The sequence below is a fragment of the Ignavibacteriota bacterium genome (genome assembly GCA_016707525.1).
Classification (GTDB): Bacteria; Bacteroidota; Ignavibacteria; order UBA10030; family UBA6906; genus JAGDMK01.
On record JADJHP010000010.1, the window covers coordinates 173,015 to 230,685 of the forward strand.

The 57,671-nt window shown below is 61.9% G+C and carries 48 protein-coding genes and 3 pseudogenes (2 of these 51 running past the window's edge); 28 read left to right on the forward strand and 23 right to left on the reverse strand.

The features are described 5' to 3' along the window. Positions 1–364, reverse strand: partial view of a sodium:alanine symporter family protein gene (locus tag IPI01_16240; GenBank protein MBK7259319.1) — the start only. Its footprint begins 998 nt before the window's first position; 364 of the gene's 1,362 nt are visible here — the first part of the coding sequence; it begins with the start codon at positions 362–364; its stop codon lies off the left edge, out of view. Between the two features lie 171 nt (positions 365–535). On the opposite strand from IPI01_16240, the gene IPI01_16245 reads away from it, so the two are divergent. Next, entirely contained in the window at positions 536–2,740 is a 2,205-nt protein-coding gene (locus tag IPI01_16245) for a carbohydrate binding family 9 domain-containing protein (protein ID MBK7259320.1), read from the forward strand. Between the two features lie 170 nt (positions 2,741–2,910). On the opposite strand, the gene IPI01_16250 is transcribed toward IPI01_16245, so the two are convergent. Next, positions 2,911–4,137, reverse strand: a complete 1,227-nt coding sequence (locus IPI01_16250; GenBank protein ID MBK7259321.1) for a serine/threonine-protein phosphatase — start codon at positions 4,135–4,137, stop codon at positions 2,911–2,913. A 54-nt stretch (positions 4,138–4,191) separates the two neighbouring features. Here IPI01_16250 and IPI01_16255 point away from each other — a divergent pair, with 54 nt between their 5' ends. Further along, on the forward strand, positions 4,192–4,392 hold the full coding sequence (locus IPI01_16255; protein ID MBK7259322.1) for a hypothetical protein: 201 nt from the start codon (positions 4,192–4,194) through the stop codon (positions 4,390–4,392). 75 nt (positions 4,393–4,467) lie between these two features. Here the strand turns inward: IPI01_16255 and rsgA are convergent, their stop codons facing one another. Genes rsgA through IPI01_16290 form a run of 7 tightly spaced genes read right to left on the reverse strand, consistent with a single transcriptional unit; the run spans position 4,468 to position 13,326 of the window. Then, positions 4,468–5,538: a ribosome small subunit-dependent GTPase A gene (gene rsgA / locus IPI01_16260; protein ID MBK7259323.1), complete on the reverse strand. Its 1,071-nt coding sequence runs from the start codon at positions 5,536–5,538 to the stop codon at positions 4,468–4,470. Between the two features lie 20 nt (positions 5,539–5,558). Then, the gene (locus IPI01_16265; GenBank protein ID MBK7259324.1) at positions 5,559–6,584 is read right to left on the reverse strand and encodes a uroporphyrinogen decarboxylase family protein; all 1,026 of its coding nucleotides are present in this window, start codon (positions 6,582–6,584) and stop codon (positions 5,559–5,561) included. Further along, positions 6,581–7,546 (reverse strand): ABC transporter permease, encoded by a 966-nt coding sequence (locus tag IPI01_16270; protein ID MBK7259325.1) that lies wholly within the window; start codon positions 7,544–7,546, stop codon positions 6,581–6,583. Before IPI01_16270 ends, IPI01_16265 begins: the two co-directional genes overlap by 4 nt. Beyond that, a complete protein-coding gene (locus IPI01_16275; protein MBK7259326.1) occupies positions 7,543–9,078 on the reverse strand; it encodes a sugar ABC transporter ATP-binding protein in 1,536 nt (511 codons plus the stop codon). The genes IPI01_16270 and IPI01_16275 overlap by 4 nt, the downstream gene beginning before the upstream one ends. After that, positions 9,023–10,012 (reverse strand): substrate-binding domain-containing protein, encoded by a 990-nt coding sequence (locus IPI01_16280; GenBank protein ID MBK7259327.1) that lies wholly within the window; start codon positions 10,010–10,012, stop codon positions 9,023–9,025. The genes IPI01_16275 and IPI01_16280 overlap by 56 nt, the downstream gene beginning before the upstream one ends. Positions 10,013–10,015: 3 nt before the next feature. Then, a complete protein-coding gene (locus IPI01_16285) occupies positions 10,016–12,460 on the reverse strand; it encodes a hypothetical protein (protein ID MBK7259328.1) in 2,445 nt (814 codons plus the stop codon). Then, the gene (locus IPI01_16290) at positions 12,457–13,326 is read right to left on the reverse strand and encodes a deoxyribonuclease IV (protein ID MBK7259329.1); all 870 of its coding nucleotides are present in this window, start codon (positions 13,324–13,326) and stop codon (positions 12,457–12,459) included. The genes IPI01_16285 and IPI01_16290 overlap by 4 nt, the downstream gene beginning before the upstream one ends. 92 nt (positions 13,327–13,418) lie before the next feature. On the opposite strand from IPI01_16290, the pseudogene IPI01_16295 reads away from it, so the two are divergent. Beyond that, positions 13,419–14,580: pseudogene (locus IPI01_16295) on the forward strand (anhydro-N-acetylmuramic acid kinase). Positions 14,581–14,658: 78 nt separating this feature from the next. On the opposite strand, the gene IPI01_16300 reads toward IPI01_16295, so the two are convergent. From IPI01_16300 to IPI01_16320, 5 genes are all read right to left on the reverse strand, one after another. Continuing rightward, positions 14,659–14,850: a hypothetical protein gene (locus IPI01_16300; protein ID MBK7259330.1), complete on the reverse strand. Its 192-nt coding sequence runs from the start codon at positions 14,848–14,850 to the stop codon at positions 14,659–14,661. 23 nt (positions 14,851–14,873) lie between these two features. Continuing rightward, complete coding sequence (locus tag IPI01_16305) at positions 14,874–15,377, reverse strand: hypothetical protein (GenBank protein MBK7259331.1); 504 nt, start codon at positions 15,375–15,377, stop codon at positions 14,874–14,876. Between the two features lie 52 nt (positions 15,378–15,429). Next, the gene (locus tag IPI01_16310; GenBank protein ID MBK7259332.1) at positions 15,430–16,305 is read right to left on the reverse strand and encodes an SPFH domain-containing protein; all 876 of its coding nucleotides are present in this window, start codon (positions 16,303–16,305) and stop codon (positions 15,430–15,432) included. Between the two features lie 236 nt (positions 16,306–16,541). Next, a complete protein-coding gene (locus tag IPI01_16315; GenBank protein ID MBK7259333.1) occupies positions 16,542–16,868 on the reverse strand; it encodes a hypothetical protein in 327 nt (108 codons plus the stop codon). A 25-nt stretch (positions 16,869–16,893) separates the two neighbouring features. Then, complete coding sequence (locus tag IPI01_16320) at positions 16,894–17,790, reverse strand: T9SS type A sorting domain-containing protein (protein ID MBK7259334.1); 897 nt, start codon at positions 17,788–17,790, stop codon at positions 16,894–16,896. A gap of 277 nt (positions 17,791–18,067) precedes the next feature. Between IPI01_16320 and IPI01_16325 the strand changes: the two genes are divergently transcribed. From IPI01_16325 to IPI01_16350, 6 genes and pseudogenes are all read left to right on the forward strand, one after another. Next, entirely contained in the window at positions 18,068–18,796 is a 729-nt protein-coding gene (locus IPI01_16325) for a hypothetical protein (GenBank protein MBK7259335.1), read from the forward strand. Positions 18,797–18,841: 45 nt separating this feature from the next. Further along, the gene (locus IPI01_16330) at positions 18,842–19,192 is read left to right on the forward strand and encodes a hypothetical protein (GenBank protein MBK7259336.1); all 351 of its coding nucleotides are present in this window, start codon (positions 18,842–18,844) and stop codon (positions 19,190–19,192) included. Between the two features lie 53 nt (positions 19,193–19,245). Further along, a complete protein-coding gene (locus IPI01_16335) occupies positions 19,246–20,382 on the forward strand; it encodes a hypothetical protein (GenBank protein ID MBK7259337.1) in 1,137 nt (378 codons plus the stop codon). Between the two features lie 32 nt (positions 20,383–20,414). Beyond that, positions 20,415–21,290 (forward strand): zinc ABC transporter substrate-binding protein, encoded by an 876-nt coding sequence (locus IPI01_16340; protein MBK7259338.1) that lies wholly within the window; start codon positions 20,415–20,417, stop codon positions 21,288–21,290. Next, positions 21,287–22,062: pseudogene (locus tag IPI01_16345) on the forward strand (metal ABC transporter ATP-binding protein). The gene IPI01_16340 and the pseudogene IPI01_16345 overlap by 4 nt, the downstream one beginning before the upstream one ends. Continuing rightward, positions 22,049–22,873 (forward strand): metal ABC transporter permease, encoded by an 825-nt coding sequence (locus IPI01_16350; GenBank protein ID MBK7259339.1) that lies wholly within the window; start codon positions 22,049–22,051, stop codon positions 22,871–22,873. Before IPI01_16345 ends, IPI01_16350 begins: the two are co-directional and overlap by 14 nt. A 155-nt stretch (positions 22,874–23,028) precedes the next feature. Here IPI01_16350 and pta read toward each other — a convergent pair whose 3' ends face one another. Then, a complete protein-coding gene (gene pta, locus IPI01_16355) occupies positions 23,029–24,015 on the reverse strand; it encodes a phosphate acetyltransferase (GenBank protein ID MBK7259340.1) in 987 nt (328 codons plus the stop codon). A 231-nt stretch (positions 24,016–24,246) separates the two neighbouring features. Between pta and miaB the strand changes: the two genes are divergently transcribed. From miaB to IPI01_16385, 6 genes and pseudogenes are all read left to right on the forward strand, one after another. Continuing rightward, positions 24,247–25,608: a tRNA (N6-isopentenyl adenosine(37)-C2)-methylthiotransferase MiaB gene (miaB, locus tag IPI01_16360; protein ID MBK7259341.1), complete on the forward strand. Its 1,362-nt coding sequence runs from the start codon at positions 24,247–24,249 to the stop codon at positions 25,606–25,608. Beyond that, complete coding sequence (locus IPI01_16365) at positions 25,605–26,444, forward strand: SPOR domain-containing protein (GenBank protein MBK7259342.1); 840 nt, start codon at positions 25,605–25,607, stop codon at positions 26,442–26,444. Before miaB ends, IPI01_16365 begins: the two co-directional genes overlap by 4 nt. A gap of 4 nt (positions 26,445–26,448) precedes the next feature. Then, positions 26,449–27,612, forward strand: a complete 1,164-nt coding sequence (locus IPI01_16370; protein MBK7259343.1) for a sigma-54-dependent Fis family transcriptional regulator — start codon at positions 26,449–26,451, stop codon at positions 27,610–27,612. 52 nt (positions 27,613–27,664) lie between these two features. After that, entirely contained in the window at positions 27,665–28,201 is a 537-nt protein-coding gene (locus IPI01_16375) for an LptE family protein (protein ID MBK7259344.1), read from the forward strand. Positions 28,202–28,251: 50 nt separating this feature from the next. Beyond that, positions 28,252–29,724: pseudogene (locus IPI01_16380) on the forward strand (glycosyltransferase). A 1-nt stretch (position 29,725) separates the two neighbouring features. Continuing rightward, complete coding sequence (locus IPI01_16385; GenBank protein ID MBK7259345.1) at positions 29,726–30,307, forward strand: tetratricopeptide repeat protein; 582 nt, start codon at positions 29,726–29,728, stop codon at positions 30,305–30,307. Here IPI01_16385 and rpsT read toward each other — a convergent pair. Continuing rightward, positions 30,272–30,526 (reverse strand): 30S ribosomal protein S20, encoded by a 255-nt coding sequence (gene rpsT / locus IPI01_16390; protein ID MBK7259346.1) that lies wholly within the window; start codon positions 30,524–30,526, stop codon positions 30,272–30,274. The two genes, IPI01_16385 and rpsT, sit on opposite strands and share 36 nt — an antisense overlap. A 229-nt stretch (positions 30,527–30,755) precedes the next feature. Here rpsT and IPI01_16395 point away from each other — a divergent pair, with 229 nt between their 5' ends. The 13 genes from IPI01_16395 to IPI01_16455 all read left to right on the forward strand — a co-directional run bounded on the left by IPI01_16395 (position 30,756) and on the right by IPI01_16455 (position 50,204). After that, entirely contained in the window at positions 30,756–31,502 is a 747-nt protein-coding gene (locus tag IPI01_16395; GenBank protein ID MBK7259347.1) for an electron transfer flavoprotein subunit beta/FixA family protein, read from the forward strand. Further along, positions 31,499–32,464: an electron transfer flavoprotein subunit alpha/FixB family protein gene (locus tag IPI01_16400; protein MBK7259348.1), complete on the forward strand. Its 966-nt coding sequence runs from the start codon at positions 31,499–31,501 to the stop codon at positions 32,462–32,464. The genes IPI01_16395 and IPI01_16400 overlap by 4 nt, the downstream gene beginning before the upstream one ends. A gap of 53 nt (positions 32,465–32,517) precedes the next feature. Beyond that, on the forward strand, positions 32,518–33,120 hold the full coding sequence (locus IPI01_16405) for a bifunctional nuclease family protein (protein ID MBK7259349.1): 603 nt from the start codon (positions 32,518–32,520) through the stop codon (positions 33,118–33,120). A 56-nt stretch (positions 33,121–33,176) separates the two neighbouring features. Next, positions 33,177–34,247 (forward strand): hypothetical protein, encoded by a 1,071-nt coding sequence (locus tag IPI01_16410; GenBank protein ID MBK7259350.1) that lies wholly within the window; start codon positions 33,177–33,179, stop codon positions 34,245–34,247. Between the two features lie 53 nt (positions 34,248–34,300). After that, entirely contained in the window at positions 34,301–35,137 is an 837-nt protein-coding gene (locus tag IPI01_16415) for a hypothetical protein (protein ID MBK7259351.1), read from the forward strand. A gap of 67 nt (positions 35,138–35,204) precedes the next feature. Beyond that, positions 35,205–37,517: a VCBS repeat-containing protein gene (locus IPI01_16420; protein ID MBK7259352.1), complete on the forward strand. Its 2,313-nt coding sequence runs from the start codon at positions 35,205–35,207 to the stop codon at positions 37,515–37,517. Positions 37,518–37,889: 372 nt separating this feature from the next. Continuing rightward, positions 37,890–40,997 (forward strand): M6 family metalloprotease domain-containing protein, encoded by a 3,108-nt coding sequence (locus IPI01_16425; GenBank protein MBK7259353.1) that lies wholly within the window; start codon positions 37,890–37,892, stop codon positions 40,995–40,997. A gap of 118 nt (positions 40,998–41,115) precedes the next feature. After that, positions 41,116–44,394, forward strand: a complete 3,279-nt coding sequence (locus tag IPI01_16430; GenBank protein MBK7259354.1) for a S8 family serine peptidase — start codon at positions 41,116–41,118, stop codon at positions 44,392–44,394. A gap of 94 nt (positions 44,395–44,488) precedes the next feature. Next, a complete protein-coding gene (locus tag IPI01_16435) occupies positions 44,489–45,262 on the forward strand; it encodes a hypothetical protein (GenBank protein MBK7259355.1) in 774 nt (257 codons plus the stop codon). A gap of 38 nt (positions 45,263–45,300) precedes the next feature. Further along, on the forward strand, positions 45,301–46,461 hold the full coding sequence (locus IPI01_16440) for an MFS transporter (GenBank protein MBK7259356.1): 1,161 nt from the start codon (positions 45,301–45,303) through the stop codon (positions 46,459–46,461). Positions 46,462–46,937: 476 nt separating this feature from the next. Beyond that, positions 46,938–47,492: a hypothetical protein gene (locus IPI01_16445; protein ID MBK7259357.1), complete on the forward strand. Its 555-nt coding sequence runs from the start codon at positions 46,938–46,940 to the stop codon at positions 47,490–47,492. Between the two features lie 64 nt (positions 47,493–47,556). Continuing rightward, positions 47,557–48,609, forward strand: a complete 1,053-nt coding sequence (locus tag IPI01_16450; protein MBK7259358.1) for an exo-alpha-sialidase — start codon at positions 47,557–47,559, stop codon at positions 48,607–48,609. Further along, on the forward strand, positions 48,552–50,204 hold the full coding sequence (locus IPI01_16455) for a hypothetical protein (GenBank protein MBK7259359.1): 1,653 nt from the start codon (positions 48,552–48,554) through the stop codon (positions 50,202–50,204). The genes IPI01_16450 and IPI01_16455 overlap by 58 nt, the downstream gene beginning before the upstream one ends. Positions 50,205–50,364: 160 nt before the next feature. Here the strand turns inward: IPI01_16455 and IPI01_16460 are convergent, their stop codons facing one another. From IPI01_16460 to IPI01_16490, 7 genes are all read right to left on the reverse strand, one after another. Then, positions 50,365–51,075, reverse strand: coding sequence for a pyridoxine 5'-phosphate synthase (locus IPI01_16460; GenBank protein MBK7259360.1), 711 nt, complete (start codon positions 51,073–51,075; stop codon positions 50,365–50,367). Between the two features lie 107 nt (positions 51,076–51,182). Further along, entirely contained in the window at positions 51,183–52,106 is a 924-nt protein-coding gene (locus IPI01_16465) for a hypothetical protein (GenBank protein ID MBK7259361.1), read from the reverse strand. 72 nt (positions 52,107–52,178) lie between these two features. Then, positions 52,179–52,691: a BMC domain-containing protein gene (locus IPI01_16470; GenBank protein MBK7259362.1), complete on the reverse strand. Its 513-nt coding sequence runs from the start codon at positions 52,689–52,691 to the stop codon at positions 52,179–52,181. A 58-nt stretch (positions 52,692–52,749) separates the two neighbouring features. Next, positions 52,750–53,043 (reverse strand): ethanolamine utilization microcompartment protein EutM, encoded by a 294-nt coding sequence (eutM, locus tag IPI01_16475; protein MBK7259363.1) that lies wholly within the window; start codon positions 53,041–53,043, stop codon positions 52,750–52,752. A gap of 293 nt (positions 53,044–53,336) precedes the next feature. Further along, a complete protein-coding gene (locus tag IPI01_16480; protein MBK7259364.1) occupies positions 53,337–55,853 on the reverse strand; it encodes a YfhO family protein in 2,517 nt (838 codons plus the stop codon). Between the two features lie 37 nt (positions 55,854–55,890). Next, positions 55,891–57,051 (reverse strand): glycosyltransferase, encoded by a 1,161-nt coding sequence (locus IPI01_16485; GenBank protein ID MBK7259365.1) that lies wholly within the window; start codon positions 57,049–57,051, stop codon positions 55,891–55,893. Then, positions 57,048–57,671, reverse strand: the 3' portion of a protein-coding gene (locus tag IPI01_16490) for a hypothetical protein (GenBank protein ID MBK7259366.1). The gene runs 549 nt beyond the window's last position; 624 of the gene's 1,173 nt are visible here — the last part of the coding sequence; the start codon falls outside the window, past its right edge — the gene reads right to left on this strand; it ends in the stop codon at positions 57,048–57,050. The genes IPI01_16485 and IPI01_16490 overlap by 4 nt, the downstream gene beginning before the upstream one ends.

Sequence of the window (57,671 nt, forward strand, 5' to 3'; positions counted from 1 at the left end):
TGGTGATACGGTACTTCACGGCCAGGAGCGCCTCGCTGTACTTTGTCGCGATCCCGAACACGCCGGTCAGCCACATCCACAGCACCGCACCCGGTCCGCCGGCCGCGACGGCCGTTGCAACACCGACGATGTTCCCCGTGCCGATCGTCGCCGCCAGCGCCGTGGTGAGCGCGCCGAACTGGCTGACGTCCCCTTCGCCCTCGGAGGAGCGTTGGAGGGAGATCCGGATCGCCTTGCCGATGAAGCGCTGGATGAACCGGAGCCGGAATGTGAGATACACATGGGTGCCAAAGAGCAGGATGAGCAGGGGATAGCCCCAGATGATATCGCTGACCGATTGCAGGAACTGTTCGAATGCCGCCATGCAGGATCCAGGGTGTCTGTGGGGGACGGAAGAGTATCGGTAGAATGTAGAGAGATTCGGACCCATGTGCAACGGAGGAACGGCGCAGCCCGCCCGGTCCACGGCATCGCAACCTTTCGGCGCTCATCGTCGTCTAACGAGTACTGGGGATGTTCTACGCACAGGTCGCTCATGCCTTTCCGCTCCACGCAGTACCTCCTTGTTGCAGCCATCGCTGGTGTTGTGCTGGCCGCATGTTCATCGGGTCTGGCCCAGCAGCCGAAGACCCTGATCCTCCATGCCGCCCTCGTTGCGCCACGCATCGACGGTGAGATCGATCCGGTGTGGGCAGAGGCGGATTCCGTCGCCGACTTCGAGCAGATGGGGCCATTCTACGGCAAGCCACCCACGGAGCGCACCGTGGCAAAGGTGCTCGCCACCGATGAGGCGCTCTATGCCCTGATCATCTGCTACAGCACGCATGCTGCGATCCAGGACCATGCCGGCATCCACGACCAGTGGACCGGTGATGGCGTGTCGGTGATGCTGGATACGTTCAATGACCGCACGTCGGCCTACAAATTCGGTGTGAGTGCTTCGGGTACCCAGGCCGATTCACGCCTGATCGATGACGGCCGCAACCGCGACGGCAGTTGGGATGGCGTGTGGTTCGCCCGCACTGTTATCCACCCGTGGGGATATGTTGTGGAGATGGAGATCCCGTTCAAGTCGATCCGGTACGACGGTGAACTCAAAGAGTGGGGATTGGATTTCGACCGATGGATCCCGGAGACAAAAGAGGACATCTCCTGGATCCAGTACGAACAGGCTGAAGGCCAGCGTATATCGAAATTCGGTCATCTGGTGTTGAACGGAGCCAAGCCGACGGCGAGCGGACTGAACCTGGAGATCTATCCGGTCGCCGTTGCCCGTTCGGAGTACGATCCATCAACGAAGAAGTACAAGGTGGAACCGGATGCGGGCATCGATATCTTTTATAACCCTTCCGAGAAGCTCACCTTCCAGCTCACGGGCAATCCCGACTTCGCACAGATCGAGGCCGACCCGTTCGAGTTCAATATCTCCCGGTACGAGACCTACTATTCGGAACGCCGTCCGTTCTTTACCGCAGGGAACGAAGTGTTCATGGCCGCAGGCCGCGAGCAGAACTCCGGCTTCTACCGCCCGCTGGAATTGTTCTATTCCCGCCGCATCGGACAGTCGCTGAGCGATGGTTCGCTCGTGCCCCTGAATGTGGGAGCAAAGACCTTCGGGCGCCTGGGTGCCTGGGAGTACGGTGCGTTTCTGGCGCGTACCGGTAGCGTGGACTATGATGACGACGGGACCCTTACCAACGAACCCACGGCCACCTTCGCTTCAGCACGGGTGAAGAAACAGATCTTCGACAACTCCAGCATCGGGGTGCTCTTCGTGGGCAAACAGACACCGGGCAGGCTGGAAGGCGTGGTCGATGTGGATGGGGCCTTTCGTTCACCGACGTATCAGCTTGCCTACCAGTTCGCACGATCGCTCAACAACGGCAAGGGCGACTTCGCCGGCTCGGCCGGATTCCGATCGTTCACCAAGGATTGGGGACTCCTGATCCGTACGCGTGCGATCGGGAATGCATTCGACGTCGACGCCGTCGGGTATGTTCCCTGGAAAGGGACCGCCAATTTCACGATGATCACCGGACCGATGTACTACTTCGATGAGGGGCCGGTCGTATCCATGTTCCAGTATGGCGGCTTCTCGGCGACCTATGAGGACGCCGACCTCGCGACGGACTGGGTGGGGGCGCTTGGACTCAACATGCAGTTCCGGAGCAATTGGGGATTCGAGACGACGGTCATCGGCGGGCGCAGCAAGGATGAAGGGATCCGGTATGCGTACTTCGAGTTCGACCACAGCATGTGGTTCAACATCTCTCCCCGCTGGAGCGGGAATGTATGGGGTGGCTACTCCCACGGGTACAACTTCTCGCGTGAATACGTGGGGTCCTACATCTGGCTCGGCAGCTATGTTGAATGGAAACTCTTCTCCACGCTGGAACTCGGCACCTCATACAACATGTACATCGAGAAGATGCCCGGCGGCGGCATCGAGGATATCACGTACAATGCCCGGCCCTACATCTCCCTGACGCCGATCACCAATCTGAACCTGCGCGTGTACATGGACGATGTATTCCTCCGGTCGTCCGATCAGAACGAGCGTGTGATCGTGGGGTTCCTGTTCTCGTACAACTTCCTTCCGAAGAGCTGGATCTATCTGGCCTTGAATGAGATCCAGGAACGACAGGATGTGCTGGATGGTGTTGGCCAGGCGACGGGCCGGAGGATGGAAGTGGCCGGACGGGCGGGGGTGGCGAAGGTCAAGTACCTCTACTATCTGTAACATTCTGGAAGGCGACCAGACTGGTCGCCCTATTGCGGAACCCCGGCGATGTTGCTGTGTATCGCACCAGTCTGGCCACCCCGTCGCGTAAGCCCCACGGAGATACCCTTTCCCTTAGGGTCGACCCATCTGGCGGCCCTGCGGGATATTCGACGCTGTCGGTGCGCCGGTCACAGCCGTTTGATCACCACGAGCGTCTTATCGTCCTGGTTCTTCCCCCGCGCGCCGTATGTCTGCACACGATCCATGATCATGTGTGCGATCTCCTGGGCCGGGCGCATGTGCAGTGCGGCGACGTCCTGCGACAGGCGCTTCTCGGTGTACTGATTCTCCCGCGCATCCATCGCTTCGATCAACCCGTCGGTGTAGAGCACCATCACATCCCCCTGTCCCAGCACCGCACTCTCACGGCGGAACTTCTGGTCCGGGAACGGACCGATGATGGTCCCCGTGGCATCCAGCATCTCCACCGTATGCGTCGACTCGTGGTAGATGATCGGACGGGGATGTCCGCAATTGATGTAGAGGCAGATCCCTTTGGTATCGTCCGTGAGCTCGGCAACGAACAATGACAGGAACCGCTCGGCAGGGAACATCCGGTGGACGAGCTGGTTGACGCGCTGGATGAGGGAAGTGAGCTTCGTCTGGAACCCGATGCCCATGCGGAGCGCGCCGGACACATACAGGGCCTGTACGGCGGCGACCATCCCCTTGCTCGCGGCGTCGCCCACGGCCACAGCGAGACGGTCGCCTTCCTCGTTCTCGATGTAGTCAAAGAAATCGCCCCCGACGATCTTTTCGGCAAGGGAGATACCGTGGATCTCATAGCCGGCGAAGCGCCGGCTGCGGTTGGGGAGGATGCTCTGCTGGATCTCCCGTGCTTTGTCGAGGTCCTTCCTGTATGCCGAACTCCGCCGCTCGTTGTGCTGACTGCTGACCATGGACGAGACCGTCATCCCGATGATGTCCAGCGTCGGCGCGATCTCATCCTTATTGAGGTTTGTGTTGAAGGAAAGCACGTACTGGTAGAGCGGCGTGCCATCCACCCGGACGATGTCGCCCACGCCGGTGGCGGAGTACTTCAGGATGCCCTGCTTGCGCAGATAGGAATCGGTTTCCTTCAACACGACCGTGCGCTGCCGCGGGAGGAGGGTGAAGAGAGCGTATTTGTCCGCCCGCAGCTTGTAGTGGTCCTTGATCTGCTGCACCGAGCCGACCTGCGCGATGAGCTCGTAGGAGAAGTCGGACGCGCTCAGGCGCCAGGCGCGGCCGCCGGTGATGTCAATGCCGGCATGCTCGACGATCTGGGTGATCACGTGGCGCAGGAGTTCGGTGGTGGAATCGAACTTCCGCGCGGAGAAACTGGCGATGGTCTTCCGGAGCTGACGCTGGTTCATGGGCATGGTGCAACCGTGCGGGAGTGTATCCGTATACTCTGGAGGAGGTGACCCATGGTGAAATTTCTTCTCTGGATCCTGTTATTCATCGTATGCTGGCCGCTGGCGCTGCTGGCCCTTATTCTGTATCCGATCGTCTGGCTGCTTACGCTGCCGTTCCGGCTCATCGGTATCACGGTGGACGCCATCTTCTCGTTCCTCAAAGCGCTACTGATGTTACCGTCCCGCGTGCTGGGCGGCAAGAATGCGAACTGATGGGACACATGCGAAGACCGCCACGCAAAGTCTCATCTTTCCATTATCCATTCCCCGGTATCCGTTCCCCATTGCTCATTTATATTTGTCGCCCTGTCCTTTTCCCTTCTTGAAGTCTTTCATGATCTTCTTCCACCGCTCCTTCTCCCGGAGCTGGGCGGCCTTGTCTGTTCTCCGTTCCTGGTAGGCGCGCTCCCGCAGCATTTTCTCGAAGTTCCCCAGCCGCCCCGGGTCCAGTTCACCCCGTTCGATCGCCGCATTGACCGCGCATCCCGGCTCACTGGCATGGTTGCAATCGGTGAAGCGGCATTGCAGCGCCAGCTCCTCGATGTCCTCGAAAGTCTCTTCCACCCCTTCGTCCGCATCCCAGAGCTGGATCTCGCGCATCCCCGGCGTATCGATGAGGAGTCCGCCTGACGGAAGCTGCACAAGCTCCCGGTGACTCGTGGTGTGGCGGCCTTTCCGGTCGCCTTCGCGCACATCCCCCGTGATGAATCGTTCCTCTCCCAGCAGGGCATTGGCGATGGTGGATTTGCCTGCTCCCGAGGGGCCGAGCAATGCCGCGGTCTCTCCGGCAGGCAGGTGCTCCAGTACCGCGGCGAGCCCGGACCTCTTCTTCGCGCTCGTGACGACCACCGGGATTCCCGGGATGGTCGCGCGCACTTCATCCACGACCTCGTCCGCATCGGGATCGAGGTCGGCTTTGTTCAAAACGATCACCGGGCGTGCCCCGCCCTGGGAAGCGAGCACGAGATACCGTTCCAGCCGGCGGATGTTCACGCCTGCATCGAACGCATCAACGAGGAAGACGACATCGATGTTGGCGGCGACGATCTGTTCCTCTTCGCGTTCGCCGGGATTCCTGCGGGTGAAGCAGGAGCGGCGGGTGAGGATCGTATGGATCGTGGCGGTGCCTTCACCGGGTCGTTTCTTGATCGCGACCCAGTCGCCTACCGCCGGATAGTCCCCGGCCGTTCGTGCGGCATAGTGGATGCGGCCGGAGATCTCCGCATCCCACTCACGCTCGCCGTCGGTAAGCGTGTACCTGTTCTTCTGGCGTATGATCACGCGTCCCGGCTCGAGTGATGGATCACCAAGTGCGGCCAGGTGCGCTGCGAACGAAGCGTGCCAGCCGAAGGCACGCAGTGCGGTCTCTGCTGATGCGGTCAACGGAATTCTCTTGCTGTTGCGATCATGGCACGGAGATTCTCCGGCGGTGTATCGGGTGGAAGGGCGCAGCCGGCGTTCAGAATAAAACGTGGAGTGTCCGCGAACAGTTCCAGCAGTGCCCGTGTTTTCTGTGCGACCTCCGCCGGCCTGCCGAGCGCGAGGACACCGCTCGGATCGATATTCCCGACGAAGGCCGTACGCGTGGCCATCATCCGGTGGGCAAGGAGCATGTCGGTCTTGTAGTCGATCTCCAGTCCATCTGCTCCCGTCGCGATCATGTCTTCGATGATCGGGCCGGTGTCGCCACAGATATGAAGAATATACGGCTTTCCCAGTCCATGTGCCGTGGCAACGATGCGCTGCTCGTACGGCAGCGCGAAGCGCCGGTACAGTCGCGGCGAGATGAGGTCCGTCCCTGCGGTGCTGTCGCCGTTGGAGAGCATCGTCACGCCGGTCTCCGCCATCAGGACAAGGAACTGCGACGTGATCGCGGTGCAATGTTCGAGGAGTGCATGGATATCCTCTTCACCGTCGGGGTCCAGCAATTCGGCCATCCACGAATCCATCCCCCGCACAAGCGCGGCGAGGGTGAACGGGCACTGGTCGCAGTTGCCGCGGATCGCAACCTCTCCTTTGAAATGCTGGACAAGGAGGCGGCACGCTTCCAGCCATACGCCGATACGTTCGGCGTTGCGGAGGTCGACCGGCGCGAGTTCGCGCACCTCGCGGAGTTGGTTGAGCCGGCCACGATGGGCACGTGCCGGTGCATCCTCGGGAAGGTCCACGGGAACACCGGCTGCCTCAGCGAGCGCCACCGTGTCCACATCCACGATGATGCCGTCGTAGCCATACCGCTCCACGGCATGGATGAACGCATCGGCAAGCGCCCGCGGGTCGCGCCGGAAGCGCCCCATGGTGATGCCGTCCTCCCGCGCCGCCATCTGGAAGTTGTGGAGGATCACCGGAACCCTGTCGGGCCATTCGCCGCGCAGGGCGGCCAAACACCGCTCTGTTCCGTTCATGCGTGTGCTCCGTTCGCGCTGGAATATTTCTGCATCCTGTTCAGGAGGACGGCCGTGAGAATCAGTCCGCCCCGCACCACATGTTGCCAGTACTCGTTCACGTTCAGCAGCGTCATGCCATTGATGATCACGCCGAGAAAGATGATGCCCACCATCGTACCGCGAACCGTGCCTGCACCGCCGGTGAGGCTCGTGCCGCCGATGATCACCGCTGCGATGATGTCGAGTTCCCATCCTTTCGCTGTGGTTGCGGTGCCGGACATGATCTCCGAGGACTGCAGGATGCCGGCCACGGCGGCGAGTCCGGAGGTGAGCGCAAGCACCGCGGTTTTGATGCGCGCCACGGGGATGCCGCTCAGCCGTGCGGCTTCACTATTGCCACCGACCGCATACACGGAGCGGCCGAACACCGTGTGGTTCATCAGCACCAGGATCACGCCGAAGGTGGCGACGAAGATGATGGCAGGAACGGGGATCCCGGCAAGATACCCGCCGCCCAACGTGCCATACCACTCGGGGAACGGCGTGAGCGGGAAGCCGTCGGTGAGCAACTCGGCAATGCCCGACAGCCCGGTCAACAGGGCCAGTGTCGTGATGAACGACGGCACGCCGTACCGGGTGCGGAGGACGCCGGTGATCCATCCCGGCACGAGACCGGTCCCGATGGTGATGAGCATGGCGATGAGCACCGCGGGAACAGGCGAGACTGCGGCTCCCAGATGGCCGGTGAGCCACGCCATCCAGCAGCCGGCGAAGGCGACGGCGGAGCCGACGCTCAGGTCGATCTCGCCGGCGATGATCACCATCGTCATGCCGAGCGCGATGATCCCCTGCATGGAGATGTTCCGCAGGACGTTCAGAAGGTTCTCCGCGGTGAAGAACCCGGGAGCGGCAAGAGCGAGCGCCACGCACAGAACGGCGAGGACAGCTTCCAGGACGAACGTATGGGACGAAAGCTTCATGTGGGTTCCATGCACTGTGCGAGCAGTTCTTCGAGTGTCGTGGTGCCGCCGTCGAGTTCGCCAACGATCCGTCCGTGCCGCATCACCAGGATGCGGTGACAGAGCAGGAGGAGTTCTTCGAGTTCGCTGGAGACCACGACCGTTGCCAAACCGCGTTTGCTGAGGGCGGTGATGGTCTGTGCGATCTGCGCCCGCGCCGAGAGATCGATGCCCCGGGTCGGTTCATCCAGCAGCAGCACGCGGGGATCCGTGGCGAGCCATTTGCCCAGCACGACCTTCTGCTGGTTGCCGCCGCTGAGGGCGCTCACGGGCATGCGCTGGTCCGGTACGCCGATGCCGCATTCGCGGATCGCCGTCGTGACCAGTTCATCCTCACGCCGTGTGGAGACGAATCCCCGTTCCGTGAGGCGCGTGAGAGCGGCCAGACAGAGATTCGCCCGCACACTCAGGCTCGTGACGAGGCCATGGTCCTTCCGGCTTTCCGGGGCCATGACCACGCCGGCGCGCTTCATGACGCCGGGGTCGGAGGGGTGAGTCACGGTGCCGTTCACCAGCACATCGCCGCTCACCGGCACATCAGCGCCTGCGATGGCGCGGAGCAGTTCGGTACGCCCCGATCCCAGCAATCCGGCGATGCCCAGTACTTCACCCTCCCGAACGTCGAAGTCCACATCCTGGAATGCCGGTGGGCGCGAGAGTCCGCGCACCTGCAGGACCGTTCGTTGTCCCGGCTCGTGATCGAGCATGCGCGTCAGCTTCACATCCTCACCGAACATCATGTTCACCATCTGTGCGGGTGTCACCTCCGCTGCAGGGAAGGAGCCGCCGCACACGCCATCGCGCAGTGCGGTGATCGTGCCGGCGAGTTGCCGCAATTCACCCAGGCGGTGCGTGATGTACAGGATCAACACCCCGCGAGCGGCGAGGGTCCGGAGCAGAGCGAAGACCGCCTCTGCTTCCGCGAACGAAAGTGCGGAGGTCGGTTCATCGAGGAGCAGGACATCGGGATCGGCGCTCATCGCCTTGGCGATCTCGACAAGCTGCTGTTGGGCCACCGGCAGGGTGCCGACCTTCGCCGAAGGAGAGAGTGAAAGGCGCAGGCCTGTGAACAATTCTTCGGTGCGCCGGGAGGCTTCTTTCCAATCCACGAAGCGCGAAAGGGCACCCGTGCGTCGCGGCAGCCGTCCGAGATGGATGTTCTCCGCGATGCTGAGGTCCGGAAGCAGGCTGAGTTCCTGATGCACGGCAGCGATGCCTGCCCGCCGGGCATCGCCGGGAGAGCGGAAGCGGACTTCATTGCCATTCAGGAGGACGGTACCGGATGAAGGGGCGATGGCTCCCGTCAGGATCCTGACGAGCGTGCTCTTTCCTGCGCCGTTCCGTCCGATCAGCGCATGGATACTCCCGCCCGTCCACCGGACGGAAAAATCCTTCAGGGCAACGGTGCCGGGATAGGTCTTGGCGACCTGCTGGAGTTCAAGGATGGTCATGGGAGAGCATCGACTGCAATTCGCTCTTGAACGTGCGTACATCGTCGGGCCGGGTGCGGGTGAGCAGGCGGCCGGGAAGGGCGACCCTCGCACCGACCTGCTGTTTGGCGAGGACGCCGAGTGCTGCGTCCACCGCGCGCGAGCCGATGAGGAACGGCTGCTGTCCGGTCACGGCCTGGAGCACCGGCTCTTCCGCAAGCAGAAAATCCGCGAGCTGGTCGCTTGCGTCGGTGCCGAACACCGCAACGCGGCCGGTGCGGCCGGAGTTCTTCACTGCCATCACCGCGCCCACCGTGCCGCCTTCATTCGCGGACCAGATCAGGTTCACGCCGGGGTGTGCGGTGAGGATGTCGCCCACCTTTTTCACGGCCTGCTCGGCGAGCCAGGCATCCTGCTCGGCAACGATCTTCACGCCGGGAAGCTGCGTGATCTCGTTCACGAAGCCGTCGCGACGCTGCTTATAGATCTCCGGCGCCTGCGATTGGAACCCCAGGAGTGCCACGGTGGCTTTGCCGCCGAGCACCGAATCGATGTAGGCGCGTGCCGCACGCCCGGTGGATGCGCCGAGTTCCACCTGATCGCTCTCGATGAACGAGGCGGGGATGGCGTTCTCCACCGTTGTGTTGTAGGTAATGACCGTGATGCCCTTCTCCTTTGCGCGCTGGAGCGCACTCATCGAAGCGCGCGCACTGAGCGGAGAGATCACGATCGCATCCACGCCCTGTGCGATGTAGGTGTTCACGAGCTGGATCTCCTTGTCCGGCCGCCCCGCGCTGTTGGCCTCGAGGAGTTCCACGCCTGCTTTCTTTGCGGCGTCACGCATACCGAAGAGCACCAGCCGGAAGAACTGATCCTCCTGGAACACGATGCCCGCGATCCGTTTCTGCGACGGGGCGGTGTTCTTCCCGCCGCAGCCGATGAGAATGGCGGAGGCAAGGAGCAGGGAGCCTGAGAGGACGAGGAGTCGGGAGCGCATAGGTTATTCCTTGTTCTTGAACCGGGCCCGCGCCTTGACCGCGGCTTTCGCGGCGGCTTTGGCGATGGGGTTCTTCGTATCGGCCGCAATGCCGTCCAGCAGCGGCAGGTCCTCTTCGGTGGCACAGTCGCCGAGCGCATTCACCGCACTCGTGCGCAGCCAGATGTTCCTGTCGGTGAGCAGGGGAATGAATGTGGACGCGGAGCCTTTCCCCTTTGCCGCCTGCCTCCGGAGGAGGGTGATCGCCGTGGTGCGTGTGGGCTGCGGATAGCCGTACTTCACGCGCTTCATCGCCTCGTCGCGCGCGCGCGCCGGAGCCACGTCAGCGAGTGCGGATAACGCGGTCGATGCGATGACGTCGCGGTGCGAAGGGATATCGAGATGCTGCACCAGGACGGTCTCGGCATGGGCTGGGTCGGCCTTGGACAGCGCCCGGAGCGACCGGGCGACCATGATATACGACGAATCCTTCACCAGCCGGTGCAGCGTGGCAATGGTCTCCGCGTCACCGGAGTCGGTGAGGAAGGGAACCGCCGAGGTGCGCACTGCCGGCGTCGGGTCCTTCACGGCATCCAGCAGTGCATGTTTGATTTCATCGTAAACCGGAGCCGTTCCGCCGCTCATCATGCCGAGCATGTGGATCGCCTCGCGCCGCACGGCGGGCACACTGTCGGTCCGCGCCCTGCCGATGACCACCGGTATCACCCGGGAGGAATCATCAACGGTCCCCAGGTGCTCCAGCGCGCGGAACCGGTCCACCGGATGCTCCGCCCGCTCGACCTGCAGGACCCACGTCTCCAGGGGTTGTTCGACATTCATCTCTTTGAGGAGCCAGTTCCCCTTGTCGAAGATCACCAGCACCGGCGCGGCAGTGAGAGGAAACGTGTACACGGTGTCCTGCGACTGGTTCCACACGCGGTGTGTCGTGGTCCCGCTGGCGGTGGTGATGGCAATGTCCACCGGCATCTTGAAGATCCCCGTCAGGGAGTCGCACTTCTGCTCCTGGGTCACGGATAGGCGGAGCGTGCGGGCGTCCGCATCCCATTCCTGCGTGGTCTTGTACACGGGGTAACCGGCCTTGTACACCCATTGGTCGAAGAACCAGTAGAGGTTCTGACCGGTCGCTTCCTGGATCGCCACCTTGAGGTCGTTCGTCTCCACCACACCGAGCTTGTGTTTCGTGATGTAGTGGTTCATCGAGCGCCAGAACATTTGTTCGCCGAGGACGAAGCGGAGCATGTGCAGGACCGAAGCACCGCGGGGGTAGAGGTTGGTGCCATACGAGCCGACGCTCACGATGGGCTTGCGGCCCATGGTCTTGTCGGAGTTGATGCCCGCCCGCTGTGCATCGAACACGCTCATGGCGAAGTGGTCCTGTCCGCGCGTTTCCTCATGGTAGAGGAGATCGAAGTAGCTGGCAAAGCTCTCGTTCAGCCAGAGGTGGCGCCAGTCCTTGCAGGTCACCACATCGCCCCACCACTGGTGCGAGAACTCGTGGGCGATCAGGCTGCTCGGGTTCTCGTCGATGCGGGCACGGGCATCGAAGACCGTGGCATCGTCGGCGAGGCTGGTGACGCTGGCATTCTCCATCCCACCCACGATGAATTCATGGATGAGGACCTGCGCGTATTTCTCCCATACGTACGGGAAGCCGATCCTGTCGGCGAAGAACTTCAGGATCGCCGGCGTCTCGCGGAAACAGACCTTCGCATCGGCTTCCTGTCCGGGGTACACGTAGTACGACAGCGGAACCGATCCCGCTTTCTCCTTGATGACCGTATACTCTCCGACCGCAAGGGAGATCAGGTAGGAGACGTACGGAACGGATTCCTTCCAGTGAAAGGTCTTTGTCTTCTCGCGGGCATTCTCTTTCACCCCCACCAGGGCACCGTTCGAGACCGCCGTAAGCTCCTGTGGTACGGTGATGAGCATCTCGGATGTGGCGCGATCATCGGGGAAGTCGTGGCACGGGAACCAGAAGTGGTTGTCCATGTCCTCGCCCTGCGACCAGATCTGCCGCGGCCGTTTCGGGTACGCGGAATCGGGCTGGATGAAGTACAGACCTTTGCGCGGGGTGCAGGTGTACTCGATCGACACCCGGAGCGTATCGCGGTGCCCGTAGGCGCGGTCGAGGTCCAGCGTGACGGTCTTCTCCTGCTGCGTGAACTTCAGCGGCGTGTTCTTCCCGAGCGTCGCCTTGAGGATCGTCATCTCCTCGGCGTCGAACATCAGGGTGCGGAGTTCCGGTGGGAAGGGAACGAGCGTGGTGGTGACGTTGCCTCGCACCGAGCGTGCCGGCTCATCGATGGCGACGGCGATGCGGTAGTGGAGCACGTCGTACAGCCGGTCGGCGGCTTCACCACCGTTCCGCACCGGGAAGAGTTCCTGGGCGGTGAGAGGTATGGCGACGCACACAGCGAGCACCAGGGTGGAGAGAGGGCGTGTCATGCGGGCGTACTCCGGATCAATGAACGTAACGCTTCCATATTCTCGATATCTTCGTGCAGGTCCTCGCTCTTGTCGGTCTCGAGGATCTTCGGGACCGCGGCGAGGCGCGGATCGTTCATCAGGAAGCGGAACCCTTCCAGCCCGATCTCGCCCTTGCCGATGTGCTCATGCCTGTCGCGCTTCGAGCCCAATCCCTTTTCGGAATCGTTCACGTGGATCGCCTTCAGCTTGTCGAGTCCCACGGTCGACGCGATGTCGTGCATCAGCGAGGCCCAGCCCTCATCGTTGCGCAGGTCGTAGCCGGCGGCAAAGGCGTGACACGTATCGAGGCAGATGCCCGCGCGTTGCGGTTCATCCAGCCCGGCGATGATGTCGCGCAGGTGCTCCAGCTTGTAGCCGATCGTCGTCCCCTGTCCGGCCGTCACCTCCAGCAGGGAGAACGTCGTGAATCCGGGCGTCTGGGCATGGATGATGTTCAATGACTCCGCGATCGCCTTGACTCCTGCCTCCTCGCCCTTGCCCATATGAGCGCCCGGGTGGACGACCAGTCCCATGACCCCGATGGCTTCGCAGCGGCGGAGTTCATCTTCGTACCCTGCGATGGACTTCTTCAGGGTTTCCGGGGCGATGGCACAGAGGTTGATGAGATAGGCCGCGTGGGCGATCACCGGCGAGACGTTTGCGCCTGCAGCGGCGGTTTTGTAGCTTGCGATATCGGCATCCGTCAGAGAACGCTGGTTCCAGGTATTGGCGTTCTTGACGAAGATCTGCATCGTTGCGCAGCCGACGCGCGTGGCCCGTTCGAAGGCGGTATGAAGGCCGCCGGCGACGGAGACATGGGTGCCGAGGAGAGGTTTTCTTTGCATATTGGCAAGATACGAAGGATGCGATTAAGAATGAAGAGAGAACGCGGGGGGATAGAAATTGAGGATGGAAGATTGAAGATCGAGGATTGCCAATGAAAGCGAAGACGGTTGTGGGGATGATGTCCGGGACATCACTGGATGGGATCGATGCCGTCCTGCTGCGGGTGTGGGGGACGGGAGAGCACACCCGGTTCGAGCAGGTGGCCTATCTGGAGCGGCCGTTCCCGGCCGCGGTGCGGGCCATGATCCTGCGGAACAGTCTGCCGGCCACTGCGCGGATCGACGAGATGACGCGGCTGAACATGCTCCTCGCTCATTTATATGCGGACGCCGTGAAGGCGGTCGCGCGCAAGGCCCGCATCCCGTTGGACCGGATCGATCTGATCGGGTGCCACGGACAGACCGTGCATCACCTTCCGGGGCGCGTACGCATCGCGGGGAAGGATGTGCGTGCCACGCTGCAGTTGGGGGATGTCTCTGCGCTTGCCACGCTCACGGGTATCACGACGGTGGGCAACTTCCGATCCGCTGATATGGCCGTCGGGGGGCAGGGGGCCCCGCTTGTGCCGTACTTCGACTGGCTCGTGTTCCGCTCCGCGCACGCGTCGCGGCTTCTGCTCAACATCGGCGGATCGCCAACATCACCGTGTTGCCTGCGGGTGCGCACCGGAAGGCGTTGTGGCGTTTGATACCGGACCCGGGAACATGATCGTGGATGGTTTGATGAAGCGGTTGTACGGGCGGCGCTACGACCGCGGGGGGAAGGTCGCTGCATCCGGCCGTCCGCTGCCGGCGCTGCTGCAATGGCTCCTTGCGCATCCGTATCTCCGCGTGCGTCCGCCGAGATCGACCGGGAGAGAACTCTATAATGAGCAGTTCCTGACGGAGGTGCTCCGCCGTGCGAAGGGTGCGGCGCACGAGGACATCATTCATACGGCGGCACTCTTCACACCGCTCTCTGTGTATGATGCGTATTGCCGGTTTGTGCAGAAGAAGTCAGTGGTGGACGAGCTCATTGTGAGCGGCGGGGGAGCGAAGAATGCATTCTTCATGGATGCATTGAACGGACTCTTCTGCGATGCCCGGGTGAGCACGGCGGATGCGGTGGGCATGAGTGCGGATGCCAAGGAGGCGATCTGTTTCGCGATCCTTGCCCATGAAACGATCCTTGGAGTCCCGGCGAACCTCCCGCGGGTGACGGGTGCACAGCGGCCGGTGGTGTTGGGCGTGGTGGCGAGGCCCCGGGGGAGGTGAAGCCCGGGGCCGGTATTCACGAGGCTGAGTCGCGTGTTGACTTCAAACCAAGATCTGCGTCATGGCGTGAAAAGTGCTCTATCGTGCTTCGTCGTGTGGATCGATGGAAGGCGGAGGCGGCGCGTTCAGTCGCCCGGCGTTGCGGACGCAGTCCTTCAGCAGGAACTCGATCTGCGCGTTGGCGCTGCGCAGATCGTCGGCCGCCCACTTTTCCAATGCGTTGTACACATCGGCATCCAGCCGGAGCAGGAATTTCTTCTTTTCGCTCATGATCGCATTTCCGTCGCCATTGCCTACGATGTTTGCCGCTGGCGTTCCAGGATCAGATGATACGCCACCATGACGATCCACGGGTTCCTGTCCAACAGGTCGGATCCATGTTCGATCATCACGTTCAGGCTGCTCTTCCACCAGGCCGTGCGCTTCAATGACACAAGATGCACCTTCTGAGGCGAGTGGAGCTCATTCACGGACTTCCATGGGTTCTGGACGAACTCGATCTTCTCTCCGTTCGGCATCGCGAACGTCCCGCCTTTCCCCCACTTGCCGCAGACGAATGTAGCGAACGGGAGATGCTGCCCCTGTTTCTTGATCTCCAGCGTCGATCGCCAGAAGCGCGGCCTGTCCATCTCCCATGTCTGGCCGAACCCTTCGATCACGACCTCAGTTCTGAAGAAGTGTGGTTGCGTCATCGTACAGATGATGTCATCGCCGGCACGCAGGTGATAGATGCGATTCCAGACGGAAGGCTGTTCGAGCCGCAGGGCGTCGTTCTTGTATTGAGAGAGTGTTTTCATGGGGGAGACAAGGGATGTCACGCACCCGGGGGGGTGCGTGACATCCGCATGGTCATTGATAGAGTGTTCCCGTATTGATGACGGGCTGCACTTCGTGGTCGGAGACGAGGGCGACCATCAGGTTGTTCACCATGGTGGCTTTCTTGTCCTCATCCAGGGTCACGATGTGTTGTTCGGAAAGCATCCGGAGCGCATCCTGCACCATGCCCACGGCACCTTCCACGATCTTCTTCCGCGCTGCGATGATCGCCTGTGCCTGCTGACGGCGGAGCATGGTCTGCGCGATCTCCTGCGCATAGGCAAGATGGCTGATCCGGGCTTCGATGATCTCCACCCCTGCCACCTGCAATCGTGACTGCACCTGTTTCGTCAACGCTTCGGCGATCTCCGTCGGGTTGCCGCGCAGCGACGCCTTGTCATCCTCGTGGGAGTCGTACGCGTATTCCGAGGCCAGTGCGCGTATCGCCGTTTCGCTCTGGATCGCCACGAACTGCTCGTAGTTCTCGACATCGAACAGTGCGCGGGCGGAATCCACGACGCGGTAGACGACCACGGCGCCGATCTCGATCGGATTGCCATGAAGGTCGTTCACTTTGATCCGCTCGCTGTTGAAGTTGTGGATGCGCAGGGAGACGTGCTTCTTCGTCACGAAAGGATTCGCGAAGAAGAATCCCGCATCGCGGACCGATCCCACATACTTGCCGAACATCACCAGGACGCGTGCTTCGTTCGGCTGCACAATGAAGAAGCCGCTGAGGGCGATGAGATTCACCAGAACTGACGGGATGAAGCCAATGAGCATCCCAGGCTGTTTCAACTGGATCATCACTACCAGCCAGTAGATGTTGAAAACGGTCAATGAGAGGATGAAGAACAGCATCACATAGCCGTTCAGTTTTTTTGCGGTTTTTTCGACGATGGTCTGCATTACGAACCCCTTTCAAGTGATATTGCAATGATATCACTTTAATATCGTATTGTCAAGCAAAAAGTTGCACGATGAAGGGGGTACGAATGAAATTTCCCTGAAAATGCAAAATTGGCTCCATTTTGAGGAATTTTCGCCGGTCATGCGAGCGGAGAGTCGCAACGCGGTAGGAAGGGAGACGATCTTGCGGGGATGTTGCGGGGGTGTACGGGCGCCGTCGTGGCGCCGCACGAGCGTCATAGGTGTGCAGTGCCATGCAGGGTGCCGCCGCGGTGATGGGGGCAGGCAATGCGATGCAGGGTGCCGCCACGGGTGTAGGGGCGCGCAATGCGATGCAGGGTGCCGCCACTGGTGTAGGGGCGGGCAATACGATGCAGGGTGCCGCCACTGGTGTAGGGGCGGGCAATGCGATGCAGGGTGCCGCCACGGTGATGGGGGCGCGCAATGCGATGCAGGGTGCCGCCACTGGTGTAGGGGCGGGCAATGCGATGCAGGGTGCCGCCACTGGTGTAGGGGCGGGCAATGCGATGCAGGGTGCCGCCACGGGTGTAGGGGCGGTGCATGCACCGCCCCCACAACGTCTATTGGCTACCTGAGGACCACAAGCCTCCGGGTCTGAACAAAGCTCGATCTGGCCTCGCCGGTCGAAAGAGGAACTGCTTCGAGTCTGTAGAAGTACATTCCGGAAGGCACGGTGCTTGCGTTGAATTTCACCTGGTATGAGCCGGCTGGTTCCTGCTCGTTCACCAGTGTCGCGACTTCCTGTCCGAGTGGATTGAACACCAGCAGGCGCACCGTTGAGGCTTCGGGCAGATCGTAGCGGATCGCCGTTTCGGGGTTGAAGGGATTTGGATAATTCTGTTCGAGAGCGAAGTTGGACGGTTTCTCCTGGGAATGCTCAACACCGGTAGCGCTTCCCTCAAAGGCCAGATCATCAATGACGTATGTCGTCCCCAGGTGCAATGTATCGTCCAGCCCGTACTGAAGGACCACTTCGAACCAGACAGAATCCGGTGTGTCCGGACTGAAGTAATCAAGAGGGATGCTGAATTTTGTGAACGCCGCGAGGTTGGTCGTCGATCCGAATTCGCCAGACGCGATGAGGATCGAAAGGGACTGCTTGTAGAGTAAGGCAAACATGGTCAACGAGTCCTTCGACACCGACGTGAGCTTGTAATATCCCGTCAGGGCGCCAGGGCGCTGGGTGTAGGGGAAGTGTGCCCAGAAATATGGGGGGTAGAGGCCGAGTCCGGGAATGTTCACAACATTCCCCTGCAACGCGAGGGAGCCCGAATGAGCGGTTGGGGATTTTGTGATCGGCACGGCAAAACCCGGGATATTGCTGGTCACCCACCCGGTAGGAACCTCACTTCCCGCGGTCCCCGTCCAGCTCTCGAACCCCGGGTTCGGGATCTGCGCAAGCGCAAGATCGTGAAATGATGTAAGCAAAAATACGACCAAAGCTGTACCAAGCACTCGCTTCATAAGTCCTCCAGGTATGAGAAAACGCGGTGAAAAGGGCCAGGTCCGCTTTCTGAAGCAGAACAGAACAGAGCAGACCGACGCGCGGCCTATCGTGATTTTTGAGAAATTCGTGTTCGCTCTCTCTATAAAGGAACAGGCAAGGATCGGAGGTTTGTTCCCCCCGGCTTCTGCTGGAGCACGATGCTCCGCTTCGACGAGGAACTATCGACGATCAAGTCCGGTTTAGAATTGGGCTAGGGGGAGAATGCCTCTGGTGTTCACTTACTGGAGGTAGCCCTTGAGAAACGCAGTTTTCATGGCTGTCGCGCTCTTCGTCGCCGTCTCGGGGTGCAAGAAAGACGACTCCAACCCGGTTGATCCAGCCCCCGCACTGACCTCACCCGTCCTGAGTGCTTCACTCCGGAACCCGATCAAGAACACCACCGATGCGAATGCCGTGAAGACCACGGGTCAGCTCGATCTGATGAACGGCCTCTTGAAAGCAACCTGGGCAGCACCGTTCGCGACGATGGCGGGAACGACCGTCGGGAATGTTACGACATGGGAGTACTATACCGGGACCGTACGCGAGACCCTGACGCAGACGAAGAACAGCGATGGATCATCGACATGGACCCTGTACTTCTTCGGGACGATCGGGAGCTTCAAGTACAATAATTGGTTGTATGCTTCCGGCACCAATGGAGCCAATGGACGGTCAGGTTCGTGGATCAAGTACTCGGATGATCCGGCCGTAACGTTTCAGGAAGATGTCATGAGTTTCACCACGGACACACTCGGCACCATTTCCGCGGTCAACAGACACTTCATGCAGACACCGACCGGCCATACCGTCACCGTGATAAGCAAGGCCGATGGAAGCGGCACCGTGGAGCTCCGTCAATTCCTGAGCTTCCCGCTGTTTTCATTGGCGTACAAAAGCGAGTGGGATGGGGCGGGCAACGGAACCTGGACATCTTACAATGCAGCGGGCACGGCGCTCGCCCTGGGAAGTTGGCCGAAATAATAGTACATTTCTAGCTCATTGAGCACTCCCGGACACATATCGATATTGCTGACGCGCACAGCACAGCGCTGCGCCGCCATCCTGTTCCTCGGCACGTATGTACTGGCCGGTGCCGTTGCGTTGGTTCATCACCACGACATCTCGATCCGGCTGACGCCCGACGAGAGGATCAGCGCGCACACCTGCGGCAGCGTTGAGCATCATATCCCCCTCGAGTCCTTCCACGGATGCGAGATCTGCTGGCAGACAAGCCAGCGGGAATCCCTCCCGGTGGAATGGGTGGTCGCCGCGCGGATCGATGCCTTTGCCGATGCCCTCCATGATGTTCGTACGGCACGGCCGCATCCTGCGTCCGTTCTTCTCCCTGACAAGCGTGGACCTCCAGCCGTCGCATAAACGACGGTCCGTTACTTCACTGTGGTCTTTGAAGTGCACTTCTGGAGGATCCCATGCTTCGACATGCATCATTGCTGTCCAGCGCATGTGTGCTGCTCTTTTTTATTGCAGCCACAGGCCATTCCCAGTCCATCAACCCTGATATCAGCGTCATTCCCGCATTCCTTCTTCAGACCAACGATGGAGAGAAGCTGGCGGAAGGGCGGCGTGTGTTCAGCCGTCCGGAGCTGAGCTTTCAGGAACTCGAGATCGCCATCCAGGCGTATCTCAATCCCTTCGCGAAGGCGAATGTGATGCTTGCACTGCCGGGGCCGGATATCGAGGGGGCCACGCTCGGGTTGGAGGAAGTGTACGTGACGGTATTGCGGGGGTTGCCGCTCGACCTGAACCTGAAGCTCGGCAAGTACCGTGTGGACTACGGCAAACTCAATCTCATGCATCCGCACGCCTGGCCGTTCGTCTCGCAGCCGTTGTCGCAGGAGCGGTTCTTTGGCGAGGAGGGGCTGAACGACCTTGGTATTTCCGCGAGCCTCCTGCTTCCCACCGGGGACATCTACTCTACACTCACCGTCGACCTGCTCCGTGGGTCATCGATCGGTGAGGCGGTCGGGATGGAGGACACGACGGGCAGCAGTCCGTACTATGCCACCTCGGTACGGGTGATGGGGTTCTTTCCGCTCGGCGAGAACAGTGATCTGGAGGTCGGCCTCAGCGGCTACACCGGCATCCATGACCCATACAACCGCGAACGGTTCTGGTACACCAACCTCGACTTCAAATACAAGTACCGTCCCGATGCGTACACCTCGCTGGTGGTCCAGGGGGAGTATCTCCATAACACGCGCGACGCCTCGCAGGACCGGGACCTGAATCAGTTCGTGGACGCGAACGGTGATCCGCAGCGCCGCTCCATCGGCACGTCCGGCATGTATCTCTTTGCCGACTATCAATTCATGAAGCTGTACAGCGTCGGCGCGCGGTTCGACTGGACCGAATCGCCCTACAGCGCAGAGGACAGGGCGCAGGGCGCCGCTCTCTTCTTCGGGTACTATCCCGTCGAGGAAACGCTCGGACTCCGGCTGGAGTACCAGCATGTGAAGACCGAACTCCCGGGCGCAACGCAGTCGGTGAATACGATAACGCTGCAGGCCCTCTTCTCCCTCGGCCCGCACAAGGCACATCCATTCTAACGAACTTCTCATCCTGACAGGGAATGTCTGCCATGAAACATCTTCTTATTCTTGTTCTTGTGCTGTGCATGGGACTCGCACAGGCGGCCGTGAAGGTCGTCACAACGCTGCCGGACCTTGCCGATCTCACGCGGCAGGTGGGCGGCGACCGGGTCACGGTGGACAACATCGTCCGCGGCGACCAGAACCCGCATTTCGTCGAGGTGAAGCCGAGCTACATGATGAAGCTCAAGTCCGCCGACCTCTTCTTCATGATCGGCATGGACCTCGAGATGTGGGCACCGCAGATCATCGATGGATCGCGGAACACGAAGATCGAGGTCGTTGATCTGTCGAAACACATCACGAAGCTGGAGATCCCTGCGAAACTGGACGCCAGCGAAGGTGACGTGCACAGGTACGGCAATCCGCACTACTGGCTGGACCCGCGGAACGTCCGCGTCATGGTCGACGATATCGTCGGCGCTCTGTCGCGGGTGGCGCCCGCCGACGAGAAGTACTTCCGTGCGAATGCCGATGCCTATCTGAAGACCCTGGACGGCAAGATCGCCCAGTGGTCTGCGGCCATGAAGCCGTTCGCCGGAGCAAAGGTTGTTACGTTCCACAAGAGTTGGACGTACTTCGTGGGCTGGCTCGGGTTGCATGTGGCCGGCCAGGTGGAGCCGAAGCCCGGCATCGCACCGAGTCCAGCGCACACGGCGGAACTGATCTCCCTCGTGCGGCAGTCCGGCATCAAGGTCATCATCGTCGAACCGTTCTACGACCTGAGCGCACCGGACCAGATCGCGCGGTCCACCGGCATCAAGGTGATCCGCCTTGCGACGTCGGTCGGTGGCGTCGACGGGGCGAAGGACTACATCTCCCTGATGGACCAGAACATCGCGACCCTGACGGGGGGTCTCCGGTGAACGATCAGGAGATCATCCGCTTTGACGGGGTCCGCCTCGGCTACGGGCGGAAGGTGATCCTGACGGACGTGTCACTCGCGATACGTCAGGGAGAGTTCTTCGGCGTGGTGGGCCCGAACGGCGCAGGGAAAACGACACTTCTCCGCGCCATCCTCGGCACGCTGAAGCCACAAGCAGGCACCATCAGTGTCCATACGGTGGATGGTTCACCCATTCGCTGGGGATATGTACCGCAGCGCGATGCGATCGATTCCGTTCTGCCCTTCACGGCGATGGATGTGGTGATGATGGGTCGCTACCGCAGTGCCGGCCCCGTTCGTCTTCCGGGCGAGAGCGATCGTGCGGCGGCGAGGCGATCGCTGGAGCACGTCGGAGTGGAAGGGCTCGCGGGCCGCGTCTTCCGCGACCTGTCGGGAGGGCAGAAGCAGCGTGTGCTCATCGCACGCGCTCTTGCCTCGGAGCCCGACGTGCTGGTCCTTGATGAGCCGGCGAACGGCATGGACCTCGCGTCGCGTGTCGCCATGCTGGACCTGATCGATGCATTGCACGAGCGCGACAGGCTGACGGTGATCATGGTGAGTCACCAGTTGGACGACGTGGCGAACCTCGCGCAGCAGATCGCACTGGTCGAGCGCGATTTCTTCCAGGTGGGCGCGGTGGGCGATGTGCTCACCCCGCGAATCTTTCCGCGCTGTACCGGGTGCCGATGCATGTTGAACACATCAGCGGGCGGACCGTGGTGACGGTGGGAGGTCGCGATGAACGTCGCTGAGATCATCGGTACCCTGTTCCGCGAATTTCCGTATGCGCTCTATGGCAGTGTGCTGGTCGGCGTCTCCTGTGCGTTCCTCGGCGTGTATGTGGTGGCGAAGCGGGTCGTGTTCCTGGGGGCGGTGCTCACGCAGGCATCAGTGCTGGGGCTCGCGCTCACGTTCCTGCCGTTCGTGCCGGTCCCGCATACCGTCGGGGCCGTGGCCGTCACGCTGATCACCGTGGTGATCATCTCGCGGATGTTGACGGAGAAGAAGACGCCGCGCGATGCCGTGCTCGGTGTGGTGTTCATCACGTCCGTCGCCGCGCGTATCCTGATCATGCAGAAGACACCGCATGTGGAGGCGGCGGAGATCGAGAACCTGCTGCGGGGGGACATCCTGTTCGTGACGCCGGAACTGTTCTGGCTGATGGCCGGGGCGTTCGTGTTCGCGATGGCGGGGCATCTCCTCTTCTTCAAGGAGTTCATCTTTGTCACATTCGATGCAGAGACGGCGGCGACGCAGGGGTACCGGGCACGGGCGTGGGAGATGGTCTTCTATCTTATCGCGGGCGTGGTCATCTCGTTCGCCACGCATATGGTGGGGGATCTGTTCGTATTCGGGTTCCTGGTTGTGCCGCCGGTGACCGCGATGTTGCTGACGAGGAGTGTGAAGGGGATCTTTGTGCTGTCGGTGCTGATAGGGTTGCTGGCGCCGGTGGTGGGGTTGGTGCTGGCGTTCGTGTTCGATTTCCCGGCGTCGCCGGCGATCGTCGGTGTGGCGTCGGTGGTGATGGGTGCGGCGTGGCTTGTGAGTTTGGTGAGGCGGTAGATCGCTGTGAACCGCAAGATGCCCCGTGAAACTATTGTAGGGGCCATGTAGGGGCCATGTGCCATGTAGGGGCCGAGCATGCTCGGCCCCTACAATATTTTGCAACGATCCCCTACAGTATTTTACATCGGCCCTACGGGTCCTACCACATCATCCTATACCGCCCCCACCACCGCATTGATCGCCGAAACATCCACGATGTCCTGCACGCTGCAGCCGCGGGAGAGGTCGAATGCCGGCTTGCGAAGGCCCTGCACGACCGGCCCGATCGCATCGGCACCGGCCATACGCTGCGCCATCTTGTAGCCAATGTTGCCTGCGTTCAGGTCGGGGAAGACGAGCACGTTGGCTTTCCCTTCGAGCGGGCTGCCCGGGGCCTTGGACGCTGCCACCTTCGGCACGATGGCGGTGTCGAGCTGCACCTCGCCGTCCACGCACAGATCGGGGCGCTTGCTCTTCACCAGCGCCGTCGCCTTCTGCACCTTTTCCACGAGCGGGTGGCTTGCGCTCCCCTTGGTGGAGAACGAAAGCATTGCCACGCGCGGCACCTCGCCGGTGAGCCGGCGGTGATTGTCGGCCGTGGAGATCGCGATGTCCGCCAACTGCTCGAACGTCGGATCGGGCACCACGGCGCTGTCCGCGAAGGAATACGCCTGGTGCGGGAATACCATCAGGAAGAAGCTGGACACCACGGTGATATTGTCCGCGAGTCCGATCACCTGGATGCCTGCACGGAGCACATCGCCGGTGGTGGAGAGTGAGCCGGCCACGCTGCCGCTGGCAAGCCCTTCACGTACCATCATGGCACCGAAGTAGAGTGGCTGCTGCAGGAGCGCCTTCGCGCCGGGGAGGTCGAGCCCCTTCGCTTTCCGGAGGTTGTACAGGATACCGGCGAAATCGTCGAGCCGGTCCGAAGTCTTCGGATCCACAACGGTCAACCCGTCCGGCAGCGTCCCCGTCTTCTTCATCCCCGCTTCAATGGCCTTCGCGTCCCCCACGAGGATAGGGTTGGCGATCTTCTGATCTTTCAGGATCCGTGCTGCCTGGATGGCCCGTTCATCCGTTGCATCGGGCAAAACGATCGTTTTTCCGAGATTTTTTGCTTTCGCGTGGATCTCGAGGATAAGATTGCTGGGTGTCATGACTCATTCAGTCGAAAAGTCGGCGTATTTGGGAATTGCGCCTAAAAGATACGAAGATTCATCAGCATTTATCCTCACGCCCGCCGATTATTAAAAAGTCTTCATCTGACGAATTGACAGAATTCAGCGAAAAACCTCCCAAAATAGGTCAAATTAAAAACATTTAACCAATTTCTAATCTTCCCAAATTGCTTTTATGTCACAGGGTGGATACATTTGTCAGCCTCAAATATGACTTCGAACACACTACACTCCGATCCCCCGCGTCGCGTGTATGTAGAAACCTACGGATGTCAGATGAACGTGGCCGACAGCGAGCTCGTCGGCGGTATCCTGAATTCCCGTGGCTATACATTCACCGGCGAGATGTCAGACGCAGACGTCGTCCTGCTGAACACGTGTGCCATCCGCGATAATGCGGAGCAGCGTATCAGGGGGCGTCTGGGGCTGATCAACGCGCAAAAGCGCACCCGTCCGCATCTTGTGGTCGGGGTGCTCGGCTGCATGGCTGAACGGCTGCGTGAACAGTTCATCGAGGAAGAGCGCCTGGTGGACCTCATCGTGGGGCCGGACGAGTACCGCAAGCTTCCGGCGCTTCTCGACGGCGCGTTCGGAGGCGAAAAGGGCATCGCGGTCCGGCTCTCCCGGGTCGAGACCTACGACGATATCGAACCGCTCCGGACCGAAGGCATCAGTGCCTGGCTCTCCGTGATGCGCGGATGCGACAAGTTCTGCACCTTCTGCGTCGTGCCGTTCACCAGGGGGCGCGAACGGAGCCGCTCCTTCACCAGCATCGTGGACGAGGTCCGTGCGCTGGCCGAGAAGGGGTTCCGCGAGGTCACGCTGCTCGGACAGAACGTGAATTCGTACCGGGACGGCGCGCACGATTTCGCCGCGCTCATGAAGGCCGTTGCCGCGGTGGACCGCACGATGCGGGTACGTTTCACGACGTCCCATCCGCAGGACATGTCCGACGCGCTCATCGATGCCATCGCCTCCACCGACAATATCTGCAAATACATCCATCTGCCGGTGCAGTCCGGGTCCGACAGGGTGCTGGCGCTGATGAACCGGACGTATACCGCATCGCAATACCTGCGACTGGTGGAGAAGATCCGGAACACCATTCCCGGTGTGAGTCTCTCGACGGACATCATCTCCGGCTTTCCGACCGAAACAGCGGAAGAGCACAGGATGACGATGGACCTGATGCGCGAGGTGCGGTACGACGGCGCGTACACCTTCATGTACTCCGCGCGCGAGCGGACGAAGGCGTGGGAGATGGGCGACAGCGTTCCCGCGGAAGAGAAGAGTGCGCGCGTGACGGAGATCGTCGGGCTTCAGCATGTGATCTCCACGGAATTGAACAAGCGGCTCATCGGCACCGTGGAAGCGGTGCTCGTGGAAGGGCCGAGCAAGAAATCGGATGCGGAGTTCATGGGCCGCACCGACACGAACAAGACGGTGATCTTTCCGAGACGGGACCTGCATGAGGGAGATCTCGTCGATTGCAGGATAGAACGCGCGAATGCCGCCACGTTGTTCGGGGAACCGGCGAGGGCGGACAAGCACACAGAAGGTGAAGCCGCATGAAACGATCGTTGATGACGCTGCTCCTGCTCCCCCTCCTCGTTCTCTCTGCCGTCGGGCAGAGTGGTACGCCCGACATCCGCGCCCTGGTGGCGCGTGTGAATGCCGGGGCGGCCGATGAGGTCCGCGAACAACTTTCCACCCTTCTCACCGACCATCCGAATGATCCCGGCGTGCTGTATCTGCAGGCGTTGCTGACCCGCGAGGGTGCGGATGCCGTGCGCACATACCAGAGCATTGTGGACAACTTCCCGAAGAGCGAGTGGGCGGATGACGCGCTCTTCAAGGTGTATCAGTTCTATTACGCGCTCGGGTTGTACCGTACCGCTGATCTGAAAATGGGTCAATTGAAAGCAGAGTACCCTTCGTCGCAGTATGCCTCGGCACAGCCGCAGGCGCAGACCGATGCGCCGGAACCGGCGTCCACAAGGCCCGCGGATGTGACGCCCGCGGAGACCGTACCCGCAGAAACGAAACCCGCGGAGACACCGACCGAACTCCCGAAGGCCGGCCTGCCGCCCCCGGCGGATCAGGTGCGCCCCGTGGAGACCAAGAACGAGCCGGCCGCACAGGACCCGGCGCCATCGGGAACGGATACGGCCATCCCCGTCCGCTTCTCGCTGCAGGTGGGAGCGTTCACGGTGCACGCCAATGCCGTCACCGCAAAGAACAAGTACGAAGGCCTCGGGTACACGGCGGAGATGATCAGCAAGGTGCGCGACACGAAGTCGCTCTTCATCGTGATGGTGGGGAGCTACGGTACCTATGACGAAGCGAAGGCCGCGGCGGCGCAACTCAAACGGAAGACAGGCGTGAGTGCCATGGTGGTGTCCCGCTAGGCCGATGGAGAACGCCGTCCACATACCGGCCGACCGCTTCCAGGAGGAGTATGGCATCCTCGGCACCTCCGTCGAGATGCGGAAGATCGTTGAGGTCATCGAGCAGGTGGCGCCGACCGACATCACCGTGCTCATCACCGGTGAGAGCGGGTCGGGCAAGGAAGTGATCGCCAAGGCCATCTACGGTGCGAGCACACGCTCCCGCAAACCGATGGTCACGGTGAACTGCGGTGCGATCCCGGAGGGGATCATCGAGAGTGAGTTGTTCGGGCATGAGCGCGGTTCCTTCACCGGCGCGTCCGAGCAGCGGAAGGGGTACTTCGAACTGGCGGATGGCGGCACGATCTTTCTGGATGAGGTCGGCGAACTTCCGCTCGCGGCACAGGTGAAGTTCCTCCGCATCCTGGAGAACGGCGAGTTCCAGCGCGTCGGATCGTCCGCGATGCGCCACGTGGATGTGCGCGTCGTGGCTGCCACGAACAAGAATCTTGAACATGAGGTCCAGGCCGGGAATTTCCGCGCCGATCTGTTCTATCGTTTGCGGTCGGTGAACATTGCGATCCCGCCCCTGCGCAACCGGGTCGAGGACATCCCCCTGCTGCTCCAGCACTTTGCGAGCGATGTGTCGCGCCGGAATTCGATCCCGTTCGCCGGCATCAGTCCGGCCGCGCTCAGCCTGTTGCAGGCCTACCACTGGCCGGGGAATGTGCGCGAGCTGCGCAACGTGGTGGAGAGCATGCTGGTGCTGGAGAACGGGCGGTTCCTGGAAGCCGAGGATGTGCGGAAGTATCTGAAGGACTATCGTGCGGCGGGGCAATCGGACCGCAACCTCCCGATCCCGTTGGGCAAGAGTGTTGAGCAGGCGGAGCGTGAGCTGATCCTGCGTGCGCTGCTGGACATCAAGGGCGGGTTGCTGGAGCTCAAGAGCATCCTCACCGAGCACATTCAGAATGCCGAGGCCACGCACGCCTACGTGTCCGAACCGCCGTCCACGCAGGGACAGGCGGACCCCGCCAATCTGTCGCTGGATATGATGGAGCGGAAGCTGATCGAAGAGGCGCTGGAGCGTTACAACGGCAACCGCCGTGTGGCGGCGCGGGCGCTGAAGATCAGCGAGCGGACGCTGTACCGGAAGATCAAAGAGTATGGCTTGGACGCCAAAGGTTAAGAATTTAGAACTAAGAATTCTTAGTTCTTAATTCTTAGTGAAAGACATCAGGATGAAGCGCTGGATATCGGGACAAAGGATCGAGAGAGGCGCGGGCGTTATGCTCGTGGGCTTCCTCTTGCTGGGTTCCTTCGTTCTTGGTTCCTGCTACTCCTTCACCGGCGCTTCGGTCCCGTCGCATCTCAAGACCGTGGCGATCCCGCTGGTCGATGACCAGTCGGGGTTCGGTGAGCCGGGGCTGCGCGAGGATTTCACGCGCCTGCTCACGGATCAGTTCATCAGTGACAACAGCCTGCAGATCGCGGACCGGAACACGGCCGATGCGATCCTGAGCGGCGCCATCGTAACTGTGTCCGATGCGCCATCGGTCGTCCAACAGGGCGAACAGGTGAGTAAGAGGCGGGTGACCATGACGGTGCGGTTCACGTTCCAGGACATGAAGCTCCGGAAGAAGGTCTGGGAAAAGACCTTCGCCAACTGGGGTGACTATGATTCGGGAGGCGGGATCTCGCAGCGGAAGTCGGGATTGCAGGAAGCGATCCGCAAGATCACAGAAGATGTGCTGCTGGAAACAGTGTCTGGCTGGTAATCATCGTGTCCTTATCGATCACAATCTAAGGTAGCCCCTCAAAACCCACCATGGAAGAGATCATCCTCTTTTCGTACATCACCGCACTCACGATCCTCTTTATCTTCGGGTCGCATGGCTTCGTCATGATCTATTATTACCTGAAGTTCAAGTCCCGGAAACAGCCATCCGCCGGCACGCTCGAGACCTATCCGGTCGTGACCGTACAGCTCCCGGTCTTCAACGAGGTGTACGTGGTCGGGCGCCTGATCGACGCCGCGTGTGCCATGATCTATCCGAAGGACAAACTGGAGATCCAGGTGCTCGATGATTCCACGGACGAGACCGTGGAGGTCGTGGCCCAGCACGTGGAACGCTACCGCAAGCTCGGGTACGACATCAAGCAGGTACGCCGCACCAACCGGCAGGGCTTCAAGGCCGGTGCGCTCAAGGAGGGGCTTGTCAGCGCCCGCGGCGAATATGTGGCGATCTTCGATGCGGATTTCGTGCCGCGGCAGGACTTCCTGCTCAAGACGCTGCCGTACTTCGCCACCGATCCCAAGATCGGCATGGTGCAGACGCGCTGGGAGCACATCAACTCGGATTACTCGATCCTCACCCGTACGCAGGCGATGGCACTCGACGGCCACTTCGTCATCGAGCAGGCCGTGCGGAACAAGGTCGGCTTCTTCATCAACTTCAACGGTACCGCCGGCGTGTGGAGGAAAGAATGCATCCTCGACGCAGGCAACTGGCAGGCCGATACGCTGACCGAGGATCTCGACCTGAGCTACCGTGCGCAGCTCCGCGGCTGGAAGTTCAAGTACCTCAACAACGTCACCTCGCCGGCGGAACTGCCGTCCGAGATCAATGCCCTCAAGTCGCAGCAGTTCCGTTGGACCAAGGGTGCGATCGAGACCGCGCGCTAGATGCTCCCCACGGTGTGGCGCTCCGATCTGCCGCTGAAGATCAAGGTGCACGCGACGTTCCACCTCACGAACAACCTGGTCTTCCCGTTCATCGTGCTGGCCGGTGTGCTGAACGTGCCGCTCGTGTTCATCAAGCATGCGGGCGCGCACAACGCCTACTTCACGTTCATGTCGGTGTTCGTGTTCGCCTTCATCGGCTCGTTCCTCTTCTATCTGTTCTCGCAGAAGGACGTGTACGCCGATTGGCGGAAGCGTATCTTCCTCTTCCCCGTGTTCATGGCGGGGAGTATGGGCTTCGCGGTGAATAACAGCCGCGCGGTGCTCGAAGGGCTCTTCAAGCGGAAGAGCGAATTCGTGCGCACGCCGAAGTACTCCATCCAGAACAAGAAGGACACCTGGCGCGACAAGAGCTATAGCCCCGTGAAGATCAGCGGCACGGTGGTGCTGGAGCTCTTCCTTGCGGCCTACTGCCTGATCGGCGTGGTCGCATCGATCTACTTCCTCGAGATCGCGGCAGTGCCGTTCCAGTTGATGTTCTTCCTCGGCTTCGCCTTCGTGTCGGGGATGTCCCTGAAGCACGCTTTCCTCGCACGCCGTGTGCGCGCCGAAGGGTAACGTGGCCGGTGGAACGGACATCGAGGCCCGCTTCGCGGAGCGCGCAGCGGGATTGCTTGACCGCGGCGATGTGCCCGCGGCCCTGAGTGTGCTGCTGGCCGGGATGAAGCAGTTCCCGGCGTATGCGACGGCACACGTGTTGTTGGGACGGTGTTACGAGCGGTTGGGCAAAGCGCAGGATGCGGAACAACAATTTGCACAGGCCCGGCGGATACTGCCGGGCCTGTCCGGTATCGGGGCCGTCGTGCAACCGCAGGAAGGGGCGGAGAGCAGCGTGGATTTCATGCTGCGGCAGTTGCCGCACGTGAAGGTCCGTCCGGATGCCGGGGCGCAGGGGCACACGCCATCGCCATCGATGCAGGAGGATCAGGGCGCGTCCGGGGAGAGCGGGACGGACGGAGCTCTTCCTATCGTATCAGCGACGCTTGCGGAGATCTACGCGGACCAGGGAAGGTACCGTGAGGCGGTTGAGGCCTACAACAGATTAGCACAACAGCGCCCGGCAGATGCCGGGCGCTATCGTGAACGCCGTGCGGAACTCGAGAGACTACTTCAGGGTGTTGATAAGCTTGGCGAGGCGTGACTTCTGATTCGCGGCGGTGTTCTTGTGGATCACGCCTTTGGCGGCAAGCTGATCGAGCAGCTTCACCGTCTTGGTCAGTTCGACCACGGCCTTTGCCTTGTCGGTCGTGGTGCTGACGCGCTTAATGGACTTGCGAATGCGAGACTTTGCCTGCGCATTGCGGGCTGTGCGGCGTTTCGCCTGGCGTGCCCTTTTTTCTGCCGATACGTGCTGAGCCATCCGGCCACTTCTCCAAGAATGAGGTACGTCAACAAGATTATCGTTACGAAGCATAAAAATAATGAATTCGCGGGAGAAAGTCAAAGCCCGTTTGCCTTTTGGGCAGGGTGTAGGTATATTTCCAACCCGGAAAGGGCGATGACCCGGGGCAAAATTGCCCGGAACACGCCATAGAATGGCGGTATTCGCCCCCGGAAAGCGGTTTTGTCAGTCCACATGAAGGAGTTGCATGAAGGTTGCCGTCTGTATCAACCACGTTCCCGACACCGAAACGAAGATCAAGGTCGGCGCCGATAATGTCAGTATAGACCGCGCCGGCGTGAACTTCATGATGAGCCCGTACGATGAGATCGCCGTTGAAGAAGGCCTCCGTATGCGCGACAAATTCAAAGGCGAGGTCGTTGCCATCAGTCTCGGCAACGACAAGCACAAGGAAACGCTCCGGAAGGCCCTGGCGATGGGCGTGGACAAAGCGGTGCTCCTGAAGGACGATAGCGAACGCGATTCGTTCGGCGTGGCAGCAGCGCTTGCCGAAGAACTCCGCGCCCTGGCCCCCGATGTGATCCTGTTCGGGAAGCAGTCCATCGACCACGACGATGCCCAGGTCGGCACCCTCGTTGCCGAGATGCTCGGACTTCCTTCCGTTGGCGTCGCAGTGAAGATCGAGATCAATGACGGCACCGTGGTCTGTCACCGCGAGATCGAGGGTGGCCATGAGACCGTCCATACGAAATTGCCGGCCGTGTTCCTGGCACAGAAGGGGTTGAATGAGCCCCGGTATCCTTCGCTGAAGGGGATCATGGCGGCCAAGAGCAAGCCCATCGAGGAGAAAGCCGCCACCGCGGCCACTCCCCGCGTCGAGACCGTTGCCCTGAGAAAGCCCGCCGCCAAGGCCGCGGGCCGGATCCTGGGCACCGACAAGACCGCCGTCCCCGAACTGATCCGGCTACTCCATGATGAGGCAAAGATCATATGAAAGTCCTGGCGTTCGCCGAACAGCGTGATGGCAAGTTCAAGAAATCCTCGTTTGAAACGGTGCGCGCGGCGCGCGATGTCGCGGATACCCTCGGCGCCGAATGCGTTGCCCTGGTGGTCGGCAGTGGCGTAACGGCAATGGCCGGCGAGCTCGGCCAGTATGGGGCAGCGCGCGTGATCGCGGTGGATGACCCTTCGCTCGCAGCCCATGCGAACCGGGCATACGCGAAGGCGATCAGCACGGTCGCGAAGAAGGAAAGCGCCGCCATCGTGTTCCTGCCGGCGAGCCAGATGGGCAAGGACCTTGCGCCGCGCGTGGCGGTGCAGCTTGAGGCCGGACTGGCATCGGACTGCATCGCGTTGCAGGTCGAGAACGGCGACATCCTGGCGTCGCGTCCGGTGTTCGCCGGTAAAGCGGTGGCGGATGTGCGGGTCAAGACCGCGGTGAAGGTCTTCACGCTCCGGCCGAACGTCTTCCCGGCAAAGGCGGGCGGGGCATCTGCTCCGGTGGAGGCCGTGGCGGTCGCCATGGAACCTGCGGACCTTACAACTGTTGTACAGAGTGTGGCGGTGGCCACCGGGCGGCCGGATGTCACCGAAGCGGACATCATCGTGGCAGGGGGCCGTGGCATGAAGGGCCCCGAGCACTTCGCGCAGCTGGAATCCCTTGCGGACGTCCTCGGTGCAGCCATCGGTGCATCGCGCGCCGTCGTGGATGCCGGGTGGAGGCCGCACGATGAGCAGGTCGGACAGACCGGCAAGACGGTCTCCCCGACGCTCTATATTGCCTGCGGCATCTCCGGGGCGGTGCAGCACCTTGCGGGTATGTCGTCTTCGAAGTACATTGTGGCGATCAACAAAGACAAGGATGCCCCGATCTTCCAGGTGGCGGATTATGGGATCGTGGGGGATCTGTTCGAGGTGGTGCCGGAGTTGACCGAGCAACTGAAGAAGAGAACGTAAGAGGGAAGAAGGACGAAGGACGATCCTGTTGTTCCTTCGAGAAGGAGATCACTGTGGAACGAGTGTTGGTGGACATACTGGGACTTTCGACGAACCCCGCGAGCGGCGGCGCGTATGCGCTCATCCTGCGGGAGGTTGAAGGCACGCGGAGGCTCCCGATCATCATCGGACAGGCCGAAGCGCAGTCGATCGCCCTCGAGATGGAGGGGATCAAGCCGCCACGCCCGTTGACGCATGATCTCATGAAGAACATCATCTCGGCGTTCGGTTCGGAGCTGACCGAGGTGACGATCGATGATCTGCGTGACGGCACCTTCTATGCAAAACTGAGCATCGACAATCAGTTGATCGATTCACGTCCCAGCGATGCGATCGCGCTCGCCGTGCGCTACGGTGCGCAGATCTTCGTGTCGTCGGGCGTGATGGATGAAGCCTCGTTCGTCCCCGACGAAGAAGAGGAAGAAGGGCCGCCGAAGGAAGGCGCTGCACCCAAGCCGCCCAAGGCCCCCGCCCAATCCGCGAAAGAGCAGGGGGGCGGCAAGATGACCAAGCTCGAGCAATTGAACCAGCAGCTCAAGCAGGCCATCGAGAAGGAAGAGTACGAGAAGGCGGCCGCCTTGCGCGACGAGATCCGGAAGCTGGAACTCAGGGACTGACCGCACACCCCGCGCGGGGTGAGGGTCCACATGGTAACGGCATCCGCCCGGATGCTGTGAGAACACGGCCGCACTTTGACCGCATCCTCAGGGGAGTGATGCAACTTCGCGAATCCATCCGTACGATCCTTTCACCTCACCCCGCACCAGCGGAGAGTCGCGCGTTCATCGATCTGACGCTACGGATCGCCACGACCCACATCCTGAAACGCGTCAACGCCGGGGCCATCACCCCTTCGTTCTTCGGACTCACGCCCGATGACCTTGCCCTCGATTGCATCGGCCCGTTGTTCGCACGCGATGCGCATGGCACATTCACACAGCTTGAGGTCTACTACACCTCGCTCCACTGGGAATCTCTGCCGGATGCCGAACTCCTTGCGGCCACCCGGCGCATCGTCTATAGTATGGTGCACCAACAGCTGGTCCGCCTGTACCGCGATCACGATCCCTCGCTTGAGAAGATCATCCGCAATCTGAGGAACGCCATTCACGCAACGACGGCCCTGCACGAGGACCGGCGCGGGGGAGAGCTCTGGATCGCCGGGGCCGGCGAGACCCCGGCGGATCGGTCCTTGCCGGAGATGCCGTGGGCATATCTGGAAGGCGAGTTGACCGGACGCCTGCACGAGCGGACCCCGCTGCGGGAGGTCGTGCACCATTGCACGACGATCCTCGAAGGCCAGGCCGTCTACCGGAAGAGTATACCACTGACGTCCCTCGCGCTCATCCTCCGGATGGCGTATGCACGGTTCGGCTCGGGCCCGGAAGAGGGCCGGGACCAGGGGGAAGCCCCGATCCGCGGCGAGGAGGCGGATCGTGTCATCGACGGGGCGCTGCTGGGCATCGAAACCGAGAAGCGTTCTGCCTATCTGGAAAAGGGAAAGGTGACAGGCCCGATCTATGTGGCGTACATGTCCGCCATCCGCGGGATCCTCCATGCGGAATTCGTCGAGAACGACGGTATCGATCATTCGTATTTTGCCCGCTTGCAGGGAATTCTCCCCGGCCTCTCCCGGGAGGAATATTTGGAGAACCACCGTTGCCATCTGGAATATCTCGCCAAACTGGCCCGGGAACGATTCCTTGGCATGATGCGGGAAGAACTCCTCGGGGTGCAGAAATGATCCCATCCATGAAATTCTGCAACGGCCAGGAGATGCACCGAATATGAGACACCATGGTCCACATTGATGAACATACGCTTGAAATGCTGATCCTGGAGCCGGAGCGGTTCCAGCCAGCAGAACGGGCTGTCCTTGCTGCGCATATCAGCGTGTGTCCGGGGTGCCATGCTGTTCATGAGGACCTCATGACGCTGCATGGCTATGTCCGGGAAAGCCAGGGGCAGCCAACGCCCTCGCTCGTCGCCGCGATGAAGAGGATCTTTGCCCGGGGCACGATGGTCTCCCTGACCCCCTATCATCCGCACCTTCAGGTGCCTGCCGGAGGGTCGTATTCCGGGATCCTGGCTGCGATGGCGCCTGAATCGATGTCGCAGGAAGGGTTTGAAACCGTGGCCACGTACGCATCGGAAGTGAACCATATCCTCCTGCGTGTCCGTCAGGATGCGTCCAACCGCAGAGTGAAGTTATACTATCATGCCGACGATCCACTCTGCCAGCTCGGGCCGGTCGTCACGCTTCCGGCGCTGGACGCTGATGCCGTGATCGATGATCAGGGACGGGCGGAGTTCCACATCGAGGCGCCCCGCACCCCGCGGGAATGGTCTCAAGCGGAAGCCCTTGTGGCATTCCCCGTGTGCTCCGCGGTGCGTGCGGAGGACGGAACGGTGCATGTCGAGAATACTCCGGGCCACTCCTATGACGTATCGATCGAGCCCTCCGGCGCGCTGATCGGGATCCGTTGTTCTGATGGCCCCACGATGCCTGGCATCCGCCGCGCGGTGATCTGGTCCGCGGAAGGACTGCCTCTTCTGGTCGGGTTGACAGGTGGCCGTGCATCATTCCTTGATCCTGCACCAGGAAGGAAGTTGGTTATCCGATTGTACACCTAGCGGCGATGTCCGGAGCCCCGGGCTCCGGTCCGTCTCCTGTGCGTCACACGATGTCGTCCCTCCTCCGATGAGTACCCAACTCAATCCGCTGGAGGTCGAGCAGCGGTATCAGGAACTCCTGCTATCGCTCTCCCTTCCGGCTACACCATATCAGCGTCTGGCGGCCATCGCTTCCTTCCTCGGGTTCCTCGGGGATGCGGCGGCCGTCTTCGAATCCCATGTCATCGATGTCGCGGAGCGCTTCCGGTTCTGTGTGCCCTCCCTCCATGCATCAGGATATGCGCCGGAGCGTCTCGAGCAGATCTGCAGCGTGATCGAGGCGGGGTTCCGGCGGACATCCGGTGCGATGGAAACGCCGGGAGTGAAACCGGGGTTGGACCGGATGAAGATCGTATGTGCGCTGGCTTATGCGCATGTCGCTTCTTGGGATGAGATGTTCCGTGTCATCGGGTTCCCGCGGCCCTCCGGCATCGACCTTGCCCGGCAACCACCGGGGAGTGCCGGCCTCCGGGCGATCGAAGCCGTCATCCTCCCCTCTGACCGATCGTTGCGCGAGCGGGTGGAAGAGATCCGGCTTGTGCTCGCGGCCGGGACGGATGCCCATCCGCATGCAGCATGGTTCCCGGTGGTCGAGCGTCACGCGGAAGCCGGCATGCCCCACAGCGGCGCACTCCGGCAGGTGCGTGCGCGCATCCTGGGGCACAGCGCCGACGGGCACGAGAGCATCACGCCCGATGTGGCCGTGCTGGGTGTCGACCACACCGGGAGCGGGCTCACCACCATCCCGATGCAGGCCGTACGGGCGTGGCTTGCGCGGTGCGGTGTTCCGGATGATGTGCCGATGGTGGGTCAGGTGAGTTTTGGTGGCAACCATGCACTGCATGAGGGGAGCTCCTCCGATCTTGCGGTCGCCGCGGTGCTGGCATGTGCCGTGCTGCGCCACAATCATGAGCGGATGCAGTACGCGATCCGTGAGGGGGTCGCGTTCACCGGTGGGCTCGATGCGGATGGCGTGGCCCAACCCGTGGATGACGACACGTTGTGCGTGAAGGTGGAGGCGGCATTCTACTCGCCGGTGGAGGTGCTGGTCGTCCCGCGCGGACAGACGGAACGCGCGGAATCCTGCGTGCAGGACCTCCGTGCGCGGTATCCGCGGCGCATTTTGGAGATCGTCGGTGTACGTACGCTCAGCGACGCCTTCTACGACCTGCGCATCATCATCCCGGAGCGTGCATCGCTGCTGATGCACACGGTGGGAGTCCTGTGGCGGAGGAGATCGCGGACCGTTGCCCTGGCATCGACCACGGTGCTCCTGCTCATCGGTGCCTGGTACACGCTCGGCCGCATGGACCGTGAGCCCATACGTGTGGAGTATGAGGGCGACCGGCTCTCTGTTCTGAACAGGTATGATGCCGCGATCGAGGAGATCACGGTCGGAGAACCGACGGTCACCAAGTGGGGACTGAATTCCACGTCCTGGGATGCGCAGCACGGATTCGCATTTGCCGATGCGGATCGTGATGGCAAGAAGGACCTCATCTATGCGCAGAACACCGAACCGGGGTCCGGCGGGGGTTCGACGGAACTGATCGCGTATTCCCTCGAAGATCATCGGCGCATCTGGGCGACATCGATCACGGGAGCCTACGATTTTCCGGAACGTCCGGATAGCAGGGCCGGGACATTCACGATCAACGACATCGTTGCCGGTGATGTCGACAGTGATGGCGTCACCGACGTCTATGTGGCATCTGCCCATACCCCCAGCTTCCCGGGGATGGTCCAGAGGTTCGATGTGCAGACGGGAAGAATGATGCAGACGTACGTCAACACCGGGCACATCGCGGACATCGCCCTTGCCGACCTCGATACGGATGGTATCGCGGAGTTGCTTGTGTGCGGGACGAACAATGCCTTCAACCGGGCGTTCCTTGCGATGATCGATGCACGGTCCATAGAAGGCTGCTCGCCGCATACCCGGGCATATGACTGCGCCTCACCGGCCACAGGACGGGAGAGGGCCTATGCCATTCTCCCCAGGAGCGTGCTGGGAACAACCCTCGGTGTGGACCAGAAGGGCAATGGCGCGCTCCACCTGCGGGTGGACAACGTGAAGGGCGAGGTCACGGTATGTGTCAATGATAACAAAGGGCATGTGTACAAGACGCCGGTGATCGTGCAGATCATCCTGAATTTTGCTTTTGACAGAGCGATGGTTCCCCTGACGGTCACGGCCGGGGACTCCTACGACAGGACCGCCACCTGGGCGGTGGAGCAGAACCTGTTGCGGGAACTGCCGTCGCCATTGTATCTCGAGGGTTTGAAGAACGAGATACGGATGTGGAGGCTGGGCGTTGAGGTGGAGCCGGCCCGGCCCTGAAGGGCGACCAACATCAGTGGTCGGATCCGGTGCACTTTGCCCTCACCCATGTCTGTATCGCGGTAGCTTGCGCATGCCACTGGGTGGCACGCGACCGCTGCACCTGCTCCAGCCCACACAAGCCATCCCGTGGCAATTCTCCCGTCCAGATCGTATGTTACAAAGGTTCGGTGTCGCCGGGCGGCGTTCACACGCTGCATGGCAATCTTTCGTTGCGCCTACGGGAGGCAGCCATGCGATCTGTGCACCATCATCTCATCGTCATCCTCGCCTGCGTGCTCATCAGCACCGCACTCACACCGGTCATCTCCTCCGCCCAGATGCCCCCGCACCCGCCGCGTCAGGGAATTCCTGCGGCGGGGTTCGATCACGGTGCCCTATGCACTCCAGCATCTTCCTGAACTGCGTTCGCTCGGTGTGGATGGTGCGTGGGCAGCCCCCGCGCTCCGCGAACAGGTCCAGGCTGTGCCGGGAGGCCGGCCGCTCCGGACCCTCGGACCGTCGCGTGCTCCATCAGGTGACTGGCGTGCACTCGTGATCCTCGTGGACTTTGTTGACAGGGCATCGCAGGTGCCCGGCACATCATTTGACAACCTCCTGTTCGGTACCTCATTCGGTTCGATGCGCCACTATTACGGTGTGGTGAGTTACGGTGCCCTGGATATCGTGACCGTCGATCCGCCGGGAACGGTGGGGTGGAAGCACGTCCCTCTGCCCTACTCGTACTATTGCAACGACCAGAACGGGCTGGGCACCTATCCCCGCAATGCGCAGAAGCTGACGGAGGATGCCGTCAACGCTGTCAATGCGTCCGTCGATTTTTCCCGGTACGACAATGACGGCGACGGCTACGTGGACGCGCTCTTCGTCGTTCACGCAGGCCCCGGGGCCGAATACACGTCGCTGAACTCCGATATCTGGTCCCATGCGTGGACGACGAGGACGGACATCCTGCTCGACGGTGTCAGGGTATCGCACTATTCCATGGAACCGGAGTTCTGGGAATCGCCCGGCGACATGACCATGGGGGTGTATGCGCATGAACTCGGCCACGCCGGGTTCGGCCTGCCCGACCTCTATGATACCGACTATACGTCGGCAGGCCTCGATACCTGGTCGCTCATGGCGGGCGGATCCTGGAATGGCCCGGCACCCGGCGGCGCATCTCCCGCACTCCCCGATGTCTGGTCGCACATGCAGATGGGCTACGTCACGCCGACAACGATCGCGACAAATACCCCGGGTGCTTCCCTGCACCGGATCATCGACGCTCCCGAGGCGTGGCAGCTCTGGACCGCCGGCGCTCCCGGTACGCAATACTTCATGGCAGAGAACCGCCAGCAGACGGGATACGATCTGTACCTGCAGGGGAACGGCATGCTGGTGTATCATGTCGATGAATCCGTGACGACAGACAACGACAATGAGTGGTACCCGGGGCATACGGCCACCGGCCACTACCGCGTTGCGCTTGAACAGGCCGATGGACAATGGCATCTCGAGCAGAACATCAGCGCTGATGGTGGCGACCCCTTCCCGGGAGCCGGACTCAAAACGTCATTCAGTGGAACGACCACGCCGGACTCAAAGAGCTATGCCGGTGCGTTGACCTCGGTGGCCCTGAGGAACATCAGCACGTCCGGCACCATCATGACCGCCGATCTGGAGATCGATGACAGTGCGCCCGGACTGACGATCGTCACGCCGAACGGGGGAGAGAGCCTCATTCCGGGCAACACCTACGCGATCCGTTGGAATGCCCGGAACCTGACCGGCACGGTGTCGCTGTCCTATTCCACCAACAACGGGTCCACCTGGATCCCGATCAACACCGTGAGCCTTGCCGCGCTTGCCAGGTCCGGCATCATGAGTTCGGATGCGTTCGCGGGAGGAGGATCGAGAGCCGATGAGATCCAGGTGGTACCGTCGGCAGTTCCGGATGTTCCGGCAGCACCGGCAACAGTTGCTGATGCCCCTGCGGCACCGGCGGCGGGTGTGAGCACGTACGTGTGGACCGTTCCCACGACACCATCCACCGGGTGCATCGTCCGGATCACGTCCGATGCGATACCGGCCCTGTCCGACAGGAGCGATGCCGCGTTCACGATCCTCAATGCCGTGACAGGCCTCTGGGCAGTGCAGTTCAATTATGATGCGATGCCGGTGATCGGTACGAATGGGAATGCGGCGGTCGCGTATCTGCAGGGCCTGGAGGAATTCTGGACCGCACGCTGGGCCACCAACCTGCTTCACCGATGGACCTCCACGGGGACGCTCATTCAGGAATTCACTGTCAGTGGTGTCGCGGGTGTGCGGGGACTGGCATATGACGGAACGTATGTGTACGCCGGGCAGAACACCACATCGATCGCAGTGATCGATCCGGACACCCGGACCCAGGTCTCCACGATCACTGCTCCGGTCGAGGTGCGGTACATCGCTTTCGACCCCACCGCGAACGGCGGACAGGGCGGCTTCTGGGTCGGCAACTACACGACCGACGTGTTCCTCATCAGCCGCTCCGGGGCAACGTTGCGGACGCTGCCGTACGCGTCGTTGAATTCCCCCTCGAACTATGGAGCGGCCTACGATCAGTACAGCCAGGGCGGGCCGTATCTGTGGCTCTTCGGGCAGGGTGGAGGCTCAGCCACCGCTCAACGGCTAGTCGGGATCAACCCGGCTACCGGACTGCCGACGGGTGTTGAGCATGATGTGCTCACGGATATCGGTGCGGGGATCGGTGCACCTCTTGCGGGCGGACTGTTCCTCGTCCCGGGGCTCGCTCCGCACGCCGTCACGCTGGGAGGGATCCTGCAGGGGACGAGCGACCATCTCTTCGGATATTATCTCGCACCGCTTTCATCGGCCAGCGTCAAGGCCGAACTGCAGGGGGCGTATGATCCTGCAACGTCGCTCATGCGCACGTCGCTCCGATCGAAGGGCATCCTTGCCGCCCGGTTCCCCGGGGTGCCGGTTCCGGCAACGGCGGTGGACAGCATCACGATCGAAATACGGAACGCGGCCACGGCGGCAGGGTCGACGGTGCGTGCATTCGCTCCCGCCTGGTTGCTCGCCGACGGGTCCGTGCGGAAGTTCAAGGACACGAGCCGCGTGTATCTTGACTTCGCGGCCCCGACGGGCCTCTATTATATTATCGTGCACCACCGCAATCATCTTCCGGTCATGAGTGCCGGAACGGTGAATATCAACGGGACGCCGGTGGTGTATGATTTCTCTACCGGCACGGACCGCTATTACGGTGGGAACGCTGCCGGCCTTGGCGGCGGGGTCTATGGAGCATTCGCAGGTGATGCCGATGCAAGCGCCGCGGTCGGCACCACGGATATCACCACCATACGCAACGCGGTCGGCCTTGTGAATGTGTACACGCCCACGGATGCGGATCTGAACGGCGGTGTCGGCGCAACGGACATCGCGGTAACGAGAAAGAACAGCGGCAGGACATCGAGTGTGCCGTGATCCGGCGTGTCCATCGGAAAACGCTCCTTCTGCGTGTAGCAATGACAGGGTCCCGCCATCGGGACCCTGTCTTGTTCAGGAGGATGCTGATGGCGTACCGATGAAAGGGCCGTAGCAGATGAAGATATGCGGATCACTGATCGTGCTTGCGGCCCTCCTGGAGGGTGCCACAGCACAGCCGCGGATGGCCATCGCGCCCATCGGGTCATCCAAACTGGACCCGGCACTCGAACAGATGCTCATGCTCCGGAGCGATCCGCGGCATGCTCACCTCGCCCGCCGGTTGGATCCCCGCCCGCTGTCCGGCGCAACCGGCGGAGGCGAACGCTTGAGCGAAAACGAAGACATGGTTCCGATCATCGTCTCCGGGGATGTGCATAGGGAAGACGTGGTCCGGGCAGTCAACGGCATCATTGGCTCGAGGCACGGTGCGATACTGACCGCGGTGGTTCCCGCCGATTCCCTGCGGCCGCTTGCAGCGCGGCCGGGGATCGTTGCTGTTGAAGCCTCGCGCCAGCTTCATCCTTCGCTGCTCCATAGTGTGCCATCGACGGGGGCACACGTGATGCATGCGCAATCCGATCCGGTGCGCAGGCTCACCGGGAAGGGGGTCATCATCGGATTCACGGATAGCGGGATCAACACGCCCCACGCAACGTTTCGTGCGGCCGACGGGCGCACACGCATACTGTCGGTATGGGACCAGCACGGAACCGGGACCCCGCCATCGGGATGGAGCTACGGGGCGGAACACGATTCAGCCGAGATCAACGGATCGCGCTGGTGGATGTATGACCTGGCGGAACACGGCACGCATGTGGCAGGCATCGCGGCGGGGAATGGACGGCCCGGCGGCACGTACACAGGCATGGCCCCGGAAGCGGACATCATCATGGTGTGCAACCGGGGGGATGACCTGTGGTCCGGCGGACTCACAACGGTGGGAACCCTGGACGGCTACGACTACATCCGGTCCCGGGCGAACGCTCTCGGCAAGCGTCACGTGATCAACACAAGCCAGGGCACCAATCTCGGCCCGCACGATGGAACGTCGCTGTTCGAACAGGCCATCGATGCCGACATACGCGCAGGAAGTGTCGTCTGTCTGGCCGCGGGCAATGATGCGTTGTCCGCACGCCATGCCAGCGCGGTGGTCCCTTCCGGCGGAGCGGTAGAGATACGCTTCTCCTTTCATACGTTGTTTCCACAGGATACCGCTGCGATACCGATGGAGGCGTGGTACAGCGGCGGCGACCGCATCAGTGTCTCGTGCAGGAAGGAAGCTGATCCATCCTTTGCGCCATCCGTGCCCCCCGGGTCCAGCGGATTGCTCACGTTCGATTCGGTGGAGGTCGTGTTCACCAACATGGTCCACTCACCCTTGAACGGCGACAACGTCATCCGGTGCACCCTGCTGCCATTGGTGCCGGTCACGGAAGGGGACATAGTGATGGTCCTCAGGTTCGAGGCAGCGGACAATGGCTCGTTGCCGGACGGCGGGCGGATCGATCTGTGGTGGGAACGCAACTTCGAGGTGGCGTTCCTGGACCATCGCGATGATGCGTGTACGATCGGCATGCCCGGAGGTGCCCGCGGTGCGATCACGGTCGGTTCGTGCGACAACGATGCCGGTGCCGCGGGTGCCCTGTCCGTGTTCAGTGCACACGGCCCTGCACGGGATGGCGCGTTGAAGCCGGATATCGTTGCACCGGGAGGCGGGGTGACGTCATCCGTGCCCGGCGGGGGCTTCCGGAGCATGAGCGGCACCAGCATGGCCGCTCCCCACGCTGCCGGTGCCGCAGCGCTTCTGCTCGAGCATGAACCCGGGCTCACGTCCGCGCAGGTGAAGGAGCGGTTGCTTGCCGCGGCCGTCGCTGATGTGCGTACAGGCCTTGTGCCCAATGCGCAGTGGGGCTACGGCCGGCTCAGCGCCTGGCGGGCGATCCATGGTGAACTCCCGCAACCGCGATCGCCGCTCTTCATGTCTGTACGGCAGGCCGGGGCGAGCGCCGTCATCCATTGGACCGATCCGCCCGAAGATCCGGTGCGTACATTGCAGCATGTGTTCGTGTATCGCGATGGTGTGCGCATCGACAGCGTCGTTCCGGGGATCGGTTCCTTCCTGGATCGGGCAGCCGGTGTTGGCCGCCATGTGTACTGGCTCGTCGCCTCATGGTCGGATGGATGGTTGAGCGCACCGGGCGATGCAGCCTCCGTCGAGATCTTCCTCGCCTTCCATCCGTGGCTCCTCGTGGATGATGATGCGGGGATGCCGTTCGAGTCGTACTTTGTGGATGCATTGGATTCCGCCGGTGGCACGTGCGACGTGTGGCACACTATCGCCGCAGGTCCGGTGACGAAAGAAGTTCTGCTCCAATATCTCCGCAACGACGGCGGGGTGATGTGGTCCTGTGGAAGCGACTATACCTCGGCACTGACGCAGGCAGAACAGGCTGCGCTGGCGGCGTATCTTGATGCCGGCGGACGGCTCTTCATCAGCGGACAGGATATCGGATACGGGTTGACGGTGCGGGGTGGCGAGAGTGACAGGCAGTTCTACGCATCGTATCTCCGCGCAGAGCTGGCGCTGGATGGATCGGGGATCTTCGCGCTGAGCGGAGTTGATGACGGGCCGCTTCATGGAATGCACTTCAGGATCGCAGGAGGCGATGGGGCAGACGACCAGCTTTTTCCTTCTGCCGTCAACCCGCTGCCTCCCGCGGTGTCTCTTCTTGCATACGATGGCACCGTTCCGGATCCCGAACAGGCGAGCCGTGCATTGAAGATGGATCCGTCACGGCCGCAGATGAGAGCCGCAGCCGGTACGGCACTCATCGGGGCCATTGCGTACCGGTGGAATGGATGCAGGGTCGTGTATTGTTCGTTCGGATTCGAAGCGATCGACAACGCGCCGGCGCGTGCCGCGGCCATGAGAGCCATCGTCGGCTCTCTCACCGTGCGCGACACGCTCTGCCATGCGTTGGTCAGGCAGGGAGGGTGGACCATGGCGTCGGTCCCCGTGGTGTCGGGATCCATGCGGCCCGCGGATCTCTTCGCCTCCCCCGTGCCGGCGATCTATGGCTTTGATGGCGCATACCGGCCATTGGATACCCTCCGGTGTGGGGAGGGCTTCTGGATGCATGATGCTCTCCCGCGCACAGACCTCATCTGCGGGGACACGGCGGGAACCCACGATGTGCCGCTGAAGGCGGGATGGAATCTTATCGCGCCGTATCATATCTCGGTCTCCGTGGACGCGGCCACGACCACACCGGCCGGCATCATCGAGTCGCCGTTCTTCGCCTATGACCGCCGGTACCTCGTCGCCGGGGTTCTCACTCCCGGACAGGCGTATTGGGTCCGTGCCGGCCGGGAGGGGGTGCTGCATCTGCGGTAGTGGCGGGGGCTTGCACCGGGAGAAAAAACTCCGTACTTAGAATGCACGGCGCACCGGTCCGCGCGCCTCTGCATCCACACCGGAAGGAACGTGCATGTCTGCTGCCCCCCGAAGAGTCCGACTCATCCTGGCAACCGTGGCCCTCCTGCTGGCCGGATACTCATCGTATGCCGGAGAGTTCCTCGAAGACCAGCTCCGGTTTCCCCGTGTGCGTGCGGCGAAGCAGGAGACGGACTCGGTCCTCCGGGCATACTGCACGGCACGCTCGCTGCACTATCCTCCCCGTGAGATCTTTCTCCGGGCATTCAAGCGCGAGGGGATACTGGAGGTGTGGGCCCGCGACAATGCTGCGGGGGCATTCGTTCTGCTGGCGGACTATCCCATCTGCGAACGGTCGGGCGTGCCCGGCCCGAAGCGCCGCGAGGGTGACCTTCAGGTGCCCGAAGGGTTCTATCATATCAACATCTTCAACCCGGTGAGCGACTACCACCTCTCCCTGGGCATCAGCTATCCGAACGGGTCGGACAGCCTCCTCGGCAACAGGAAGAAGCTGGGCGGCGACATCATGATCCATGGCGATTGCGTCACGATCGGCTGTATCCCTATCCGCGATGCATGCATCCGCGAAGTGTACTGGCTTGCCGTCCAGGTGCACGCGGCGGGAATGGAACGCATACCGGTGCATGTCTTTCCCTGCCGTATGGACAGCGCGGGGATGGACTACCTTGCTGCTGAAAAGGGCGACGATGCAGCGTTGATGGCATTCTGGAAGATGCTGCAGCCCGGGTTCGACCACTTCCAGCGCACGAAGGAACTCCCTGTGATCACGGTTGACGGCCGCGGTTCGTATGTTGTGCATAGCCGGTAACAGCATGACCGCACCGCCGTTCACGCACCACTGACCCCATGAACACCCGGTACAGGTATTACGCTCTTGCCGCATCGCTCCTCGTGCAGGTGTGCCTCGGCGCCATCTATGCGTGGTCGGTCTTCGTTGCCCCGTTACGCCTTGCCGCCGGGCTCTCCCAGACCATCGCCCAGTTGCCGTTCACGTTCTTCTATTTCTGTTTCCCCCTGACGATGCTCTTCGCGGGCCGGATCCTCCACCGCTTCGGGCCGCGGGCCTGTGCGATGACCGGCGGTGGGGTGTTCGGCGCCGGCTGGCTGGTCGCATCGCTGGGTGGCATGTCGTACGCATGGACGGTGGCCGGGATAGGCGTCCTCGCGGGCATCGGCGTGGGGATCGTGTACGTGGTGCCCATCGCCGTTCTCGTGCGCTGGTTCCCGGCATCACGCGGCGCGGTGACGGGGCTCGCCGTGGCGGGATTCGGTGGCGGCGCGTTGCTGATCAGCCAGATCGCGGGCGCGCTGATCGGCGCCGGCATGGGGCCGTTCGAGGTCTTCCGTCTCCTCGGCATCGCGTTCGTGGCCCTGAGCGTGCCGGCTGGCTGGCTGATGGTGTTCCCGCCGGGGAGTACCGGTACCGCGGAGGAGCCCCTCGCCGTGAAGAGCGTGGTGCGGCGGCGGGAGTTCCTCGTCCTGTATCTGTGTATGGTGATGGGGCTTGCCGCTGGTTTTGCCGTGAACGCGAACATGCGTGACCTTTCCGCGCAGGGTGGTTTGCAGTCAGGATTGATCGCCGTCGGTGTGTTCGCTGTTGCGAATGCCGCGGGGCGACCGCTCTGGGGATCCCTCTTCGACCGGATGCAACCGCGCACCGTGGTGCTCATGAATCTTGCGGGCCAGGCAGTGTTGTTGCTCACCGCGGGGCTGTGGCTGCGTGGCGATGCAGGCTATCTTGCGTTCGCGGCGCTCGTCGGGTTGCACTATGGAGGCGTGCTGGTGTTGTATGCTGCGATGGTCGTCCGTATCTGGGGCGCACCGCAGGTAGGACAGGTGTATGGACTGTTGTTCTCCGCGAACATGATCGCGGCGCCGGCGGCCACGCTCAGCGGTGCGTGGTTCGATGCGGGCGGTGGATTTCTTGCACCGCTCGCGGTGATCGCCATATGCATCCTGTGTGCTGCAGTCGTGTTCGGGCGCACACCATCATTCCGCGGAATGTGATATTGTAGTGGGGATCAGCGCATCGTTTCCGCACGGGCGGACACATGCGACGATAGAGAGATATACGAGCATTTGCAGGAGGGGAATGGTATGAAGAACCTGCCGAAGTGGCTGGTGGTGGTGTCAGTATTTATCCTGATCGTGTGGGCGATGGGGAGAGGGTAGAAGGTAGAGGGTAGAGGGTAGGAGGTAGGAGGTAGAAGGTAGGTAGAAGGAAACACTCATAGGTGTCATCCTCCTCCTGTTGTCTCATGGACGATTCCCCTTCTGGACGTTCCCTTTCGAGCGCTGCCCCCGTCCGCCCGTTGCCTCACGTAAGTTACTATTCGAAGCTGATTCGGCCCGTTGCGTTTGTCCCACCTGCGTAGTACCTTGAGAAGGTGATGCCTCCCGGGCATCGCGTTTCGCATGCTGTTCCTTCTCAGCGACACTTCCCGACGTCCGATTTCCGGTGCACAACCATTCAAGGGGGACCTATGAGCGGATCTCATCGTTACTTCTCATTGTCTTTGATCACTGCGCTTCCGTGCTTCGCGGCATGCCTCGCCATGCTCGTGTTCGCGGCATCGATTTCGCATGCCCAGACCTGGATCCCGACCGGCGGCCCCGGTCTGGGCAACGACGTCCGCGTTCTCGCGATGGGCCCGTCGGGGGATGTGTATGCCGGGACATGGAGTTCCGGCGGGACGGTCTGGAAAACGACGGACCACGGTGCATCGTGGGGCGAACTTGCACCGATCCCCGATTCCGATCCGCTGCTGGGGATGTCCATCACCGCCTCGGGCCATATCATCGTGAGTGTCTTCACGAAAGGGATGAGCGTTTCCACCGATGGCGGCGTGACCTGGGAACGGCGGAACACCGGCATCATGGACTACCGGCTTCGCCAGAACCTGGTCGACAAGAACGGCGTGGCCTGGGTGGCCAGTGAGGACGGCCTCTACCGGTCGACGAACGAGGGCGTCAGTGGGTGCTCAAGAAGACCGGCTTCTACCACGCGGTTCACCTGGATAGCGCGGGGGCCATCGTGACGCAGGATGTCTCGAACATCTACCGCTCGACCAACAATGGGGAGTCGTGGGACGACGTTCCCCGATGCCACGATCGGTCTGGGCGGTATCCATCCTTCGGGAGACTACTACGGGAACAACGGCTGACGGCACCCTGTACAGGTCGACCGATCACGGTGCGACGTGGACCGCGCTCGAAACACCGGTGAAGTGGAGCTCCGGGTACACCACCGCCTGGGCATTCAGTCGTGACGGCGATCTCTACTTCGCGCGCGATGGCGAGGCGACGGGCATCATGCGGTCCACGGACATGGGAGCAACCTGGACCATCATCAATGAAGGCCTCACGACAACGCGCGTCATTCCGCTCCTTTGTCATCCCAATGGCTTTGTGTATGCGGGAACGAACGGCGCCGGTGTCTTCAGAACGAAGGACCCGCTGCTCACCGGTACGGCGACGCTCACGCTCCGCACGGCCGCCCGCATCGGCCAGCCTCCATACGCATCCCTGCTCCGGTACCGGCTCACGGATTCAGCGCACGTCAGTGTCAGGGAAGTGACCGCCCCGCCGGAATCAGCCGCGATATTCCCCACGCTGCTCGCCGGCGATCGGTACGGGTATACCGTTCGTCAGACCGTTGCCGGGCCCTGGCGTGATCTGTTCCTCGGCGAGAAGGGTCCGCTTGCGATCGCCGACCATGAGGTGAAGGCCGATACTCTTGTGCCTTCTACACCGTACATCACCGGTGTTGTCATGCAGATCGACAGCTCCGGCGAACTGTTGCCGCCGGGCGGCCGGCACCTGGTGTCGCCGGGGACAAAGATCCGGGTCACGGTTGACGTGAAGAATCCCGCGGCCGCGGAATCCGTCGCGGTGCGTTTGACCGCGCTCTTCGACCGCGACACCACGGGCACATCCGACCTCAGCGCGGTGTTCGATGCGGTGACCATCGCCGGGGTGAGACGAAGACAGTGTCGGCCGTGGTGCAACCCATGCGTGCGGGGGAGTACCATGCATCGGTCGGTGTCAGGGCAACCACGCCGCGCTACACGAACACCCTCACCGATGGGACGGTGTGGATGGCTCCGGTATTCAGCCTCACGACGGCATCCGGGGCGGCTCCCTGGGAGCCGTTGAACACCGGGATCAGCCATACGATCGTCATCCCCGTAGCAGCGTCGATCACCATCGGCGACGAAAACATCGTTCCGGGTGACTATCTCGGTGTCTTCCACGATTCCGCCGGCGTGCTCGTGTGTGCCGGGATGGAGCGGTGGACGGGCCAGGCGAATCTCGCGCTTGCAGCGTTCGGTGATGATCCGACGACGGCAGCCAAGGACGGGTTTGCGGCGGGCGAGACGATCCGCTGGCGTGCGTGCCGTGCGCTCACCGGCACCATCGTCCGTATGCGTGCGTCCTATGAACCGCCGTCGGGAATCGTGACGAATACCGGGACCTTCGCCCCGAACGGGATCAGTCGCATCAGTACGCTGACCGGCCCGGCGAATGAGCTGTGCCTGTCGCTCCGGCAGGGGTGGAGCCTCATTTCTCTGAACGTCCTGCCGCCCAGGATGCAGATGGACAGCCTTTTCCACGATGTTCTTTCCGATCTGGTGATCCTCAAGAACTCGCAGCAGAAGGTGTTCATCCCATCGGTGCCGGTGAACAGCATCGGGCTCTGGCAGCCGGTGGAAGGGTATCAGGTGAAATTCTCCACCGCACGCACGTTGTGCATCGGTGGCGAACAGATCGATCCCCCGCAGGTGACCGTGCCGATGCCGCAGGGTTGGAGTTACATCCCGTATCTGCGGGAGACCGACATGCCGGTCACCGCTGTCCTGAGTGGGGTCTCTTCCGATGTCGTCATCATGAAGGACCAGGATGGCAAGGTCTATGCACCGGCGGTCGGATTGAATGCCATCGGGACCATGAAGCCCGGACAGGCCTATCAGATCAAGATGAACGCTGCGCGTTCCCTGGTGTACCCCGCAGCGGTGCCACCGGAAAGCAGACCCGACGGACCGCTCTCCATGAGCAACGTTGCCAGGGTCTCTGTCGCCCCGTGGGCATTCACGAACACGGGTACAAGCCACACGGTGATCGTCCTGCTGAGTGCGGTCTCCGCCGGGAATGGGCTTCCCCTTGCCGCGGGTGATCTCATCGGATTCTTCTACGACTCGCTGGGCACCGAAGCCTGTGCGGGGTATGAGACGTGGACAGGCACGGGTCCGATCGGCGTGCCTGTCTTCGGCGACGATCCGACGACGCAGGTGAAAGATGGCTATGTCACCGGAGAGCCGCTCAAGGTCAGGGTCTGGTTGACGCAGCAGAACAGGGGCGCCATGGCGCTGCCGGTATTCCTTGCAACCGGTTCTCTCAGCGGACTGGTGACCGATACGACGATGTTCGTGCCCAATGGCATCAGCGCGCTGAGTGCGCTCAAGGGATCGGGCGGCACGGGTGTCGGTGAGACGTCCCGTCCGGGGTCGTTCGCGCTCGATCAGAACTACCCGAATCCGTTCAACCCCTCGACCGTGATCCCGTATGCGCTCGGCGCCCGTGCCCATGTGCGTCTGAGCGTGATCTCCCCGCTCGGGCAGGAAATGCGTGTGCTCGTGGACCAGTATCAGGAAGCGGGGAGTACCGGACGAACTTCGATGCCGCGGGGCTGGCGTCGGGGATGTACTTCTACCGGCTCAGAGCCGGGGAATACACGGCAACGCGGAGGTTGATGTTGGTCCGGTAGAGCCGGGAGCTTCCTGGCCACGAAGCATCGCAGGGCCATCGCATACCAACAGAAGCCCGGCATCGGGGAGATGCCGGGCTCGACCGCTCAGGTGCACTCGCCGGGGGGAGCGAAGTGCGAACGGTCAGGTGAAACGTGACTTCCCGCTAGCGCGTCAACGCGATCATTTCCCGTACCGCCCGGTCCAGCCCTACGAAGACCGCGCGGGAGATGATGGAGTGTCCGATGCTCACCTCGTCGATCTCGGTGACGGACCGGAAGGGGATCATGTTGAGGTAGTTCAGTCCGTGCCCCGCATTCACGCCCATGCCGAGTTCCTTTGCGCGGCGTGCCGCGGTACGTACCACTTCGAGCAATTCCAACTGCTCATGTTCCGTGCGCGCATTCGCGTACTCGCCCGTATGGATCTCGATCTTGTCCGCCTCACATTCCGCGGCGGCGTCCACCTGTTCCAGCACGGGATCGATGAACAGGCTCACCTCGATGTCGTGCCGGTGCATCTCCGCGATCACCGCGCGCAGATGGTGCATGTGTCCGAGCACATCGAGCCCGCCTTCGGTGGTCAGTTCCTGACGCCGTTCGGGAACGAAGGTCACGAGTTCGGGGAGTGTCTCGATGGCGATCTTCACGATCTCATCGGTGGCTGCCATCTCGAGGTCCAGCTTGGTCTTCACCGTTTCACGGAGGATGCGCAGGTCGCGGTCGTTGATATGGCGCCGGTCCTCGCGGAGATGGCACACGATGCCGTCGGCGCCGGCCAGTTCACAGACATGCGCCGCCGTGACGGGATCGGGTTCCAGTCCCCCCCGGGCTTCACGCAATGTCGCGATGTGGTCGATGTTGATGCACAATCTCATGGTACTGCCCTCCGTTGACAATTTCTCCCCTCTTCTGCCTTTTACCTTCTTCCTTCTGCCCTCGCCCTTCTGCCGTCTCTCCTCTCCGCTCTTCCTTCTACCGTTCTTTACAGTCTCTTCCTCACGATGTACTGCAGCTTTTCCGGATGATGCGTCACCACCTGGATGCCCGCGGGCGGGTAGACGTCCGGCAGGATCGTGCCGGAGGTATCGGCCATGATGGCCTCGAATTGCACTACGACCCGGAAGTCCACGGGCATCAGGCTTGCAAGCTGACGGATCCCTCCGCGTGCCACCACTTCCATCTTCGGCGGTATGAAGATGACCTCGCGATTAGCGGGGGTGCCGGTGATCTCCACCGGGAGGCCGCTGAACACCTTCTCGGCGAACGGCTGCACGTTGATGCGCACCAGGAGTTCCGGCGGGATGCACTGCACGGCGGGGCCGTCGCCGCGGGCGACGTTGATCGTGGCTTCGACCGGTCCTTTGACATCCGTGAACGCTACACGCGCCGTGCGCCATTCGCTGATCCGGCGCACGACCGTTTCCGCGCCGGTGATCGTCACACTGTCGGGGATGAGCAGCGCTGGCCCAACCTGTCCGTAGCCCTCGCGGAACGTGAGGGCGATATCGGGAACGAGGGGTACGCGTTTCGACGAGACGCGGTCCAGCCATACGACGACCGTATCGGGGATCGTGCGGAGCACCTGGATGCCGGGGGAGAGCGTGACGCGTTCGACGATCTGGTTGATGGTGATGATACGGTTGCCCGGCGTGAGCGACGCGAAGGGGATGTTCACGCGGATCGCGGGTCCCATCAGGAGCCCTGCCAGCCGCCACCCTTCCCCGCGCAGCCTCAGGTGGATCTGTCGCGGCACCGCGGTCTTGATCGCCATGCCCTCGGGCAGGTCCTCGACCGTGAGCGGTGCTTCCACGGTGACATTGAACTGTTCGCGGAGGGTGACGGAAAGCCAGAGGAAGGTGCCGATGAGCAGCGTGGTGAAGACGATATGAATGCGGCGACGTTTCATCAGGTGTCACTCCGTGTGTCCGGGGACAGGACGGAGAAGGGACCGCGCGTGCGCGGATCGGGGGATGCCACGTCAGCCCTTCCGGGCCTTGAGGATCTCGGTCAGGAGGGCCTGTTTGTTCGCCTTCGAGATCTGCCGTCCCTGAATGCCGAGTCCGGGGATCTCGCGTGCGATCGCTCGCAACTGGTGCACGGTCATGGCGTCCAGTTCGGCGTCGGACGCATCCGTTTGTGCGGGTGCGGCTTTCGGCGCGGCAGCCGGGGCCGGTGCTGTCTTGACGCGGGGTTGCGGTTCAGGTGCAACAGGAACGTCGGGCTGTCCGGCGAGGAGCATATCGATCTCGTCGTCCGGCCGGGGGATCACATGGGCGCTGAGCAGTTCGCCGACGCGTGCCGCTGCCTGGGCGCCTGCTTCCACGGCCACTTTCACGGCTGCGACCTCGCCGACCACTTCGATCGTGACAAGGCCTTCGCGTACCACTTCCTTACCGAGAAGCCGTACGTTCGCGGTCTTTAACATGACGTCAGCGGCTTCGACGGAACCGACGAAGCCGCGCGTCTCGATCAAGCCGAGGGCAAGTTCCATGCAGGTCGGAGGTACGCATCACGGGCGTTGCCGGCAGACCGGTACGCCCGTGTGCGAACTACTTTGCGGCCCGTTTGGGGAGGATCAGTTCCACATCCGCATGCGGACGCGGGATGACGTGGACGGAGACGAGTTCGCCGACGCGCTGTGCCGCTGCTGCACCGGCATCCGTCGCGGCCTTCACGGCACCGACATCACCACGCACCAGCACGGTCACGTAGCCGCCGCCGATGGTTTCTTTACCGATCAGGGTCACGCGTGCTGCTTTGACCATGGCATCGGCTGCTTCGATGGAACCGATAAGGCCTTTGGTTTCCACCATGCCCAGAGCATCCTGCGAATTTTCCGCCATCTGAGGGAATCTCCTGTTGTACAATGTGTCCTACAATATAGAGAAGCAAGGGGAGAGAGTCAACGCGCCATGCTCCCGCAATGCTCCCATGAAACCCCGTTTCACCCTGTAAACCGGCCCCTTCCGCGATATCTGCGGGCCATCCTGGCCGGGTTCCATGCCACGAGCTTCAGCCACGGGTTTCCAATTCCGTCGCTCAGCCCCGGGTCTGCAGCCATACTCCTCAGCCGGATCTCCGGCCAGACTACTCACAGGCTTCGATCCAACGCCTTATCACCAAGGGCTCGCCTGGCCTATTTCTTTGCTTCGGCTACACTCTTCCCTTTCACTCTCTCCCGCACCGCCGGTATCTGCCACAAGCCGATCAGGATGCAGATCAGAGCGATCGCCCAGGCCACGTTGGAGATGGTGTAGCCTGCCTTGTAGACAGGCGGATCGAAGCTGAAGACCACCGTATGCTCACCCGCGGGCACGACCACCGAACGCAGCACGGAATTGGTCCGCAGGATCTCCGTTTCGTTCCCATCGATCGTGGCCTTCCAGCCGGCGGGGTAGTACACTTCGCTCAGGACAAGGAGTGCAGCGGAGGACGTGTAGGCCTTCATCGTGATCGCGCGCGACTTGAAGTCTTCGATCGACACCCGGGCGCTGTCCGGACGCGTGCACGGCGCAGGCAGCGCGCTCTGGACGACCGCCATACGCGCGGCGTTGAAACCCGGAGCGTTCAGTGTCCCGAACACCTCGTGATCGTTCGCGGCGACAAGGACCGTGTCCACGAAGAACGCACGCGCGAGTGCAGAAGGATTCTTGTACACACCGACGCGCTTCTCCTGGTCCACGTACGCCAGAGTGAACTTATCCTCGGGCAACCGGCCACCGAAGACCAGATACTGTGCGTTCAGCATATTCACGATGTTCATATTCAGAGGGAAACTCGGGTCGGTACCCGCATAGAGGCAGGAATCCAGCATCGTCTGATAGATCTTCAGCTTCGCCGGGCTGTATCCACCGATCGACTGCAGCCCGTGATACGCGTAGGTGTTATCATTGAAGCCGTCGGCCAGCGGGAAGATGCGAAAGAGTCCGGGTTGCCCGAGGAGCCAGGTCACCGTTGCATCCGGCTTGAACCTCGCCTCCACATTCGCCTGCGGCGTGGAGGTGACGTAGTTCCCCTTGTTGATGACGATCAGCAGGTCGATCAGCAGAAGGGCGAAGACCGCGACCGTCAGCAGGGCTATCGATGCCTTCCTCTTGAGATAGAGAACAACGATGCCGAGCGATGCGGCGGCCAGGAGGACGAACTTCACGAAGTCCTTCCAGAGGGTATCGAATCGCATCTGTTTCAGTTGCGCAAGGGCCTTGTCCGCATTGGCCCCGTAGTCCCGCTGGAGTTGCGGCATCTCGTCCTCCTTCGAGAACATCGAGCCGGAGAACGATGCGAAGAGGGAACTCTTGATCACCAGTCCGATGACGAGGAGGGCGAGCAGTACACCGCCCGCGATGAGCAGCGTCCGGCTCAACTTCTCGATCCGTTCCTTCGTGACCGTCGCGGGGATCTCCAGGAGCCAATCGAGTCCGAACCCTGCCAGCACACCCACCACGAACGGGAAGAGGTGCAGGACCATCACCGGCACGCGGAACTTGTTGAAGTACGGCAGGTAGTCGAACATCGGCCCGTAAAGGAGCGGCAGGTGTTTGCCGAACGCCACGACGACCATGACGAGTGCGAGGATCCCGAAGAACCATGTGAGGCGCGTGCGATTGTATGCGAGTGCGATCCCCGCCAGTACGAGCGGGAGGACCCCGACGTAGATCGTGGACGACGTGAAGGGCATGGTGCCCCAGTAGAGTGGTGTCTGGAATCCGAAGAATCCCGGAATGAGGAGCGTGATGATCTCCTCGGGATGCCACGACCAGTTGGTGGCGTAGTCCCATGCCAGGCCGCCCGTGGAACCTGCCGTGCCGCCGCCGCGGATCGAGAACTGTGCGAATTCCTGCACCGAGAGATAGATATACGCGGAGATGCCCAGTCCGATGACCACCGCACCGGCGAACGCCGCCGTGACGATCGCGGTCTTCCCCGGTGCCGCCTTCACGTTCATGATGATATGATAGAGCAGGTATGCACCGATGACCATGAAGCCGTAGTACACGATCTGCATGTGGTTGGTGAGCGCCAGCGTGCCGATCGCCGCCGTGAGCAGACCGAAGGAGAGCAGGTCCTTCCGCTCGAACAGGAGATGCGTGAACATGAAGACGAGCGGGACGTAGCAGAGGGCCATCAGTTTCGAGCCATGCCCTTCACTGGCGAGCGCGATGTTGTACGGCCCGAGCATGAACAGGACCGCGGCGAAGAGCGCCGCCGGGCGGGAGAACTTCAGGGTGCGCATCATCATGAACATGAACACGGCGCCGAGGAAGTAATAGACCACCGCCCAGGTCCATTTGCCGTTCAGGAAGAAGAGGTTCAGTGTATGCTGGAGGACCTGCTGCACATAGCTCACGTTGTGCGGGATGTATGCCACGTTCCCGAAGGTAGGCATGCCGCTGAAGAACTGCGGCATCCAGAGCACATCCACGTTCTCGGCCTTTGCGATGCGGTTGCCGGCCTCGGTGTAGCTCAATGCCGCGGCGGTGTCGCCTTCGGAGGAGAATGCCGCGTCGTTGAAGACGACGTTCCGGAACACCACCAGCATGAGCACATAGAGCAGCCCGATACAGACAAGGTCGAGCTGGAGGGGAGAGAACCGCGCAAGGAACGAGGGCGCGGCGGCCCGTGCGGCCTGGGGTCGTTTGATCTGTTTGCTCATGATGTGTGTCCGTTGATGAACGTGAGGGGTGTCTCTGTTATCGTGTGCGCCGTGTCTTCATCGCGGCATCGATCAGTCCCGCCATGGCATCGGCCCGTGCCTGCCAGTCGTTCGCGCGCGCGAACTCCCGCAGCCGTGCTGCATCGGGGACGTCCGCCCCGCGTGCGAGCGCTGTGCGTACCTGCGCGAGGAACTCTTCCGGCGTGTGTGCGATGAACGCGAGGTGACGCAGCTTCTCCAGGTCGTCCGAAAACGCCGTGCTGACCACGGGGATGCCCGCGGCCGTATACTCGTACAGTTTCACAGGATTGACCGCCTCGGTGAGCCGGTTCCTGACGAACGGGATGATCCCCACGTTCGCTGCTGCGAGGTAGGCGGGGATGTCCGCGTGGGCACGTGCGCCAAGCACGTGCAAGTTCGTGAATTTACGGCTTGCGTTCAACCGCGCCGCACAGTCGGGGTGCACAGGGCCAACGAGCACGACGTGCACGTCCGGCAGCGACTGCAACAGGCGGTCCACCAGCCTCAGGTCGAACCAGTGCGAGATCGTGCCGACATAGATGACCACCGGCTTCCCGTCCACGGGAAGGTCCGCGGGTCGCTCTGGGGTTCCGGCGTACGACCCGGTGTTCACGCCGTTCTCAACGATCTCGATCGGTGTGGAGGTTTCCTGTGCGATCTGGCGCTGAAGCACGCCTGCGGTCACCGTGATGCGGTCGGCGAGACGGATCATGCGCCGCCAATCCTTCCGGACATACGCCGGGATGTCGACGAACCCGAATGCATCATCGATATAATCGAAGACCACTCCCGCGGGTGTGATCCGCGCGATGAGAGGTGCGAACTGGAAATTCTCGACGAAGGCAGGGGACGAACCGGGATCGATGCCGATGGATCTGCACGCGCGCTTCAGCAGCATGGACTGCACCTGTGTGAGGCACCAGCGAAGTGGCGGGATGCTGCTCAGGAGCCTCGAGGCCAGGCGGATCGGGCGGCTCCGCGCGTTGTGCGGGAATTGCGGCAGTGTGAGAAGGAACAGATCCTTTGCTTTCTGTTCGGGCTGCCACCGGCGGGGTGTGCCGAGCGTGGCCGGTTCTATCCAGAGGAGCGTGCCCCGTTCCGCAAGACGCGACGCGAGGTGCTGCGGACGCTGATACAGATGTTCCCAGGCGATATCCGAGAAGAAGAGGAGCGTCATGCCGGCCGTCCTGTTTCTTCAATGATCGTGCGGAGGAGGCCACCCACGACCTCCGGATCGAACGCGCGCCGTCCTTCCTGGATGGTCCGGCATTGCCGGAGATACCGCTCACCCGGCGGCTCAGCAGCAAGCCTGCGGACGAGGGCCTTCATCTCCTCCCCGTCCATGCACCGGTACCCGATATCGCCCAGGTCGCGTGCATACCAATCGATGAGTGGATTGCTCAGGTAGATGATGGGTTTGATGTACGAGAGCGTATCCAGGAACGTGGAGCTTGCAACGAGGCCCGACCTGTGGGTGCGGGTCGTCCAGAGTGCATACGTCAGCTGTTCCGCGCGCGACCGGTATTCCACCGGTGTCAGGATCTTCGGGCTTGCATCCGGAACGGCCGTGTAGTCCCGCTGCGGGTCGTCGGGATGATTGAGATGGCCCACCATCGAAAATTCCGCTGTGCAACCTTCCGCCTTCAGCTCGCGTGCGATCTGCACGACGAGATCGAAGCCGGGGACCGCGCTCACGCCGAAGAAGCCGAAGCGCACCGGCGCCGTGGGGCGCAGAGGCGCGGGCTCATGAGCGGCCCAGAAGGAAGGATGATCGAGTGGACGGCAGTGGGCGGCGAC

Excerpts from the sequence above, each read along its gene's own strand:
- IPI01_16335 (MBK7259337.1), top strand. The coding sequence starts at position 19,246 with ATGCTTCGACATGCATCATTGCTGTCCAGCGCATGTGTGCTGCTCTTT.
- IPI01_16320 (MBK7259334.1), bottom strand. The coding sequence starts at position 17,790 with ATGAAGCGAGTGCTTGGTACAGCTTTGGTCGTATTTTTGCTTACATCA.
- rpsT (MBK7259346.1), bottom strand. The coding sequence starts at position 30,526 with ATGGCTCAGCACGTATCGGCAGAAAAAAGGGCACGCCAGGCGAAACGC.
- IPI01_16365 (MBK7259342.1), top strand. The coding sequence starts at position 25,605 with ATGAAACGATCGTTGATGACGCTGCTCCTGCTCCCCCTCCTCGTTCTC.
- IPI01_16315 (MBK7259333.1), bottom strand. The coding sequence starts at position 16,868 with ATGCACCGCCCCTACACCCGTGGCGGCACCCTGCATCGCATTGCCCGC.
- pta (MBK7259340.1), bottom strand. The coding sequence starts at position 24,015 with ATGACACCCAGCAATCTTATCCTCGAGATCCACGCGAAAGCAAAAAAT.
- IPI01_16245 (MBK7259320.1), top strand. The coding sequence starts at position 536 with ATGCCTTTCCGCTCCACGCAGTACCTCCTTGTTGCAGCCATCGCTGGT.
- IPI01_16480 (MBK7259364.1), bottom strand. The coding sequence starts at position 55,853 with ATGAGCAAACAGATCAAACGACCCCAGGCCGCACGGGCCGCCGCGCCC.
- IPI01_16275 (MBK7259326.1), bottom strand. The coding sequence starts at position 9,078 with ATGTACGCACGTTCAAGAGCGAATTGCAGTCGATGCTCTCCCATGACC.
- IPI01_16395 (MBK7259347.1), top strand. The coding sequence starts at position 30,756 with ATGAAGGTTGCCGTCTGTATCAACCACGTTCCCGACACCGAAACGAAG.
- IPI01_16445 (MBK7259357.1), top strand. The coding sequence starts at position 46,938 with ATGAGCGGATCTCATCGTTACTTCTCATTGTCTTTGATCACTGCGCTT.
- IPI01_16370 (MBK7259343.1), top strand. The coding sequence starts at position 26,449 with ATGGAGAACGCCGTCCACATACCGGCCGACCGCTTCCAGGAGGAGTAT.
- IPI01_16400 (MBK7259348.1), top strand. The coding sequence starts at position 31,499 with ATGAAAGTCCTGGCGTTCGCCGAACAGCGTGATGGCAAGTTCAAGAAA.
- IPI01_16270 (MBK7259325.1), bottom strand. The coding sequence starts at position 7,546 with ATGAAGCTTTCGTCCCATACGTTCGTCCTGGAAGCTGTCCTCGCCGTT.
- IPI01_16465 (MBK7259361.1), bottom strand. The coding sequence starts at position 52,106 with ATGAAACGTCGCCGCATTCATATCGTCTTCACCACGCTGCTCATCGGC.
- IPI01_16250 (MBK7259321.1), bottom strand. The coding sequence starts at position 4,137 with ATGAACCAGCGTCAGCTCCGGAAGACCATCGCCAGTTTCTCCGCGCGG.
- miaB (MBK7259341.1), top strand. The coding sequence starts at position 24,247 with ATGACTTCGAACACACTACACTCCGATCCCCCGCGTCGCGTGTATGTA.
- IPI01_16280 (MBK7259327.1), bottom strand. The coding sequence starts at position 10,012 with ATGCGCTCCCGACTCCTCGTCCTCTCAGGCTCCCTGCTCCTTGCCTCC.
- IPI01_16450 (MBK7259358.1), top strand. The coding sequence starts at position 47,557 with ATGCCACGATCGGTCTGGGCGGTATCCATCCTTCGGGAGACTACTACG.
- IPI01_16265 (MBK7259324.1), bottom strand. The coding sequence starts at position 6,584 with ATGAACGGAACAGAGCGGTGTTTGGCCGCCCTGCGCGGCGAATGGCCC.
- IPI01_16435 (MBK7259355.1), top strand. The coding sequence starts at position 44,489 with ATGTCTGCTGCCCCCCGAAGAGTCCGACTCATCCTGGCAACCGTGGCC.
- eutM (MBK7259363.1), bottom strand. The coding sequence starts at position 53,043 with ATGGCGGAAAATTCGCAGGATGCTCTGGGCATGGTGGAAACCAAAGGC.
- IPI01_16375 (MBK7259344.1), top strand. The coding sequence starts at position 27,665 with ATGAAGCGCTGGATATCGGGACAAAGGATCGAGAGAGGCGCGGGCGTT.
- IPI01_16415 (MBK7259351.1), top strand. The coding sequence starts at position 34,301 with ATGGTCCACATTGATGAACATACGCTTGAAATGCTGATCCTGGAGCCG.
- IPI01_16305 (MBK7259331.1), bottom strand. The coding sequence starts at position 15,377 with ATGAAAACACTCTCTCAATACAAGAACGACGCCCTGCGGCTCGAACAG.
- IPI01_16290 (MBK7259329.1), bottom strand. The coding sequence starts at position 13,326 with ATGCAAAGAAAACCTCTCCTCGGCACCCATGTCTCCGTCGCCGGCGGC.
- IPI01_16420 (MBK7259352.1), top strand. The coding sequence starts at position 35,205 with ATGAGTACCCAACTCAATCCGCTGGAGGTCGAGCAGCGGTATCAGGAA.
- IPI01_16430 (MBK7259354.1), top strand. The coding sequence starts at position 41,116 with ATGAAGATATGCGGATCACTGATCGTGCTTGCGGCCCTCCTGGAGGGT.
- IPI01_16340 (MBK7259338.1), top strand. The coding sequence starts at position 20,415 with ATGAAACATCTTCTTATTCTTGTTCTTGTGCTGTGCATGGGACTCGCA.
- IPI01_16470 (MBK7259362.1), bottom strand. The coding sequence starts at position 52,691 with ATGGAACTTGCCCTCGGCTTGATCGAGACGCGCGGCTTCGTCGGTTCC.
- IPI01_16255 (MBK7259322.1), top strand. The coding sequence starts at position 4,192 with ATGGTGAAATTTCTTCTCTGGATCCTGTTATTCATCGTATGCTGGCCG.
- IPI01_16310 (MBK7259332.1), bottom strand. The coding sequence starts at position 16,305 with ATGCAGACCATCGTCGAAAAAACCGCAAAAAAACTGAACGGCTATGTG.
- IPI01_16440 (MBK7259356.1), top strand. The coding sequence starts at position 45,301 with ATGAACACCCGGTACAGGTATTACGCTCTTGCCGCATCGCTCCTCGTG.
- IPI01_16455 (MBK7259359.1), top strand. The coding sequence starts at position 48,552 with ATGGCTCCGGTATTCAGCCTCACGACGGCATCCGGGGCGGCTCCCTGG.
- IPI01_16285 (MBK7259328.1), bottom strand. The coding sequence starts at position 12,460 with ATGACACGCCCTCTCTCCACCCTGGTGCTCGCTGTGTGCGTCGCCATA.
- IPI01_16300 (MBK7259330.1), bottom strand. The coding sequence starts at position 14,850 with ATGAGCGAAAAGAAGAAATTCCTGCTCCGGCTGGATGCCGATGTGTAC.
- IPI01_16460 (MBK7259360.1), bottom strand. The coding sequence starts at position 51,075 with ATGAGATTGTGCATCAACATCGACCACATCGCGACATTGCGTGAAGCC.
- IPI01_16350 (MBK7259339.1), top strand. The coding sequence starts at position 22,049 with ATGAACGTCGCTGAGATCATCGGTACCCTGTTCCGCGAATTTCCGTAT.
- IPI01_16485 (MBK7259365.1), bottom strand. The coding sequence starts at position 57,051 with ATGACGCTCCTCTTCTTCTCGGATATCGCCTGGGAACATCTGTATCAG.